The sequence below is a fragment of the Serratia sp. CY55921 genome, assembly GCF_052167655.1.
Lineage (GTDB): Bacteria > Pseudomonadota > Gammaproteobacteria > Enterobacterales > Enterobacteriaceae > Serratia > Serratia ureilytica.
Map to the genome: position 1 here is coordinate 1,749,259 of NZ_JBJNMU010000001.1, position 55,166 is coordinate 1,804,424.

Here is a 55,166-nt window from a genome sequence, read left to right on the forward strand (position 1 = left end):
CAACGTTTGAATCTGCTGCATCCAGTTACTTTTCATCATCTACCCCTTGCGTGAGAAAACGCGGCGCGCAGGCGCGGCCGAACCGACGGTAAACCGCCAGATTAGGGGATCTTTTGTCAATTTACGTCTGGGGGATGCAAACCTGTGTTTAGCGGGCCGGGCGGCCCGCCTGGATGGCTGCGGCGTTACGCGTCTTCGTCGCCCGCTTCGTCGTCCTGCTCGTACTCGGCCAGCTCGTCGCGCATCGCCTGGAGGGCATCGCGGGTCATCAGCGCCAGCGTGCGGTAGAAACCGGTGGTGGCGTGCGCTTCCACTTTGCCGAGGAAGCGGCCGCACCACGGCAGCAGGAACTCGTCGAACAGCGCGATCTGCGCCTGCGCTTCATCTTCCTGCGACTGATCTTCCAGCCAGGACGCCGCCAGCAGCAGCTGGCCGAAATGGTCGGCCGGCGCCTCAGCCAGCGGCATGCCGCGCTGCTGCAGGAAGGCGCGCACTTCAGCCTCGCTTGCGCCTTCGACATAGTCGGAGCGGAACGGCGGCACGCTGCATTCGCTGCCGACGAACATCGCATTGAAGTCGGTCGCCAGTTGGTTGACGTCGCCGCCCTGCTGCAGGCGCTTGAGCAGGTCATCCTGCTCCAGCGGCCAGTGCTGCTGCAGCTTGCCCTCTTTAATCAGCGCGAACAGCGGCACCAACAGCGGATCCTGCGGCTGGCGGTAGAACAGCGTACCCAGCACGCGGCAGACAATCGAAAACTCATTCATGATAAAGCCTTATTCAATACGGAAAATTTTGCCGGGACGATGTCACAAATCGGCCAATTCCGCAATCGCCGGCTTGCCGCGCCGCTCGAGAAAATCCAGCAGCCGGCGCGGGCTGACGTTGAGAATGCGCTCCTGCGGGAAGCCCACCTCTTCGATAATGCGCTCGCAGTGCTCAAAGTTACCCAGCGAAAAGGCGACGTGCGAATCCGAACCCAGCGCCAGCCAGCCGCCGGCGTCGCGCACCGCGGCGGCGATCGCCCGACAGTTGGCCTCGCTGCCCTTGCGGGAGTGGGTGAACGACGAGTTATTCAGCTCCAGCGCCACCTCGTATTTGGCCGCCGCCGCCGCGACGGCGGGAATGTCGATCGGATAACGCGGGTTGCCGGGGTGGCTGATGATATGCACGTCCCCCTGCGCCATCGCGGCGATCATCGCTTCAGTATTGGACGCTTTATCCTGCGGCGCAAACACCGGCTCATGGAAACCGGCGATGATCACGTCGGTGGCCGTCAGCATCGGGCCGGTGCAGTCGATATCGCCCTGCAGGTTTTTGATGTTGGCTTCGATACCGCGCAAAATGCCCACGCCGTTCACCCGGCGCGGCCAAACGTGCATGTTCATAAAGTGCCAGTAGTGCGGCGCATCGGCCATGTCCGGGCCGTGATCGGTGATGGCGAACAGCTGGATGCCCTTTTGCCGGGCTTCGGCGATGTAATCGTGCAGCGTGCTGTAAGCGTGCGTGCTGGCGACGGTGTGCATATGCAAATCAACGGGATACATTGTTTCTCCTTCCAGAGGGCCTGCCCGCAGCGGTGCGGGCGGGCGCGATGACGGTGTCAGCTTATCAGTTACCGAACGGCGGCTGAAGGATCAGTACCCCCGTTGCCTGTCGACCACGCCGGCAGGGGTATGCCCCGCCTCCAGCGCGCGAATGTTGGCGGCGATCTGATCCATCGCCTGCTGCGGCAACGTGATGGCAGCAATATGCGGGGTAATGGTGACACGCGGATGACGCCAGAACGGGTGATCCTGCGGCAGCGGCTCGCGGGCGAACACGTCCAGCGTGGCGGCGGCCAGTTGCCCCTGTTCCAACGCCGCCAGCAGATCGGCTTCCACCAGGTGCGCGCCGCGCGCGATGTTGATGAGGTAGGCGCCCGCGCTCAACTGTGCGAACAGCTCGCGGTTGAGGATGCCAACGGTCTCCGGCGTATTGGGCAGCAGGTTGATCAGCAGTTTGACGCCGTCGAGGAAGGCCGCGCGCTGATCCTCCCCGGCGAAGCTTTGCACGCCGTCAATCTGTTTGGCGCTGCGGCTCCAGCAGCGCACGCTAAAGCCAAACTCGGTCAGCTTACGCGCCACGCTCTGCCCCAGCACGCCGGCGCCGAGGATGCCGATGGGGAAATCATCCAGCGAGTGCGGATCGAGCGGCTGCCATTCCTGCCGCTGCTGCAACGCCTGATACTCGTCGAAACGGCGGAAATAGCGCAGCACATAGCTCAACGCATATTCCTGCATCTGCTGCGCCATGCCGGTATCCTCCAGCCGCAGCAGCGGCACGCCGGCGGGCAGCGTGCCGGGGTGTTTGCGCTCCTGATCGAGAATGGCGTCGACGCCGGCGCCGAGGGCGAACACCGCTTTCAGATCGCGGCGGTTGGCTAACATCTCGTGCGGCGGGCGCCATACCAGCGCGTAATCCGCCGGCCGCTCGTCGCCGCGCTGCCATTCGCGGATCTCGGCCTGCGGCAGGCGTTGCTTGATGCCGGTCAGCCATTCCTGGGCGTTAAATAAGGGATGGTAATAGATGATGTTCATACTGCGGGCTCCCGTTTGTTTTTATTGGTTTTCCTTCAGCCTTCCGCGATTCATCGCCGGATGCAAGCGTTAAAGCCCAAAATAAAAACAGCCCCGACCAGTGGGGCTGTTGTGCATGTGCGCAAAATCAGGCGGCAGACGCGCCGTCGCGCCGGATAAGACGCCGCAACAGCGGAATTAAAATCAGCATCGCCACGCCGACGCCCGTCGCCCCCCAACCCAGCGCGCTGAAGATTTCGCTGTAGCCGGGATTGGTTTGCAGCGGCGTGCTGCCGCTATTTTCCGGCATCAGGCCGGATACGTAGCCCGCCAACACCGAAGCGACGCCGGTCACCATCATCCAGCAGCCCATCATCACGCCCTGATAGCGCGGCGGCGCCAGCTTGCCGATCATCGCGTAACCGATCGGCGAGATCATCAATTCACCGACGCTTTGCAGCACATAGCTGATGACGATCCATTTAAACGCCACCAGCCCGTCGCCGCCCGCCATGCTGATGCCCAGCGGCAATACCAGCATGCCGAGCCCGATGCAAAACAGCGATCCGGAGAACTGCAGCGGAATGTCGATGTTGCAGCCGCGAGCGCGCAGGCGGTTGAACCACCAGGCCAGCAGCGGGCCGCCCACCACGATCACCAGCGTGTTGATGTTCTGGATCCACTGCGGCGCCACCTGAATGCCGTAAACGTTCAGATTGATGTTGTGCTCGGAGAATAGCATCAGCCCCATCGGCGCCAGCTGATACAGCGCCCAGAACACCAGCGACCCCAGCGCCAGGATCAGATAGGCCGCCATTCTGCGGCGCTCATCGCGCGGATGGTGGCGCAGCGTCACGACGCACAGCATCAGGAAGATCAGCGCGCCGAGCACGATCACGAAATGGCCGCTGAACTCGGCATGGGTCAGCATCACGCGGATAATCGGCACCAGCGCCACCAGCACCGCCAACCCGACCAGCATGCGCCAGCGGTATTGGCTGCGGCTGGCGTCGTGGAGCGGCGTATTGAGATCGGCCAGAATGCGCCAGCGACAGACGGCGACGATGATCGCCGCCGCGTTGCCCAGCGTGGCGAACAGGAACAGCGCGCGATAATTTTCCGTCAGTTGGAAATACCCGGCCACGGTAAAGCCAACGAAGAACCCGAGGTTCATGCCGGCGTAATTCCACAGGAACGCCGATTCGCGCCGATCATCGTCCGGTTTGAAACGCTGGGTGAGCATCATATTGATGCAGGTCACGTTGAGACCGCTGCCGGTCAGGAACATCGCCAGCCCCCAGTACAACCCCCACACGCCCGCGACGGCAATCAGCGCGCAGCCGAACACCTGCAGCACCATACCGAGCACGAACAGGTTGCGGTTGCTGAGGAAACGGCCGCCGAGATAGCCGCCGAACATGTGCAGGCCATAGTTGAAGGCGCCGAACACGCCCATCATGGCATTGGCGCTGCTTTCGTTGAAACCCAATCGCTTGGTGGCGTACAGCACCAGCGTGGAATAGAGCACGGCGAAACCCAGCGTGGCGAAGATCTGGATGAAGAACAGCGCCCCCGCGCCGGGGGGAATGGCATGGCGCGCTTGCGGCGCCGGTATGGCATCTGAAGGAGTCAAAACGAACCTCTACTGCATTATTATGTAATGAGTCTGTCCCTGTCTGCGGTATCGCCGGCCTGTCACTCGGCAATCTGCGCGGCGACGTGATGTTCCTTGCCAAAAACGCCGCGCCGACATGATTCCATTTAGCGACACATCTGACTAATAATCCAGTATTAATGCATATAACAGCAGACAACCTAACGTCAGTGGCGATATATTGAGCTACCTGTACAGAAAAAGGTCAAACAATCGTCTTTTATGGATTCCGACTGCGGTCTACCCTGCCCACGTGTGGCCACGAGTGAGAATATCGTTCGGTAAATCAGCAAATTGCTGCAAGTTTGGCTAAACAGTCATGAGAATGAAATAAGAGGGTTGACGCTGGGATCAGATTCTCCTACATTAGCGCCCGTCGACAGCGCAAAGCGTTATCGGCAATAAAACGGTGAGGTGTCTGAGTGGCTGAAGGAGCACGCCTGGAAAGTGTGTATACGCGAAAGTGTATCGAGGGTTCGAACCCCTCTCTCACCGCCAAATTTAAAGAGAAAGCCTGGATTCGCGTCCAGGCTTTTTTTGCATGGCGCACCGCCGAGAGGGGTGAGAAGCCTCGACAGGGTTCGACAAAACGCCCGCGTTTTGGACCGTGTAAGCATCCCGGCTTCAGTTCCACGCACTTTTTGAGAGTTCCGCTTTTTCAGCCATCAGCCGGTACTCTTCCGGCGTCAGGTTGTTCAGGGATTCATGAGGCCGCTCGTTGTTATATTCCATCAGCCAGCGCTCGGTAATTTCCCGTGCTTCATTCAGTGTTCTGAACAGGTAAAAATCCAGGATTTCTGTCCGGTATGTCCGGTTGGATCGTTCGATAAACGCATTTTGTGTAGGCTTACCCGGCTTTATAAATTCGAGCTGCACACCATGTTCTTCGGCCCATAGTGCCAGCACCAGTGAGACCAGTTCTGGCCCGTTGTCCATCCGCATTTTCAGCGGTTTGCCACGATCCTGTCCAGTACCCGGACGACTCTCTGAGCCGGGATATTCAGGTCAATTTCTATCGCCAGCGCTTCACGGTTAAAATCCTCCACCACATTGAAGGTCCGGAAACGTCTACCGCAGACCAGCGCGTTGTGCATAAAATCAATGGACCAGCTCTCGTTTAACGCTTGTGGTGTCGCCAGTGGTGCTGGATTACGCACTGGCAGCCGCTGTTTTACCTTACGACGAAAATTCAGTTTCAGCAGGCAGTAAATCCGGTGAACGCGTTTGTGGTTCCAGGTATTGCCCTGCCTACTCAGTAGCTGGAACAGCTTCTTAAAACCGTAGCGCGGATAGCGTTCTGCCAGTTCAATTAGCGCACAAATCACCGGTTCATCACGCCGGGTATCGGGCTGATAAAAATAGACCGCCCTGCTCAGCGATAATGTCCTGCAGGCCTGACGTAAACTCATGGCAAATTGCGCCGTCAGATAGCTGACGAGTTCACGCTTTATCGCTGGCTTTAAAGCTTTTTTTCGATGACGTCTTTAAGCGCGCGGGACTCAAGGCTGAGATCAGCAAACATCTGTTTAAGCCTCCGATTCTCATCTTCCAGATCTTTGATTTTTTTAATATCGCCACTTCCATTCCGCCATACTTTGCCTTCCAGTTGTAATAGCTGGCTTCCGAAATGACGGCTTCACGGCACACATCCTTGACGGTACGTCCGGCTTCAACGGACTTCAATACGGCGATGATCTGGTGTTTAGTGAATCGGATCTTACGCATAGCGCTCTCCTCAGGAGGCATAATCAGTATGTCGGAAGATCTCTAAAAGTGAATGTGCCGTTTTGCAGGGATGCTTACAGAGAGTCCCCCTTCGACAGAGCTCAATAACATTTATTTTTCTTAAATAAGGGGGGGGTCAAATGAAAATTATATTTCATGAGCAACTAGCTTGCTATCATCGGGTATATAACTTATAGCTATCATCACCATTCACCCAGTATAAATAAAGCCCCACTCCTTAATAAGAAATAGAAACTGCGCACACCTCATAAATTTCCATGTAAAAAATATCAATACAACCCATTAATAAAAAAATAAGGCATATTAAATAAACACTCACTAAACTTGATCCAATCTATTTTAATGAGGTTAACATCATGGTATCATTAACATTAGTGAAAAATCAATAAAAATTGATGATTACACTTTACAGGCTATAAATTAAATTTGCGAGGTAGAAATGGACATTAATTTAAGTGGACTCGATCCTTTATCTCTTCTCACAGTTAAGCAAGATGATACAGACAGGATGAGTAATGTCTTGAGTGAAGCAGCAAAGGGAACCGTTTCAAATATACTTAAGAGTTACACCGGATTTTTTGACATTTTATCAGAACCAATCCAAAATGCCCTGGATTCAACTCAAAATCTTTTTAGAAATAGTGATGGCAATTACTCACCAAAAATTTGGATAGAGATATCTATAAAAGATGGCTACGTCCGTATCATTGACAATGGAACTGGGATGGACAAACAGCAGTTCTGTTATTGTCTAACTCCAAATGTGAGTTTTAAAAAAGGACAAAATTTAAGGGGTAATAAAGGGGTAGGTGCAACCTTCCTTGCCTATGGCTTCAATTACTTATCTCTTCAAAGCAAAAAGGGAGACATTAAAAATTCGATCGTCCTACGAGGGGGGCGTTTATGGGTTGAAGATCACTCTGGAAAAATGGAGAGGCCAAAATTCCAAGTTGAGAATTTTTTAGTAGATGAGCTTGAAAACGAAAATTCTGGGACATGCATTGAAATTAGACTAAGTGGCAAGGGCGGAGAAAAACCAAAAAAACTTGATTGGCACGGGGCTTCAAGTGCAGCTCAATGGTTTGATATATTAAGAGTTGTATCGCCACTAGGTGGGGTTTATTTAGAATCTGAAGCATTTAAACCAGAAGTTCAGCTCCGTGTTATAGATTACTCAGGATCGATAACGGAAGTTAAACAGTCAAACTGTGAGTTCTTCTATCCACATGAAATTCAGAACATCAAAGTTCAAAGCCTATCCGACATAAATCATTTGATCAATAGAATTGGCGGCGATCATAAGAACATTAAAGAAAAAATGCCACCAGCATATAAAAACTTAGAGTGTATATATGACGTTTGGGACACAAATTCATTGTTAAGCTCTGACACTAGTCTATCTATTGATTTCGACACCGATGAAGAATCCCTCATTAGAATGCATAAAATGTGTGCATATGCTGCTCATTTAGACTCAAGAAAAACATTTTTGAAATTTAATGAGTCTCTAGGGTTACGAGCAGGCACAGAAATACTTAGAGGAGGGCTTCTCATAGCATCAGATTCAATGCCTCAAGGAGAATTATTGATAATCCCATTAAAACGCTATATAGGATATCAGAGGAATACTTTTGTAATCATACATTTAACTCAAGGCAATCCCGACTTGGGAAGAAAAGTATTTCAACCTGAGATCAAGAGCTTAGCAGAGAAAATATCAGAGAAGCTAACAAATCACTTACTGAAGTTTCGTGAGTATGTAAGGCAAGATACAGGTTCAGCACCAACTCTTCTACCTAATCGAGCCTTACACGATTGGAAAAAAAACCAGGAGATATGGAGAGACTCTAACCCATCCGGATTTGAATCAATAAATAGCAATTTATCATACCTATCAATACCAAGAGAAGAGCAAGATGTCGTTGCAATCTATAATCAAATGGTGGGTGCTGGATTAATTCGTGGCTTACACTTTTACTCAACCACTCACCATGATAAATATGACGCATTAATAGAATACAATTATCAAGATGAGTCCTACCTCTTTGAGGTTGAAAAACAACCTCTAGGTGTACGCAATGACTTGCCTCTTCCATATCAGTCTGAACCGAAAGTTCTCGAGTATAAATTTGATTTCGATTCAATTCTTGATGATTTTGATAAAGAGATAAAGTTTTATGACCACGTAGATTTTGTCGTTTGTTGGACAGCAAGTGGGAAATACAGAGAACAACTATCACTAAGACCTATCCTACCAGAATATGAAGGTAATGTTCGAGAATATTACGCCAGTACCCATCAGGCATTTATGCCAGGAAGAGAGAGACCTGTTTTCGAAGTATGCGTGCTTGAAGAGTTATTAAAATATTTATCTGATAAAGATGATGCAGTTGCACAACAGCTAAGTAAATATAGTGTAGATATGTAAAGATACATCTAGAGAACGCAGCTAATGCCGTTGTAGCTGCGCTCTCTAATGATCAGCAATGGCAATGCTGGAAGATCGCTCCTCTTTCTCGTAGCCACAAGATACTCATTCTCACCGATTCCCCATAAGACATGACTCTATCTTACTATCATCTTTGATGATCTTCGACGTGTGGTTCGCCGCAGTTTTCAGCAAAGTGCGCACAGCTTGAGCGGACAAGCAAAAACACAGAAATTATTCTTGACCGGATCGGCCCCACTCCCTATAGTAGCGCCCCGTTGCAGCGATGATTTCGCAACAAAAAAATATGGTGAGGTGTCCGAGTGGCTGAAGGAGCACGCCTGGAAAGTGTGTATACGCGAAAGTGTATCGAGGGTTCGAATCCCTCCCTCACCGCCATATTCTACGAAGAAGCCTGAACTCGCGTTCAGGCTTTTTTGTTTGCATAGCGCATCAACCGGGAGGGTGAGAATCCTCGACAGGGTTCGACAAAACGCCCGCGTTTTGGACCGCCAACGGCGGCCCGCAGGGTGAGCGTAGCGAATCAATCCCTCCCTCACCGCCATATTCTACGAAGAAGCCTACCATCACTTTCCTGATGGGTTTAATTTAAAAACCACTTAAATTAAACTCTATTTTCTTGAGAACGTCTCGGCAATCACGTCAAACGTATTTACTTAGAGTAAATGTAGAGATATATTTATCCCCATTAGCATCTTTCTACTTAGATGATTAGATAAATATATGCATTATCAACTCAACAAAAAATAAAAATAGGTTAGAAATGAAATCACAAACAGCAAAAAATTTTTCTGAATTTGTCGATATAGTGGAGAGACTTGGCAATGACTCGGAGCTGATGCTATTCAGGGGGCAAGCAGAAAAAGGTAATTTACTGCCAAGTATAGCGCGAAAAAATCCAAAAACCGACTCAACAAGTGCTGAGCAAGAATTAATAAAAGAGTTAAAGCGAATGGGCGCATCGATTCTACCTAAAAATGATCTTGATGATTGGGATCTCTTAGTAATAGCACAACACTTCGGCATGAAGACTCGGTTATTAGATTGGACTAGCAATCCACTTGCAGCCTTATTCTTTGCATGTAATGATTGGAAAAAAGGGGATGTTTATGTTTATGCACTGGATGCAAATCGATATCTGAAAGAGCCGCAAAAAGGACCATTTGACACAGGAAGAACACAGGTTATAAGGCCAAAGTTAAATAACCCTAGAATTATCGCGCAGCATGGTTGGTTTACTGCACATAAGTACTCAAAATCCTCTAAGAAGTTCGTTCCCCTGGAAAAAAACAATGAAATATCAGAGTCAGTTCAAGAAATAAAAATCCCAGAAGATACCAGGGAAAAACTATTAAAATCTCTAGACAGACATGGTGTCAGTAGCCGAACCTTATTCCCTGATTTGGAAGGGCTCTGTAAATATATAAACTGGAAAAACGAGACAAACTAATATCAAAACTTAACTGTAAAAATTTCGAGTTACTCAAAAAGTCATTTAGATGCTAACAAAAAAGCCCGAACGCAAATTCAGGCTTTTTTATTCCCACTGCCAAACCGCTCAGTGGTGCGTGCATCTCACCGCCGTCGGCTGCGCCAGTGCGCGGCGCCAGTCCCCCGGCGTTTGGCCGAACTGGCGTTTGAAACTGCGGTTGAACGACTGCTGTGAGTCGAAGCCGAGCGAGATCGCCACGCTAACGATCGGTTCGCCGCTGTTGGCCAAGCGCTCCGCCGACACCTTCAGTTTTTGCATGCGGATATACTCCCCCAACGCATAGCCGGTCTGGCGCTTGAACATGCGCTGCAGATGCCATTTGGAGTAGCCCGCGCGGTCCGCTACGGTGTTGATATCCAGTTTTTCTTCCAGATTGTTGTCGATCCACGTCTTCAAATCGGTAATGAAACCCGTCGTGTTCATGCTGATGCTCCCATCATGTCGGCAGGGTCCCCCTCTGCCCAGTGCGCATACGTTGCAACAGTTTCGCTTTAAATGCAATTTTTATTATTGCATTTACCAGAAAGCCGCCTCTATACTCCACCCAATTAATGTAACCGATATTGATACATTAATGTGACACCAATATGTTTCAAAACCTAACGTTGCGCCATGACAAAGCGCGGCGCCCCTTCCGCCGAACGCCGGCATGAAGGGAAAAGCCCGGAAAACAGGGCTGGGTATGGGGCCAGACAGCGCTTACTTATCGGAATAAAAATAATGCCAAATCAACCAAACTCATCGTTCAACGCCGGCGGCCGCACGCGCGCCTTCGCTCTGGGCCAGCGGCTCTCCGGGGTGGCGCTGCTGGCCGCCCTGCTCGCCGGGTGTGACAACAGCGTCGCGCACAACGCCCCGCCACCGCCGCCGGTGGTCAGCGCCGCCAGCGTGGTGGTCAAACCGATCAGCCAGTGGGATGCGTTCAATGGCCGGGTCGAAGCGGTGCAAAGCGTACAGCTGCGCCCGCGGGTTTCCGGCTACATCGAGCGGGTCAACTACACCGAAGGCGACGAGGTGAAGAAAGGCCAGGTGCTGTTCACCATTGACGATCGCACCTACCGCGCCGCGCGCGAACAGGCGCAGGCGGAGCTGGTGCGGGCGCGCAATCAGGCAGCCCTCGCGCGCAGCGAATCTTCGCGAACCGAGAAACTGATCGGCACTCAGGCCATCTCGCAAGAGGTGTGGGAACAGCGCCGTTCGTCCGCCGCGCAGGCGCAAAGCAACGTGCTGGCGGCGCAGGCCCAGCTCGATATGGCGCAGCTTAATCTCGACTTTACCCGCGTCACCGCCCCGATCGACGGGCGCGCCAGCCGCGCGATGATCACCGCCGGCAACCTGGTCACCGCCGGCGACAGCGCCAGCGTGCTGACGACGCTGGTATCGCTCGATAAGGTTTACGTCTATTTCGACGTGGATGAGGCGACCTTCCTGCGCTATCAGCAGCAGGGTCGGCATGACGCCCGCTTGCCGGTGAAGGTGGGCCTGGTGGGCGAAGACGGCACCCCGCACCAAGGGCTGGTGGATTTCACCGATAACCAACTGAACGCCGGTACCGGCACCATCCGCATGCGCGCCCTGCTCGACAACCGCGATCGTCGCTTCACGCCGGGGCTGTTCGCACGCGTGCAGATGCCCGGCAGCGCCGAGTTCAACGCCATGCTGATCGACGATAAAGCGGTCATGACCGACCAAAACCGCAAGTTCGTTTACATCGTCGATAAAGACGGTAAGGCGCAGCGCCGCGACATCGACGTGGGCCGCATGGCCGAAGGATTGCGCATCGTGCAGAAAGGGTTGGCAAACGGCGATCGGGTGATCGTCGACGGCATGCAGAAAGTGTTTATGCCGGGCATGCCGGTCGACGCGAAAAGCGTCGCGATGACCACCACCGCTTCCGCACTTAACTAAGCCCCCAGCCGAGACTTCTGACCCATGGACTTTTCCCGTTTTTTCATCGACCGGCCGATCTTCGCCGCAGTGCTGTCGATACTGATTTTTGTCGCCGGGGTGATCGCCATTCCGCTGCTGCCGATCAGCGAGTACCCGGACGTGGTGCCGCCCAGCGTGCAGGTGCGCGCCGAATACCCGGGCGCCAACCCGAAAGAGATCGCTGAAACGGTGGCCACGCCGCTGGAAGAAGCGATCAACGGTGTCGAAAACATGATGTACATGAAATCGGTCGCCGGTTCCGACGGCGTGCTGGTGACCACCGTCACCTTCCGCCCCGGCACCGATCCCGATCAGGCGCAGGTGCAGGTGCAAAACCGCGTGGCACAGGCCGAAGCGCGCCTGCCGGAAGATGTGCGCCGCCAGGGCATCACTACCCAGAAACAGTCTCCGGCGCTGACGCTGGTGGTGCATCTGGTATCGCCTTCCGGCAAGTACGACTCGCTGTACCTGCGCAACTACGCCACCCTGAAGGTCAAGGATGAACTGGCTCGCCTGCCGGGCGTCGGCCAGGTGCAGATCTTCGGCGCCGGCGAATACGCAATGCGCATCTGGCTCGATCCGAACAAGGTCGCCGCGCGCGGGCTGACCGCCTCCGACGTGGTGAGCGCCATGCAGGAGCAGAACGTGCAGGTCTCCGCCGGCCAGCTCGGCGCGGAGCCGATGCCGACGCGCAGCGACTATCTGCTGTCGATCAACGCCCAGGGCCGCCTGCAAACCGAAGAAGAGTTCGGCAACATCATTCTCAAGAGCGGCGATAACGGCGAGATCGTGCGGCTGCGCGACGTGGCGCGCATCGAAATGGGTTCCGGCAGCTACGCGCTGCGCGCCCAGCTCAATAACAAGGATGCGGTCGGCATCGGCATCTTCCAGTCGCCGGGCGCCAACGCCATAGAGCTGTCGGATGCGGTGCGCGGCAAGATGGCCGAGCTGGCGACCCGCTTCCCGGACGGCATGAGCTGGAAATCGCCGTACGATCCGACGGTGTTCGTGCGCGATTCGATCCGCGCGGTGGTGGATACCCTGCTGGAAGCGGTGATCCTGGTGGTGCTGGTGGTCATTCTGTTCCTGCAGACCTGGCGCGCTTCGATCATTCCGCTGTTGGCGGTCCCGATCTCCGTGGTCGGTACCTTCGCCGCACTGTATCTGCTCGGCTTCTCGCTCAACACCCTCAGCCTGTTCGGGCTGGTGCTGGCGATCGGCATCGTGGTGGATGACGCCATCGTGGTGGTGGAGAACGTCGAGCGCAATATCGAAGAGGGGTTGTCGCCGCTGGCGGCGGCGCACCAGGCGATGCGCGAGGTCTCCGGCCCGATCATCGCCATCGCCGTGGTGCTGTGCGCGGTGTTCGTACCGATGGCTTTCCTTTCGGGCGTCACCGGCCAGTTCTACAAACAGTTCGCCGTCACCATCGCCATCTCGACGGTGATCTCCGCCATCAACTCGCTGACCCTGTCGCCGGCGTTGGCGGCGCGCTTGCTGAAGCCGCACGGCGCGCCGAAAGATCTGCCGTCGCGCCTGATCGACCGGCTGTTCGGCTGGCTGTTCCGGCCGTTCAACCGCTTCTTCGCCAGCGGCTCGCAGCGTTATCAGCACGGGGTATCCCGCGTGCTGGGCCGACGCGGCGCAGTGTTCGTCGTCTACCTGCTGCTGCTGGTCGCCGCCGGGGTGATGTTCAAGACCGTGCCCGGCGGCTTTATCCCGACGCAGGACAAGCTGTATCTGATTGGCGGCGTTAAGATGCCGGAAGGCGCCTCGCTGGAGCGCACCGATGCGGTGATCCGCAAGATGAGCGCCATCGGCCTGAGCGTGGACGGCGTCACCGATGCGGTGGCCTTCCCCGGCCTGAACGCGCTGCAGTTCACCAATACGCCGAATACCGGCACGGTATTCTTCGCGCTGGAGTCATTGAGCACCCGTACCCGCACCGCAGCGCAGATCAACGCCGAGATCAACGCGCGCATTTCGCAGATCCAGGAAGGTTTCGCCTTCTCGATCATGCCGCCGCCGATCCTCGGCATCGGCCAGGGTTCCGGCTATTCGCTGTACGTGCAGGATCGCGGCGGGCTGGGTTACGGCGCACTGCAGACCGCGATCAACACGATGTCCGGCGCCATTATGCAAACGCCAGGCATGGGGTTCCCGATCTCCTCTTATCAGGCCAATGTGCCGCAGCTGGACGCCAAAATCGATCGCGACAAGGCCAAGGCTCAGGGGGTGCCGCTCAATGCGCTGTTCAGCACGCTGCAGACCTACCTCGGTTCGTCTTACATCAACGACTTTAACCGTTACGGCCGCACCTGGAAGGTGATGGCGCAGGCCGACGGCCAGTTCCGCGACAGCGTGGAAGACATCGCCAACCTGCGTACCCGCAACGACAAAGGCGAAATGGTGCCGATCGGCAGTATGGTCAGCATCGGCACGACCTACGGCCCGGATCCGGTGATCCGCTACAACGGTTTCCCGGCGGCGGACCTGATCGGCGACGCCGATCCGCGCGTCCTCTCCTCTACCCAGGCGATGAGCGCACTGACGCAAATAGCCGACAAGCTGTTGCCGAACGGCATGAACATCCAGTGGACCGATCTGAGCTACCAGCAATCGACCCAGGGCAACGCCGCGCTGGTGGTGTTCCCGGTCGCGGTGCTGCTGGCGTTCCTCGCGCTGGCGGCGCTGTATGAAAGCTGGACGCTGCCGCTGGCGGTGATCCTGATCGTGCCGATGACCATGCTATCGGCGCTGTTCGGCGTGTGGTTGACCGGCGGCGACAACAACGTGTTCGTGCAGGTCGGGTTGGTCGTTCTGATGGGGCTGGCCTGCAAGAACGCTATTCTGATCGTCGAGTTCGCCCGCGAGCTGGAAATGCAGGGCAAAGGCATCGTCGAGGCGGCACTGGAAGCCTGTCGCCTGCGGTTGCGACCGATCGTGATGACCTCCATCGCCTTCATCGCCGGCACCATCCCGCTGATCCTCGGCCACGGCGCCGGCGCCGAAGTGCGCGGCGTCACCGGCATCACGGTGTTCTCCGGCATGCTGGGGGTCACGCTGTTCGGGCTGTTCCTGACGCCGGTGTTCTACGTCACCCTGCGTCGCCTGGTGGCACGCAAAACGCAGACGCAGACGGCGTAATCCTCGTCTTAACATGCAAAAAGGTCGGGCATTGCCCGACCTTTTTTTATGCATGCGAACCGCGATTATTTATCGGCGGTTTCAGCCTCTTGCGCAGCGGCATATTCCGCACAGGCGCGCTTGTCACCCCGCTCCAGTTCGGCCAGCGAGTCAGCCACGGTGTGGCGCGCCAGCACCGCGAGCGAAGCCTGCTCGGCCTCGTTCACCACCGATTTGAAATACCAACAGGCGTTGGCGCTCACCAGGCAACGGGCCGGCACTTCAGGGCGTGAGGCCCAGATGCGCTTGTCGTCGATCACCGCCAGGTAGATATCCCGCAGGGTAATCTCTTCCGCCGGGCGGCCAAGGTGGATAGAGCCGTTTCGGCCCAGGGTGGAAACGATGATGCCGTCTTTGGTCAGCGGCACCATCAGTTTGCGGATAAAGCTCGGGTTAGCTTCCAGAGTGGCGGCGAGCGTGGCGCTCGTCGAACGCATGCCCTGCTTCTCAGCTACGGCGACGCTAAGGACCATTTGCAACGCTGTCGGAAAGCGAAAATCTAACATGTCGTTATCTCTGCGAGACGAAATACTCGGGTTTGGCCGGTGCGGCGATTAGCGCCGAACACACCGCTTAATCGCACAATAATATAACAAACGCGGGGGCTTTTTTGAAGTTTTGCCCAGTGATATCGCACGCAGACATTAGAACGATCGTCGAATTCGCGGGCAGACAAAAAGCAGAAACCCGCGTCAATGTTAACGCCGCTCGCTTAACCGAGTTAAACGATCAGAACTAACACTGCCCGCGGGTTTAATTCGAATGCGTCGATCAGGCTCTGTTCAGCACCAGCTGGCCGTTTTTGTCCAACGGGATTTGGGTGCCCGGATCGTGATCCATGCGGATCTTGCCCTGCTGATTCCCGATCTTGTAGGTCACGTCATAGCCCAGCATTTTCTGAGACTTGTCGTAGACCGTTTTGCAACGCTGCTGAACGCTGGTGGTGACGTCGTTATTCTGCATCGCCCCTTGCACCTGGTTACCGGCGTAGCCGCCGCCCAGAGCGCCCACCACGGTCGCCACGTCGCGTCCGCGACCGCCGCCGAACTGGTGGCCGATCACGCCGCCCGCCACTGCGCCCAGCACAGAACCGGCGATGCGGTTTTCATCCTGCACCGGTGCACGGTGCGTGACGGTGACGTTGCGGCATTCCTGACGCGGCGTTTTGATGGTTTCTTTAATCGGCGTTGCGGCGAGCACCTGCGCATATTGCGGACCGGCAGAAAAGACGTCCAGGCTGGCTACCGCGGCAATCCCCAGAGCGGCAGCGATGCCAATCCCAACACCGGCTAACATTGACTTGTTCACAGGAAACCTCCTGAAAGTGTTACCACGCATTTTTTCCGGGTCTGTTACCGGCATGGCACCGCGCTTATTATTTTGCGCATGGGCGGCTTGCGGTATCCCGGTTTACGGCGTGCGCGACGCGCCGTCTGTAAACGAGGTAAAGTCTGCACAATGATTTGAGGGCTCGCAATAAGACAAGGGGACCAAAAATGCGGGAAAACGGCCGTTTTGCCGTTGTTTAGGAGGAATCTTAAGAATTTTACCCATATCGGCGACAGCTTATGCTGAAGAATCAAGCAACCGCCGCCGTTAGCCTCGCCCCGCCATAAAAAAACCCGCGCGGGCGAACCGGCGCGGGTTGATCGACAACGGCGGGATCAGTGCATCTTCAGACGCGGGCGGATCACCCGGTTAATGCCGCCCACCAGCATCATCAGGCCGGTTTTGATGTAGCCGTGCAGCGCCACCTGGTGCATGCGGTACAGCGAGATGTAGACGAAACGCGCAATGCGCCCTTCCACCATCATCGAGCCGCGCATCAGGTTGCCCATCAGGCTGCCGACGGTGCTGAAGCGCGACAACGACACCAGCGAACCGTGGTCTTTGTACACGTAAGGCTTCAGCGTCTGACCGTTCATCAGCGCCAGGATATTAGTGGCGCAGCGTGAGGCCATCTGGTGCGCCGACTGGGCGCGTGGCGGCACGAAACCGCCGCCCTCTTTCGGGCAAGAGGCGCAGTCGCCGATGGCGAAGATGTTCGGATCGCGCGTGGTCTGCAGCGTCGGCTCCACCACCAACTGGTTGATGCGGTTGGTTTCCAGGCCGCCGATGTCCTTCATAAAGTCCGGCGCTTTGATGCCCGCCGCCCACACCATCAGATCGGCGTCGATGAACTCGCCGCCCTTGGTATTCAGGCCTTTGGCGTCCGCGCTGGTCACCATGGTGTTGGTCAGCACGCGCACGCCCAGCTTGATCAGCTCCTGGTGCGCCGCAGCGGAAATGCGCGGCGGCAGCGCCGGCAGAATGCGCTCGCCCGCTTCGACCAGCGTCACGTTGAGCGCGCTGTTGTCCAGGCCTTCAAAACCGTAGCTGTGCAGCTGTTTCACCGCGTTGTGCAGTTCGGCGGACAGTTCAACGCCGGTGGCGCCGCCGCCGACGATGGCGATGTTGACCCGCTCTTTTTGCCCCGGCTGCGCCGAGAACTTCAGGAACAGGTTAAGCATTTCGTTGTGGAAACGACGTGCCTGATGCGGGTTATCCAGGAAGATGCAGTGCTCTTTCACGCCCGGCGTACCGAAATCGTTTGAGGTGCTGCCCAGCGCCATCACCAGGATGTCGTACGGCAGTTCACGCGCCGGCACCAGCTCGCCGCCCTGCTCGTCGCAGATCTGCGCCAGCTGCAGCGTTTGCGTCTCGCGGTTGATGTTGGTCAACGACCCCAGCTGGAAGCTGAAATGGTGATTGCGCGCGTGCGCCAGATAGCTGAGCGCATCCACGCCGTCATCGAGGGAGCCGGTCGCCACTTCGTGCAACAGCGGTTTCCACAAATGGCTGTGGTTGCGATCCACCAGCGTGATCTCGGCTTTGTTCTTACGGCCAAGTTTATGGCCCAGGCTGGTCGCCAGCTCCAGACCACCGGCGCCGCCGCCGACAATAACGATTTTCTTCTTTGGCGTTGTCAAAATAACCCCCTAAATGTGAACCATTTGTTATCCCAGGGTAAATAAATAATATCCTTAGAATACATAGGGTTCGCGTAAAATAAATCGGCTCTCTGCAGCCAGAATAGCATGTGAGGTTATTTGGTCATACCAAAATTGACGTACATCAATTTTTTTTGGTTAAAGGCTGGACGAGGGCATTTTTTGGGGATTGCGATTCAAATAGTTAGCGCTAAGTCACAGTTTTAAATTTTGCCGATTGCCACGCAAAATCTGGCTTTGGCGCACAAAAAAGCCGCACTTTCCGTCGGTGAAAAACGGGGAGCGCGGCTCGCGGCAGCGTTATGAAACTGTTAACCCAGCGCCTTGAACGCCTTGAGCCGCTGCAGATGCGGCGAGATGTTTTTGAACTTGTGCGTCTGCTGTTCATCCCACACGATCTCGTAGTAGTGATGCAGCAATTCGGCGCTGCGCCGGTTATCCAGCACCTCGTCGTGGCGCGACAGCACCACCAGACAGCGATCGCGGTTTTTCTCGCGGAAATCCTCCACGCACTTGGTGGCGATATCGCGATACTCTTCCGGCCGGTCTATCTTGCCGTGCATGTGCTCTTCCGGGTACAGGTTGGGATTGAACATCGCCTGGCGAATGCCGCACAGGAAGCCGATGCGCTCCGCCCAGAAGCCGCCGAGGCCGACCCCGCAGATCAACGGGTGCGCATCGCCGCCCTGCTGCACCGCCTTGTCCACCTCTTTCAACAGATGCTGCATGTCGTGACGCGGGTGCAGCGTGCTGTAGCTGATAAAGCGCACATCCGGATCGATAAACTGCAGCTGTAACACCTTTTCATGATTGCCGGGGCTGGTGGAATCGAAGCCGTGCAAATAGATAATCATGTGGATCCTCGCAACAAGCCAAGGGCCGCGGGCGCGGCCCTCATCATTTCCGCTCTGCGCCGCGATGCGGCGCCTGGATTCACCCTTGCGAACGCTGCTTGTGCTCCTCCCAGCGTTCGCTCAGCGCGCTGAGCGCCTTGTGCGCCTGCTGCCAGCGCTCGGAGTCGCGCAGTTCCTGACGGGTGAACTGACCGCGATGATATAACCGCTTCACCTTCTCTGCTTTGACCGGGGACAGGTTATCCAACACGCTGACCGCGCCTTCGCGGTGGTTGCACACCAGGATCATGTCGCAACCGGCATCCAGCGCCGCCTGGCCGCGTTCGGCATAGCTGCCCATGATGGCGGCGCCTTCCATCGACAGATCGTCGGAGAAAATCACGCCGTCGAAGCCCAGCTCCTGACGCAGGATCTGCTGCAGCCAGTACGGCGAGCCGCTGGCCGGACGCGGGTCCGCTTCAGTATAGATGACGTGAGCCGGCATGACGGCGTCCAGCAATTGACGATTGATCAGCTCGCGGAAGATCGCCATGTCATGCTCGCGGATCTGCGCCAGCGGCCGCGGATCGCGCGGGGTTTCCTTGTGCGAATCGGCGCTGACAGCGCCGTGCCCCGGGAAGTGCTTACCGGTGGTTTTCATGCCGGCGCTGTGCATGCCGAGGATAAAGCGCTCCGCCATCGCCAACGCCTGCTGCGGATCGCTGTGGAACGAACGCTCGCCGATCGCCGCGCTGGCATGGCCGATGTCCAGCACCGGCGCAAAGCTGATGTCGATATCCTGCGCGATCATCTCCGCCGCCATCAGCCAGCCGGCCTCCTGCGCCAGGCGGCCACCTTCTTGCGCATCGTTCAAGGCGGCGAACGATTGCGCCGCCGGCAAGCGGGTGAAGCCTTCGCGGAAGCGCTGCACGCGCCCGCCCTCCTGATCCACGGCCACCACCAGCCGATCGTGCGAAGCGGCGCGGATCTGGCGCACCAGCTCACGCAGCTGCTCCGCATCGTGGAAATTGCGGGTAAACAGGATCAATCCGCCAACCAGCGGGTGTTTCAGAATCTCGCGTTCTTCTGCATCCAGCTCGTAGCCGGCGACATCTAGCATTACTGGGCCCACGGGCACCTCACTTCATATTGTTCGTTCAGAATTCGGATGATGATAAACAGAATTGCCGGCGCAGCGCCGCGCCCCAGCGCAAAAATTCAACGTCGCCGCTCTGCTGCCAGCGCACTTCAAACCACAGCAGCATCAGATAATCCACCCACGGCAGCCAGCGCTGCACCTGCGCCTGCAGCCGGGCGACGTCGTGATAGCCCTGACGCGCGTAGTGCTGCAAAAAGCGCTGCTGCGGCTCAGCCGCCCAGCCGTTGCCGCGAAACAGCGCGGCGATATCCAACGCCACATCGCCGTCGGCGGCATACTCCCAGTCGATCAGCCGCAGCCCCTCGCCAGTCGCGAGCAAATTGCCCGGGTGGATGTCCATGTGCAGCGGCGCCAGGCGTAATGGCCGCGGCGGCGCGCAGCGTAAGAAATGACGCTGCCAACGCAGCCAGGCGGGGGTTAAACGCCGCGTATCCAGCTGCTGCCAGTAGCGGAGGAACTGCCGCCGCAGATCCAGCCGGTAACCGCTGAGCGGCCGCCGATGCAGCGTCGTCGCCATCGCCGCCAGCTCGCCGCGTTGATTCAGCATGTCAAACTCAGCTTCTGTGACGATGTCACCTTCGAGCCATTCGAGGACAAGCCACTGATTATTCTGCGCGAAAACCCGTGGCCCGAGCCCCGACGCGCAGCGACGCAAGACCTGCGCTTCCCGCCGTCTGCTCACGCCCAGCGCGCGTTTCTCCGCGCTGTTTTGCCGCGCCAGCAGCGTAATGCCCGATCCGTCGATGCGCCAGCTCTCGCCGGTCAGCCCCTGCACCGGGCTGAAATGACAACCGGCGGTATTCACCGCCGGCAGTCTGGTTTCCATCAATTGTCGCAGCGCGGCCTCAGCGTTTAACGGCGCCATTGCCCGACCAGACGATCTCGCCGGTTTGCACCAGCATCAGCTGCATATCCAACGCCGGCGACTTCACGTCGCCGCTGACGTCGCTGTACAACACGTACTGCGCGCCGACGATGCGCGCCAGGCCAATCGCCTTGCTGCGCGAGCCGAAGCTGTCATCCGCCGACAGGCCCAGCGTTTGTCTGGCGCTCGTCAGCTTCGCTTCCGGCACCACGCTGAAGGTGGAGTTTGACGCCAGCGCCTTATACAGCGCTGCGGTGGCTTTGCCCATCTGCAGCGAGCCGTTGGTGTTGTTCTTGACGCTGTCCAGCAGCAGCACGCTGCCGGCCGTGACGCCATCGGCCTTAAGCATCTGATTAACCAGCGGCTGAACGCTGCCCAGCCAGTCAAGCTGCTGGATTTTCGGCGGCTGCGGCACCGGCTCGGTGGTTGGCGGCTGCGGTTGCTCGACCGGCGGCGTCGGCTGTTCCGGTTCGACGGTGACCGGCGGCAACGGCTGATCCGGCTCAGGCGGGCGCGACAGACAGCCGCTCAGGGTGAATGCGGCCAGCGCCACTAAGACGTACTTTTTCATGCTTTTTCTCCAAACCTGGCAAGCGCTTACAGGTACAGATACAGACGCGCGCTTTTAGCTTCCAGATTACCGTTAATCGAGTAGATTTTGGCGTCCGAGTTAGGCGCCACGACGATCTCACGCGGTTTCTCGAAGGGGCGAATATCCAGCCCCTGCGCGTCGTACCAATAGAAACGATAATGCACGGTGACCGGCGTCGGTTGGCTGTTATTGAGCACCGAAGTCGCCATCACCCGCCCGGAAGCGTTCGAGACAGAGGGCGTATCGGCAAAAATGCCGGCGGTCAGCACCGAAGGATCCATCACCACCGTTTGCCCCCGGTTAACCGCGATGCCGGATGGCGAACTGCACCCCATCAGCAACGCGGCGGGCAGCGCCAACGCCATCAGACAACGCAGAGTTTTTTTACCGCGCATGATTTCCTCGCTTAACGTGACAGCAGCGGCCCCAGCGAGCGGCCACCGACCAGGTGCATATGAATATGATAGACCTCCTGACCGGCGTGGCGGTTGCAGTTGACGATCAGGCGGTAGCCGTCCTCGGCGATGCCTTCCTGTTCGGCGATTTTCGCCGCGGCGGTGATCATGCGGCCCAATGCGGCCTCATGCTCCACGGTCACGTCGTTGACGGTTGGGATCAGCACGTTGGGAACGATCAGCACATGGGTAGGCGCCTGGGGGGAGATGTCACGGAAAGCGGTGACCAGTTCATCCTGGTAAACCACATCAGCAGGGATTTCGCGGCGGATAATTTTACTGAAAATCGTTTCTTCGGCCATCTGGCGTTCCTTGTTTTACACAATTAGCTGTACGCAGTATGAGTGACAAATTCTACTGCTTTCAACCTGATTGCGCACTTTCCACGTCGAGTGCTGCAGATTCGCGCAGGCCGTCGCCCCGCTTGTGCATCTTTTCACTTTGGTTATTCACTATTGTTGCTTTACTTGCCCCGCGCCGCCGCCAATAGTAACCCCATGATTAACAAAGGATAGAGGGTACTATGCCACTGAAGATTGCGGCGCTGTGCGCGCTGTTGCTGAGCGCCGCCGTGCAGGCGGCCACGACGGGCGGTATCGACCTGCAGGCTAACCGAGAGCCGATACGCGCGGAGAAAAACCCGGCGGCTATCGCGCTGATCCCGGCGAACTTTCACTTCGCGGTGCCCGGCAAGCTGACGGTGGCGGTAGCATTCGAGAACTCCCCGCCGCTGGCGCTGTTCGCCGAAGACAATAAAACGCTGATCGGTAGCGATCCGGACATCGCCCGCCTGGTGGCCGACAGCCTCGGGCTGGAGCTGAATCTGGTGCCCACCTCCTGGGAAGATTGGCCCTTGGGCATCAGCGCGGGCAAATACGATGCGGCAATCTTCAATATCGCCGTCACCAAACAGCGTAAAACCAAATTCGACTTCGCCACTTACCGGGTGGACACGCTGGGCTTTTACGTCAAATCCACCAGCCACATCACCGCGATCAACCGCCCGCAGGACGTGGCCGGGCTGCGGATCATCGTCGGATCCGGCACCAATCAGGAAAACATTCTGCTGGGATGGGATAAGCAGAATCGCGCCGCCGGGCTGCCGCCGGTACAGCCGATCTACGTGACCGACGACGCCGCCACCAACCTCAGCATTCAGTCCGGGCGCGCCGATGCGTTCTTCGGCCCCCACTCCACCGGCGCCTACAAGGCGGCGCTGACCGGCAAAACCAAAATGGTCGGCATCGGCCCCAACGTGGCCTACGTCGCGGTCACCACCAAAAAAGGCAACGGGTTGGTGAACGCCGTCAACGCCGCGATCAATGGCGCGATCGTCAGCGGCGAATACGCGCAGGTGCTGGAACGCTGGGGCGAAGGCGACGAAAAGGTCGAGCGTTCAACCATCAACCCGCCGGGCATCGGCGACTAACCACCGATCAGCTGCGGGGCATGCCGACGCATCCACTCGGCCAACGAGTCCAGCGTCGGCCGCAGCGATTTGCCCAGCGCAGTGACCTGATACTCCACCCGCGGCGGCACTTCGGGATACACCTGCCGCGTCACCAGACCGCGTTGTTCGAACAGCCGCAGCTGGCGCGTCAGCTCTTTTTGCGCGATGGGCGCCACCGCTCGCTGCAGCTCGCTGAATCGCACCGGGCCATCGATTATGATCAGCCGGTACAGGATGGGTATCGCCCATTTGCCCGACACCAGATTGACGAAGTCCACCATCGGGCAGGGTTCGCCCGCCGTCGGCAGCGCCGACAAATTATTTTCCGTCGTTAAGGGCGCTTGCGCCGTCATTTCATCCCTCCTCGTCCTTTAGTATCCAAAAGGTGCCTACTATGCAAAAGGAACTATAGCGCAAATAATGCCGCAACAGACGCTAAAGAGGAATCGGTTATGTCACGACTGCAAGGCAAATACGCATTGATTACCGGCGGCACCAGCGGCATCGGGCTGGAAACCGCCCGCCAGTTCATCGCCGAGGGCGCAACGGTGGCGATCACCGGCCGCAGCCAACGCGCCCTGGACGCGGCGGGCCAGGCATTGGCGGGCAACGCGCTGCTGCTGCTGAGCGACGCCGGCGATATCCCACAGCAGCGCGCGCTGGCGCAGCAGTTGGAGCAACGGTGGCCGCGGCTGGACGTGCTGTACGTTAACGCCGGCGACGTCACGCATCGCCGGCTGCAGGAGTGGGATGAGCAGAGCTACCAGCGGCTGATGGACATCAACCTGAAGGGGCCGTTCTTTCTGATCCAGGCGCTGCTACCGCTACTGGCCAACCCTTCTTCGGTGATCCTGTGCGGTTCGGTCAGCGCCCATATCGGCCTGCCGCAGAGCAGCGCCTACGCCGCCAGCAAAGCCGGTTTGTTGTCTTTGGCCAGAACGCTCTCTGGCGAGCTGCACGCGCGCGGCATTCGCGTCAACGGCCTCAGCCCCGGCCCGACCGAAACCCCGGCGCTGGGTAAGCTGGGGCTAGCAGAAGCGGATGAGCGGGCCTTGCGCGACGATATCCGCGCGCTGGTGCCGATCGGCCGCATGGGCAGCGCGTTGGAGCTGGCCAAAGCGGCGGTGTTTCTGGCGGCGGATGAGTCGGCCTTTATGGTCGGCGCGGAGCTGCAGATGGACGGCGGCGTGGGGAATCTTTAGCCGTCGCGCGACACAATAAGGCCGCTTGCGCGGCCTTTGTCAGTGTCACTCAACTCACCCCTTGAATCGGGTTGGTATTAAAGGTGTAGACCACGATCTTCCACTGGCCCTGCTGTTTCTCCAATACAAATACTTCACGGTTTAAATCGATCAAGGTGGCTCCGTCGCTTATTCGGGTTACCGTCGCGCCGCGATGATGGTGCGTGCGCACATAGGCCATATTTCCGTTCACACTGATGCTGTCATAAGCAAACTCGGTTTCAAATTTCTCGTTTTTAAATAAATTGTCATACTGTTGTCGGCGTTTTTCATTGCTGTCCGCCGTCGGTTTTTCGTTCCATTGCGAGTAACTTTCCGGGGCAAAAAGTGACAAAATTGTTTGCGTATCGCCGGCGTTAAGCGCTGCCTGGTAGCGGCTTATCAGGTTATACACCGCCTTCTGCTCGGCCGCGACGCCCGCCTCAGCGGAAACCCTGTAACTTTGCGATGCGGCCTCGCTGCTTGCGGCATAACTTTGGCCGCACAAGCCCACGCCCGCCAATAACAATACGGCAGTTAATTTTTTCATATAAATATCCTCTCAGGCGTTATTTCATAATGGCAATACAGGATGCGATTTCAGATAAATAAAAACGCTGGAAATAAATTATCCAATACCGCGTTAAATTGACAGCCGACATATTTAAAAATACTCTTTTAATAATTTAAATAATGGAAGCCGTTAACATGAATGAACTGCACGCGCTGCGCGTATTCTGCCAGGTGGTGGAAATGGAGGGGTTCAGCCAAGCGGCAACCAAAATGGGGCTCTCTCCGGCCAGCGTCACATACAGCATCAATCAGCTTGAAAAACAGTTCGGGCAACGCCTGTTCAAGCGTTCAACCCGGCGCTTCTCGCTGACCAGCGCCGGGGAGCGTTGCTATCGCACCGCGCAAGAAATTTTGCAGCAGTTTGACCGGCTGAAAAACGACATGTCGTGCGATTTTGAACAACCACGAGGACCGCTGCGGGTCGAGATAGCCTCGATGCTCAGCAGCATGCATATCGCCCCGGCGCTCCCGGCTTTTTTGGCGCAATACCCAGAGTTGCAGCTCAGCGTGTCGGTCAGCGATCGCTTGGTCAATCCGGCGGAAGATCGCGCCGACGTGTTTATTCGCATCGGCGCCGGCAACATCCCCGAGATGGTCAGCCGCCCATTGCTGCAACCCCGCTATCTGTGCTGTGCGTCTCCCGATTATTTTGCGCGCCACGGCCGGCCGGAACACCCGGAGCAGTTGCAACGCCATCAGCGGCTGGGATTTATCCGTTCAGGCGCGGCGGCGGCGGACGACTGGCAGTTCATTCGTGGTGACGAGCGCTACCGTCTGGCGCCCAGCCCGCTGTTGAGCTTCAACCATTCACAATCGCTGTGTGAGGTGGCCAGGAACCATCTCGGTCTGGTTTACTTGCTGGACTGCACGCTGGAAAACTATCTGAAGGCGGGCGAACTGGAACCGATACTGCAGGAGTGGGCGCCCCCTGGGGCGCCGATCAATATTCTCTATCCGCGCCTGCGGGATCGCAGCCATAAAATTCGGGTTTTCGTCGACTTCATCAGCGAACTGTTCGCCGGTAAATCCGCCGGGCACTGATCGCGCAGCTCATCCCAACCCGGGGATATCGACGCCGAAAGTCTGCAGCAGCAACACCACGTTGAGCAGCACAATCACCACCGTGCCGACCACCGCCGCCAGGCTGGTCCAGCGACCGTTGGCGAACTCGCCCATGATGTCGCGGCGACGGGTGAACATTACCAGCGCAATCATCGGCGCCGGCAGCGCCAGACTCAACACCACCTGGCTGTAGACCAGCGCGTCGGTGGCGTTGACGCCCATCGCCACCACGATGAACGCCGGCACCATGGTGACCAGACGGCGCACCCACACCGGGATACGGAAACCGACGAAGCCCTGCATGATCATTTGCCCGGCCATGGTGCCCACCACCGAGCTGGAAATACCGGAGGCGATCAGCGAAGCCAGGAAGATGCCGGCCGCCGCCGCGCCGAACAGCGGCGTCAGCGTATGGTAGGCGGTGCCGATTTCGGCCACGTCGCTGTTACCGGCGTGGAAGGCGCTCGAGGCCATGATCACCATCGCAATATTCACCAGCCCGGCCAGTGCCAGCGCGATCACCACTTCGATATTGGAGAAACGCAGCAGCTTGCGCCGCTCGCCGTTATCACTGGCCGGGCTGCGGTGCTGGGTCAGCCCCGAATGCAGGAAAATGGCGTGCGGCATCACGGTGGCGCCGATAATGCCGACGGCGATGGTCAGCGCCTGCGCGTCCGGCAGCTGCGGCGTCACCATGCCGATCCCAGCCGCCTGCCAATCCACCGGTACGATGAACATCTCCACCAGGTAACACAGCGCAATGATGCCCACCAGGCCGCCGATCATCAGCTCAACCGGGCGAAAACCTTTCTTTTCCACCATCAACAGCGCATAGGTGATCACCGCCGTCACGCCCATCCCCGCCAGCAGCGGCATATGGAACAGCAGCGCCAGCGCGATCGCGCCGCCGAGAAACTCCGCCAGATCGGTGGCCATCGCCGCCACTTCGCTGAGCAGCCACATGCCGATCACCACCGGCCGTGAAAACTGGTCGCGGCACATCTCCGCCAGATTGCGGTTGGTGACGATGCCCAGTTTGGCCGACAGCGCCTGGAACAGCATGGCGATCAGGTTGGCCATCACCACCACCCACAGCAGGCTATAGCCGTATTTCGCCCCGGCCTGGATGTTGGTGGCGAAGTTACCGGGGTCCATATAGGCGATCGAGGCAATCACCGCCGGGCCGGCGAACAGCAGCGGCGTAAAGGCGCCGCGCTTGCGCCCGGCAAGGGCGGCGCCAATCGCGATGTTGGTCCGTTCGGTTAACGATGAGGGGGTTGCCGCGTCTCGCATGAAGTACCCTTAATCTTTTACTGGTTATTTTTCCACCGATCATGCTGACAATGTAGCATCGGCTACACTTTATGCAACAGGCGAAATTAATGGGCTTTGTGTAGAGATATTTCTAACTACCACAATGCATGGCATCGAATTGATAATGTGTGCTATTTGGACTAACTTAGGGCAACCCTCCCGCTATTGCCGGGAGACGCCTTTTTTATTCTTACAGGACGCCCTACGCTATGGTTACCCGCGCGCCAGATAACGCCGACCGCCACGCCCAGACCGACATGCCGGACGAGGCCGAGCACGCCATGCGTTTTAGCCGCGCCCGCGAAGCGCAGTCCAATGCGCTGATCGAAGATTACGTTGAGCTGATCGCCGATTTGCTGCAAAGCACCCGCGAAGCCAGAACCACCGATATCGCGCGCCGCTTCGGCGTCTCTCACCCGACGGCGATCAAAAATATCGCACGGCTCAAAAGCGCCGGGCTGGTGGAGTCGCGCCCTTATCGCGGGGTGTTTTTAACCGAGGAAGGCGAACAGCTGGCGCAGAAGGTGCGCCGCCGTCACCGCATCGTGGTCGATCTGCTGATGTGCCTCGGGGTGCCGAGCGAAACCGCCGAGCTGGACAGCGAAGGGATTGAACACCATATCTCGGACGAAACGCTGGCGGTGTTCGAGCATTACCTGCAAAAACATGCCAACCCCTGAATCCCGGAGCACCGATGAGCTACGCCGTGCAGCAAATCCATGATCTGTGCCTGGTGGTTTTCGCCGAAGCCGGGCCGATGTTGAAAGACGAAAACGACGTCAGCCTGTTTATCGCGCCCGCCTTTGAACACGAGGCCGGGATGATTGCCCTCCCCGTCAACCGCCTGGACGCCACCTTTTTCCAGCTCAGAAGCGGCATTGCCGGCGCCGTATTGCAGAAATTCATCAACTACCGCCTGCGCGTGGCGCTGCTAGGCGATATCACCCCCTGGCTGGCGAAAAGCAACGCGCTGCAAGATTTCGTTCGCGAAGCCAACCGCGGCGAACAGGTCTGGTTCCTTCCTTCTCTCGCCGAACTCGAACAGCGCCTTAGCGCCTGACGACAGGCAATAAAAAAGGGAGGCTTTCGCCTCCCTCGATAACTCCCCTGCCTGAATCAGTGATTACGGATGTATTCGTCCATATCGGTTTTCAGGTTGTCGGACTTGGTGCCGAAGATGGCCTGCACGCCGGAGCCAGCGACGACTACGCCGGCTGCGCCCAGTTTCTTCAGGCCCGCCTGGTCGACTTTGGACACGTCGGCCACGCTGACGCGCAGACGGGTGATGCAAGCATCCAGGTTAGTGATGTTTTCTTTGCCGCCGAAGGCCTGAACCAGCGCCGCGGACATTTCGGAACCGCCCTGCGCAGACTGCTCGGCAGCGGTGTCTTCACGGCCCGGCGTTTTCAGATCCAACTTGGCAATCAGCACGCGGAAGATGGTGTAGTACACCAGACCGTAGATGATGCCGACGATTGGGAACAGCCAGATTTTGCTGCTGTTGCCGCTCAGTACGATAAAGTCGATCAGGCCGTGCGAGAAGCTGGTGCCGTCACGCATGCCCAACAGGATGCAGATTGGGAACGCCAGGCCGGCCAGGATAGCGTGGATCACGTACAGGATCGGCGCGACGAACATGAAGGAGAACTCGATCGGCTCGGTGATACCGGTCAGGAACGAGGTCAGCGCGGCGGAGATCATGATGCCGCCGACTTTCGCGCGGTTTTCCGGCTTGGCCGAGTGCCAGATGGCGATGGCCGCAGCAGGCAGACCGTACATTTTGAACAGGAAGCCGCCGGACAGTTTGCCCGCGGTCGGGTCGCCCGCCATGTAGCGAGGGATATCACCGTGGAATACCTGGCCCGCCGCGTTGGTGAACTCGCCAATTTGCATTTGGAACGGGACGTTCCAGATGTGGTGCAGACCGAACGGCACCAGAGCACGCTCAACCACGCCGTAGATGCCGAAGGCCACGACCGGGTTCTGATAAGCCGCCCACTGCGAGAAGGTCTGGATAGCCGTACCGATCGGCGGCCAGATGAAGGACAGCACTACGCCCAGAACGATCGCCGCCAGACCGGAAATGATCGGCACGAAACGCTTACCGGCAAAGAAGCCCAGGTATTCCGGCAGTTGAATGCGGAAGAAGCGGTTAAACATATAGGCCGCTATGGCGCCGGAGATAATCCCCCCGAGCACACCGGTATCCGCCAGGTGTTTGGCCGCAATTTCTTCAGCCGGCAAGTGCAGCACCAGCGGCGCAACCACCGCCATGGTTTTCACCATGATGCCGTAAGCCACCACCGCCGCCAGCGCGGAAACGCCGTCGTTGTTGGTGAAGCCCAAGGCGACGCCGATGGCGAAAATCAGCGGCATGTTGGCGAAGACCGAACCGCCCGCTTCCGCCATCACGTGGGAGACTACCGCAGGTAGCCAGCTAAAGTTGGCGGAACCGACGCCCAGCAGGATACCTGCGATAGGCAACACGGACACCGGCAGCATGAGCGATTTACCTACTTTTTGCAGGTTTGCAAATGCGTTCTTGAACATAGTTGAGTGTGCTCCTGAGTAATAATGCTTTGCTACTTCTTGTCGCGATTGGTCGCGCTGCAAGGGGGGGAGAAAAACCCCTGCAATTCAGGGTGTCTGAGCACCCCTTGAATTTATTACGCAGAGTAAAATAAATAGCCTGCGCAATGTTTGATGACAATCACGTTTCGATGATCGAGCCGCGGCAACTTTGCATAAACCGGCGTTTTTTGGCAAAACAGAGCAAAAAACGCGCACCAATCACCCTGAAACGGGAGCGAACCTTACCCGTTTCAGTGATTAATTACGAGCTTAAAAAAAATTACGCAGACAATGACCTACCGCTATAGCCTAGGTCAAAGATCACAGTTCGAGGTGAAATAAGCGTGAAAAGTTGGCGGTGGTCGCTTCGGCCAGCTGTTCCAGGCTGACGCCCTTCAATACCGCCATGTATTCAGCCACATCACGCACATAGGCGGGTTGGTTTTCTTTGCCGCGATGCGGCACCGGCGCCAGATAAGGCGAGTCGGTTTCCACCAGCATGCGATCCAGCGGCACGTAGCGTGCCACTTCGCGCAGCTGTTCGGCATTGCGGAAGGTGACGATGCCGGAGAAGGAGATGTAGAAGCCCAGATCCAGCAAGGCTTCGGCCGTGGCCAGATCTTCGGTGAAGCAGTGCAGCACGCCGCCGCAGTCTTGCGCGTTCTCTTCACGCAGGATCGCCAGCGTGTCCGCGCGCGCCTCGCGGGTGTGGACGATCACCGGCTTGTTCAGATCACGGCCAATGCGGATATGTTCGCGGAAAGAGTCCTGCTGCAGCTCAAGGTTGTCTTTCTGGTAGAAGTAATCGAGCCCGGTCTCTCCCAGCGCCACTACCCGCTCCGCCGCCGCCAGGCGACGCAGCTCGGCGTAATCATAACCCTCTTCCAGATTAAGCGGATGCACCCCGCAGGAGAAAGCCACATCGTTGCGCTCGCCGATCAGTTCGGTCATGGAACGGTAACCCGGCAACGTGGTGGCGACCGCCAGCACATAGCCGACGTCGCGCGCCTTGGCCTTGGCCAGCGCGTCGTCCACATTGTGGTGCAGCGTTTGGTAATCCAGACCGTCAAGGTGGCAATGAGAATCGACTAACAACATAATTTTTAACTCTTATACTTTACAGCGAATGAGGTTGGGAATAGCCGGCGGCGCCAAGCATCTGTTCCCAGCGAAGTAACTGTTCGGTCAGCAGCAGCTCGCGGTTGACGCCCACCACGCTGAGCAGCTGGTGACGGCAGTTCAGCCACTGCTGCACAATCTGTTGCAGCGAGGAGCTGCTCAGCAGGCTGGCCAGCTGATGCACCAGCGGCTGCTGATCCTGATTCAATACATAGTGATGCGCGCCCTGTTGCCACTTCATTGCGTCCACCAATAACGCGCACAGCCAATGCAGGCGTTCGGCGACGTCTTCATGGTTTAGCACCGGCAACAGCGACAGCATATCGCGTTGCGGCAGCGCGGCGCTCAATGCGGCGCACAGGGCGCCGCGCTGTTGCCACTGCTGCGGTTGCAACAGCTGTTCGGCGGCCAGGGGCGCGCCGTCGTGCAGGCGCAGCGCCGTGACTCGGTCTGTCTGAGAGCCCGCCGCCTGCCGGCCCAACCACTGCAGGCTGAGCTGCTCATCCGGGCTGGCCAAATGCCAGTACAGGCAGCGGCTGCGCAGCGTCGCCATCAGCCGCGACGGCTCACGGCAACCCAACAGAAAATAGGTTTTCTCCGGCGGCTCCTCCAGCGTTTTCAACAGCGCGTTGGCCGCCGCCTCGGTCAGCTGTTCCGCCTGCGGCAGCCAAATCACCTTGGCGCCGCCCTGTTGCGCGTGGGCGTACAGCGTTTCAATCACCTGGCGGATCGGTTCGATGCCCAGGCTGCTCTTGCCCTTTTCCGGCGCCAACACATGATAATCCGGGTGATTGCCCGCCAGCATCAACCGGCAGCTGTGGCACTCGCCGCAGCTTTTTTCGCCGTTGCGCTGTTGGCAGATCAACCAACGGCTCAGGCCGTAGGCCAACGCATCGTCACCATTGCCTGCCGCCGCATGCAGCAGCAGCGCATGATGGCCACGGCCGTCGGCGTACTGCCCAATCAGCTGGCGATAAGGGCCATTCAGCCACGGGTACCAGTTCATTATGCGCCTTCCTGCTGCCGCAGCCAGTGGCTGACGCAGTCGCGGATCGCCGCAGTCACCTGCTCCAGCGGCTGGGCGGCGTCGACGGTGACGATCGTTTCGTCCTGCGCCGCCAGTTCGAGATAGCGAGCGCGGGTGCGTTCGAAGAACGGCAGCGCCTCCTGCTCGATGCGATCCAGCTGACCGCGCGCCTGCGCGCGTTGCAGGCCAACCAGCGGAGGCAGATCGAGATAGACCGTCAGATCCGGGTGAAAATCCCCCAGCACGGTGTCGCGCAGCGAGGTCATCAGCTGCGGATCCACGCCACGGCCGCCGCCCTGATAGGCTTGTGAAGAGAGATCGTGGCGATCGCCCACCACCCAGGCGCCACGCGCCAGGGCGGGTTTGATCACGGTTTCCACCAACTGCACGCGCGCAGCGTACAGCATCAAGACTTCGGCCTTGATGGTCGGCAATTCGCCGTCGATGCCGCGCTTGAACAGGTCGCGCAGCTTCTCCGCCAACGGCGTGCCGCCGGGTTCACGGGTGAAGACGATGTCGTTGATGCCATGTTCACGCAGCACATTGACTACCGTGTCGCGCGCGGTGGTTTTGCCCGCGCCTTCCAGCCCTTCGATTACAACGAATTTACTTTTCATTCTTTTCCTTTAACGCCTGGCGGTACACGCGCACCGCCTGGTTATGGCTCGCCAGATTGGTGGTGAAGGTATGCCCACCCTTGCCGTCGGCGACAAAATAGAGATAAGGCGTTTTGGCCGGATTGGCGGCCGCTTGCAGCGAGGCCTCACCCGGCATGGCGATCGGCGTTGGCGGCAGGCCGGCGATCACATAGGTGTTGTAAGGCGTCGGCGTCTCCAGATCCTTGCGCGTGATGTTGCCATTATAGCTTTCGCCCATGCCATAGATCACCGTCGGATCGGTCTGCAGACGCATGCCGAGACGCAAACGGTTGACGAACACCGACGCCACCTTGCTGCGCTCTTCCGGCACGGCGGTCTCTTTCTCGACGATCGATGCCATGGTCAGCAGCTCTTCCGGCGTTTTGTACGGCAGACTGGTGTCGCGGCCGTCCCAGGCGGCCTGCAGCGCTTTGTTCATGCGGACGTGGGCGCGTTTGAGCAGCGCGATGTCGCTCATGCCGGCGGTATACTGGTAGGTATCCGGGTACAGCCGCCCTTCCGGGGTTTCTCCTGCAGCAATGCCGAGCGCGGCGGCGATCTCCGCGTCGCTTTTACCCGCCAGGGTGTGTTTCAGGTATTTGGACTGCTGGAGCACCTGCTGCCAGTCACGCAGGCGTGAGCCCTCGATAAAGCGCGCGGTGAACTGCGCCTCTTTGCCGCTGGCCAACAGTTTCAGCATCTGGCGCACCGTCATGCCCGGCGTGAACCGGTAGGTACCGGCCTTGAACTCCGCCAGCTCCGGTTCCAGTTTCAGCAGCCACTGGAACCAGCGGCCGCTGCGCACCAGTTTATCGCGCACCAGTAACCCTTCCAGCGCCACCCGGCCGGTGCCGGCAGGCAGTTTGAAGATAGTCTCTTGCTGGATAGCCAGCGGCGTATCGGCAAAGCGTTCGATCTTCTGGTAGCCCCAAAACAGCAGCGCCAATGCCAGAACAACAATAACAGACAGGACCTTCAGCTTTCTTTTCTTCATCAATCAGCCATGGTTAACAGTGTGGACGCAAAAAATCATACAGCTGGCGCGAATGATAACGCCATGATTGAGCAACGTTTACCGGCAGCAGCGGCATCAGCGCATTGCTCACCAGGACTTCGTCGGCATTGGCCAGCGTCTCCAGCGGCTCGCTGACGCAGTGCAGACGGTATTCCGACCCCGCCAGCAACGCGAGCACCCGTCGCCGCATCAGGCCCGCGACGCCCGCCTGGCTCAGATCCGGGGTAAACACCGCTTTTCCCTTACGCCAGAACAAATTAGCCGCACAGCATTCCACCAGCATACCGGCAGTGTCAAGCACCAGCGCCTCGTCGGCGGCCGTCTGGTCAAGATGCGCGCGGATCAGCACCTGCTCCAGGCGGTTCAAATGCTTCAACCCCGCCAGCAGCGGATTGCGCGCCAGCGCCACCGGGCTGAGCGCAAGCGTGATGCCCTGCTCGCGCCACTGCAAATAGTGCGCAGGGTAGCTGCTGCGGGCGACGATGCGCGTCGGGTTTTCGCACCCCGTCGGGCTGTAGCCTCGTCCACCGCTGCCGCGCGTCAGTATCGCTTTGACCACGCCGAGCGAAATTGATTCTGCCGCCTGCGCCATCTCGCGCTCGAAAGCCGGCCAATCGGTGGCGGGCAGCATCAGCCGTTGGGCCGCCTGCTGCAGCCGCTCCAGATGCCAGGGCAGCAGCTCGATTTTACCGTCGATAACCCGGGCGGTAGTAAAGCAGCCGTCGCCGAACTGCAGGCCACGATCGCTCGGCGCCAGCGCATCGTGGCGTTGTCCGTTAATCCAGTACATGCTTTCTCCTGTTGCCGGGTGATTTCATTAGGCTCGCAGAATAGCAGGCGGCGAGGCAATACGCAGCCCTGCTGACGGCCGGACGCCAGGCGTAAAAAAGCCCGGTTAAAAACCGGGCTTTTCATCAGCGAACAACCTCGCGAGTTACACTCGGCGGAAGATCAGCGAGCCGTTGGTGCCGCCGAAGCCGAAGGAGTTACACAGGGTGTACTCCATATCGCTGACCTGGCGCGCTTCGTGAGGCACGAAGTCCAGATCGCAACCTTCATCCGGGTTATCCAGGTTGATGGTCGGCGGTACCGCCTGATCGCGCAGCGCCAGCACGGTAAAGATGGACTCGATCGCGCCCGCCGCACCCAACAGGTGGCCGGTCATCGATTTGGTCGAGCTCACCAGCACGCGCTGGGCATCAGCGCCGAACACGGATTTCACCGCCTGCGCTTCCGCCTGGTCGCCCGCCGGCGTAGAGGTGCAGTGTGCGTTGATGTAACCGATTTGTGACGGGGTCACACCGGCGTCAAGCAGGGCATTTTCCATCGCCAACGCAGCACCTGCGCCGTTTTCCGGTGGTGACGTCATGTGATAAGCATCGCTGCTCATCCCAAAGCCAACCACTTCGGCGTAGATTTTCGCGCCGCGTTTTTTCGCGTGCTCGTACTCTTCCAGCACCATCATGCCGGCGCCGTCGCCCAGCACGAAGCCGTCGCGGTCTTTATCCCACGGACGGCTCGCCGCCTGCGGGTTGTCATTACGGGTGGACAGGGCGCGAGCTGCGCCAAAGCCGCCGACGCCCAATGGGGTGCTGGCTTTCTCTGCCCCACCGGCCAGCATCACGTCAGCATCATTGTAAGCAATGATACGCGCCGCATGGCCGATGTTGTGCACACCTGAAGTACAGGCGGTGGCGATGGAGATGCTTGGGCCACGCATGCCGTACATGATTGTCAGGTGGCCTGCAATCATATTCACGATGGTGGAAGGCACGAAGAACGGACTGATTTTCCGTGGACCACCGTTAACCAGTGAACTGTGGTTTTCTTCGATCAAACCCAGGCCGCCGATGCCGGAACCGATCGCGGCTCCAATGCGGCTGGCGTTAGCCTCGGTGATGTCCAGACCTGCATCCTGCATGGCTTGCATGCCCGCAGCGATACCGTACTGGATAAAGGCGTCCATCTTGCGCGCATCTTTGCGAGAGATGAAATCCTCAGAATTAAAATTCTTTACCAGGCCAGCAAACTTGGTCGCATAGGCAGTGGTATCGAAATGGTCGATCAGGCTGATGCCACTCTGACCGGCAAGAAGAGCGTTCCACGTGGACTCTACCGTATTGCCGACAGGAGACAACATGCCCAGTCCGGTCACAACTACTCGACGCTTAGACACGTTTGTCCTCCAGGGAGGGAAAAATATGACACTAGGGATAGAAAAAACTTAGGCGGTCGAACGACCGCCTAGATATGTTCTCTTACTGCTGGCTAGCGTTGATGAAATCAATAGCTGCCTGAACAGTAGTGATCTTCTCAGCTTCTTCGTCTGGAATCTCGGTGTCGAATTCTTCTTCCAGTGCCATTACCAGCTCAACGGTGTCAAGAGAATCAGCGCCCAGATCTTCAACGAAAGAAGCGTTGTTCAAAACTTCTTCCTGTTTAACACCCAGTTGCTCAACAATGATTTTCTTAACGCGTTCTTCGATAGTGCTCATACTCTTAAATTTCCTATCAAAACTCGCTTTCGCGATGGTTTTCGTAGTGTATAAAATGCTGAAAAAGATGCAACTAAATCCCGGCTGGTCAAACCACGATTTTACGCTATTTTGCGGTTTTTGCCTCAAATAACGCAAATGGTTTTCACATTTTTTAAATCATGTACATGCCGCCATTGACATGTAACGTTTCACCGGTGATATAGCCGGCCTCATCAGAGGCCAAAAATGCAACAGCGCTGGCGATTTCTTTAGCATCGCCCAGCCGGTTGGCTGGAACTGATGACAAAATGCCTGCGCGTTGATCATCTGTCAACGCCCGTGTCATGTCCGTCTCAATAAAGCCAGGTGCCACGACGTTGACCGTAATGCCACGAGAAGCAACTTCACGTGCCAAAGATTTGCTAAAACCAATCAGACCGGCTTTAGCCGCCGCGTAGTTCGCCTGCCCTGCGTTCCCCATGGTGCCGACAACGGAACCGATGGTGATGATACGGCCAAACCGCTTTTTCATCATAGCGCGCATTACCGCTTTTGACAGGCGGAATACGGAAGTCAGGTTAGTGTCGAGGATATCCTCCCACTCATCATCCTTCATACGCATCAGCAGGTTATCACGCGTAATGCCGGCATTATTCACTAAAATGTCGATTTCGCCAAATTCGGCGCGAATCGATGCCAGCACGCTGTCGATAGATTGCGCATCAACAACGTTCAACATAAACCCTTTGCCGTTTGCGCCCAGGTAGCCGCTGATCGCTTCAGCGCCGCTCTCGCTGGTCGCGGTGCCGATCACTTTGGCGCCGCGGGCCACAAACGTTTCTGCAATAGCTCGGCCAATACCGCGGCTCGCGCCGGTGACCAGAACGATTTTACCTTCGAAGCTCATCATTTTCCTCTTTATTGTTCAAGCGCCGCCGACAGGCTGGCGGTGTCGTTCACCGCCGCAGCCGTCAGGGTGTCAACAATACGTTTAGTGAGACCGGTCAGCACTTTGCCCGGCCCCACTTCCAGCAGCGACGTCACTCCCTGTGCTGCGATAAATTCTACGCTCTCGGTCCAACGCACCGGGCTGTACAGCTGACGCACCAGCGCACTGCGGATCGCTTCAGGATCGTTTTCGGTGCGTACGTCGACGTTGTTCACCACCGGCACCTGCGGCGCGTTAAAGGTGATGTCCTTCAGCGCCACGGCCAACTTGTCGGCGGCCGGTTTCATCAGCGCGCAGTGCGAAGGCACGCTCACCGGCAGCGGCAGTGCACGTTTGGCGCCCGCCGCTTTACAGGCGGCGCCTGCACGTTCAACCGCTTCTTTATTGCCGGCGATAACCACCTGGCCCGGCGAGTTGAAGTTGACCGGAGAAACCACCTGTCCCTGCGCGGACTCTTCGCACGCCTTGGCGATCGCGTCGTTGTCCAGGCCGATGATGGCGTACATAGCGCCGGTGCCTTCCGGCACCGCTTCCTGCATCAGCTTGCCGCGCAGCTCGACCAGGCGGATCGCCGCCTTGAAGTCCAGCACGCCGGCGCAGACCAGCGCCGAGTATTCGCCCAGGCTGTGGCCAGCCATCAATGCGGGCGCTTTACCGCCCTGCTGCTGCCACACGCGGAAAATCGCCACGGAAGCCGCCAGCAGAGCCGGTTGGGTCTGCCAGGTCTTGTTCAGCTCTTCCGCCGGGCCTTGCTGCACCAGCTGCCACAGATCGTAACCCAGCGCGGAAGAGGCCTCGCCGAAAGTCTCTTCGACGATCGGGAACTGTGCGGCCAATTCGGCCAGCATGCCAACGGCCTGTGACCCCTGGCCCGGGAAAACAAAAGCAAATTGCGTCATTTTTTATTCCTGTTCAAATCAGAAACGAACCAGCGCCGAGCCCCAGGTAAAGCCGCCGCCGAAGGCTTCCAGCAGCACCAGCTGGCCACGCTGAATTCGCCCGTCTCGCACGGCTTCGTCCAGTGCGGAAGGCACCGAGGCGGCAGAGGTGTTGCCGTGACGATCGAGCGTCACCACCACTTTGTCCATCCCCATGCCCAGTTTTTTCGCCGTTGCGCTGATGATGCGCAGGTTGGCCTGGTGCGGCACCAGCCAATCCAGCTCGCTGCGGTCCATGTTGTTGGCCTGCAACGTCTCATCGACGATGCGCGCCAGTTCGGTGACCGCAACCTTGAAGACTTCATTGCCCGCCATGGTGACATAGGCCGGCTTGTCTTGATTCTGACGATCCTTGTAAGGCAGCGTCAGCAGGCTGCCGTAGCTGCCGTCGGCATGCAGGTGGGTAGACAGAATGCCCTGCTCTTCAGAAGCCCCCAGCACCACCGCCCCTGCGCCATCACCAAACAGAATGATGGTGCCGCGATCTTCAGGATCCAGCGTGCGCGACAAGACGTCCGCGCCGATAACCAGCGCATGTTTGACCGCGCCGTTTTTCACGTACTGATCGGCCACGCTGAGCGCATAAGTAAAGCCGGCGCAGGCCGCAGCCAGATCGAACGCCGCGCAGTCTTTGATGCCCAACATTTGCTGCACCAGGCACGCCGCACTCGGGAACGCGTGAGTCGTCGTGGTGGTCGCCACGACGATAAGCCCGATGTCTTCTTTAGCCACACCTGCCATTTCCAGCGCTTTCTCAGCGGCCTGGAAGCTCATCGTCGCGACGGTTTCATCCGCAGCGGCGATGCGACGTTCGCGAATACCGGTACGCGTGACGATCCACTCGTCAGAGGTATCCACCATTTTTTCCAAATCAGCATTGGTGCGCACTTGTACGGGCAAATAACTCCCCGTACCGAGAATCTTTGTATACATGTACGATCAGTCACTCTTAGGTAATACAGCCTCAAGGCGCGCAGCAATCCTTTCCGGGACTTGCCGCTGCACCGCCTGCACAGCCTGTTCGATTGCGACTGCAAACGCGTGAGGGTTCGCAGCGCCGTGGCTCTTGACTACGGTGCTGCGCAATCCTAACAGACATGCGCCATTATACTGGTCGGGGTTCAGGTGGCCGAACCGCTTGACCACCCGTTTTTGCAACCAACGGCCCAACAATTTCAGCCACCAGGCTCGCTTGTTTCCATCGCCGGACGATTTCAGCAGCGATAAGAACACCCTGACCACCCCTTCCATGGTTTTCAGCGTGACGTTGCCCACGAAGCCGTCGCAGACCAACACATCGGTCTTGCCGGTGAGCAGTTCGTTTCCTTCCAGGTAACCAATATAGTTGATTGCCGGAGTATTTTTTAGCACAGCGGCCGCTTCGCGGATATTATCCAGGCCTTTGGTCTCTTCTTCGCCGATATTCAGCAGCGCCACCCGCGGTTGCGCAATGCCGATCACCTCTTCCGCCATCACCGCGCCCATCACGGCAAACTGCACCAGCATGGTGCTGTCGCACTCGACGTTGGCGCCCAGATCCAGCACCACGGTTTTGCTGCGCTGCTGGTTCGGGATCACCGTCATCAGCGCCGGGCGCTCAATGCCCTCCAACGGCTTGACCAACAGCTTCGCCAATCCCATCAGCGCGCCGGTATTGCCGGCGCTGACGCAGCCCTGCGCGTTGCCGCTGCTGAGCTGTTCGAGCGCAATGCGCATCGACGTGCCGCGGCTGGCGCGTATCGCTTGTGAGGGTTTGGCGTCGCCGGCGATCACAGACTCGGCGGGCACGACTTGCAGACGCTCCAGAAGAACCGGATCGGCGTGGGCAAGCAAAGGGGAGATGGCGTCGGGATTACCGACCAGCAAGAGATGAAGCTGTAAATTAGAGGCCAGTGCCTGCAACGAAGCAGGCACTGTGACGCAGGGACCGAAGTCCCCGCCCATTGCATCTAACGCCAGGGTTAGACGAGTCAAGGTATCGCTACTTAGCCGATAACCTTGCGACCGCGGTAGAAACCGTCGGCAGTGATGTGGTGACGACGGTGAGTTTCACCGGATACTTTGTCTACAGACAGAGTAGTCGTGGTCAGAGCATCGTGAGAACGACGCATGCCACGCTTGGAACGGGTTGGTTTATTCTGTTGTACGGCCATGGACCTTACTCCTCAATTACTTACGCTTTAAACTGGCTAATACGGCAAACGGATTCGGTTTCTCCGCCTCGGGAGGCAGTTGGCCAAATACCATGTCCGCTTCGGACACTTCACAGTGTTCAGATTCATGTACCGGAACGACAGGCAGTGAAAGAATAATTTCGTCTTCAATCATTGCCAACAGATCGACTTCGCCAAACTCGTCAACTTCGATCGGTTCGTACGCTTCCGGTAATGCCTCAGCCTGCTCATCATTGACGACCGGGCTAAAACAATATGTTGTGTGAACCTGATGTTCGAACGGGACTCCACAGCGTTGGCACATCAACGTTACCGTGACGTCCGCATGCCCTGTTATCACCGCGAGGCGTTGATTGTCGATATTAAACGACAACGACACCTCAACATCACTATCCACACTGACCACGGAGTCGGCAACACGAGTAACCTGCTCAGGCGCATAGACACCAGCATAGTCCAGGCGTTTCTGAGCGGTACGTACCGCATCAATGGTCAAGGGTAATTTTACCTTTTGCATAGGGCGCGCATATTAACTTTGTAACGACATAGAGTCAAAGAAAAAGGCCGTAAAACGGCTCCTTTCACCAATATTCGCTTCCACAGCGGCCGACAGTTTAAAATGCCGTACCCATTTACGCTACGGTTTGCGAAAAAAATTATGCAGAGATTGCTTTTAGCCTCCACCTCCCCCTATCGAAAAATGCTGCTGGAGAAACTGCAGCTGCCGTTCGACTGCGCCGCGCCGGAGGTGGATGAAACCCCGCTGCCGGGCGAAGGCGCGGAAGCGCTGGTGCTGCGCCTGGCGGCAGCGAAGGCCCAGGCGCTGGCCCTCGCCTACCCCGAGCATCTGATCATCGGTTCCGATCAGGTCTGCGTGATCGATGGCAGCATCACCGGCAAGCCCCATACCGAGGAAAACGCCCGCGCGCAGCTGCGCCAGGTAAGCGGCCAGGCCGTGACCTTCTACACCGGCCTGGCGCTGTACAACGGCCGCAGCAAGCAGCTGCAGGCCCTGTGCGAGCCTTTCCACGTGCATTTTCGCGCGCCGAGCGAAGCGGAGATCGCCGCCTATGTGCGTCTGGAGCAACCGCTGAACTGCGCGGGCAGTTTCAAGAGCGAGGGGTTGGGGATCGCGTTGTTCGACAGGCTGGAAGGCCGGGATCCGAACGCCCTGATCGGCCTGCCGTTGATTGCGCTGTTGGAGATGTTGCGGGCTGAAGGCATCAACCCGCTGGTGTGACGCGGATTATTTGGCGGCCTGCCGGCGCAGCACTTGCAGGCAATGACGCAGTTCTTCGTCCATCGGCGCTTCGATACGCATCGTTTCGCCGGTGGCCGGATGCTCGAAGCGCAGCGCCGCGGCGTGCAGGAACAGACGCTTCAGGCCGGTACCCGCCAGTTGACGATCGAACTCGCGGTCGCCGTAGCGATCGTCAAAGGCGATCGGATGCCCAGCATGCAGGGTGTGCACGCGGATCTGGTGGGTACGCCCGGTGATTGGGCTGGCCTTCACCAGGGTGGCGAATTCGTAACGCTCCTCCACCTTGAAGCGGGTTTCCGAAGGCTTGCCTTCGCTGTTGACGCGCACGATACGTTCACCGCTTTGCAGAATGTTTTTCAGCAGCGGCGCCTGTACGGCCTTGCAGTGGGACTGCCACTGGCCGCGCACCAGCGCCAGATAATCCTTCTGCATGCCCTTCAGCCGTAGTTGCTCATGCAGCGAACGCAGCGCGGAACGCTTCTTGGCAACCAACAGCACGCCGGAGGTATCGCGATCGAGCCGATGCACCAGCTCCAGGAAACGGGCCTCAGGGCGCAGCGCCCGCAGCCCTTCAATCACGCCGAAGCTCAGGCCGCTGCCGCCGTGCACCGCGGTGCCGGAAGGCTTGTTGAGGATCAGCAGGTGGTCATCTTCATACAGAATGCAGTCGGCCAGCGCCGCCACCTTATCCAGCTTCGCCGACACCGGCGCCTCTTCGCGCTCGGCCACGCGCACCGGCGGCACGCGCACCACGTCGCCGGCCGCCAATTTGTATTCGACCTTGATGCGCCCTTTATTAACCCGCACCTCGCCTTTGCGCACAATGCGATAAATCATGCTCTTCGGCACGCCTTTCAGGCGAGCGAGCAGAAAGTTGTCGATTCTCTGACCGGCTTCGTCGTCGGAAATCGTGATGAATTGTACTGCTGGATTGTTCGTTTTCATGGTGCGGGATTCTAAATAGAGCGCGTGAATAGCGCCACATCTTTTTCTGTGCTTAACTGTCTCTCTGACGGCGGGCGAAACCCCAGCGGACAATAAGGCAGCAAGCCGATTTGAACGTTTGCGATTTCTTCCGCAGTTAAGGAAAAGTCACCTTGCTATAACGGCATCAGCAGTGGAATAATGCAGTCACTTTCCGCGTTGATTCTCGTTAAACAGGGAAAACGGTGGAATTATAAAATTTGTCTGATCGCGCAAAAACGCAGCAATGGCGTAAGACGTAATGCGAAATCAAACAATTAGCGGGCTGCGGGTTGCAGCTTGGCCGGCAAATGGAATCAGATCTGTCGACGTAAATCAGAGGCTATTCCCCTAGTAAAAGTGCTGTCTTTCACAAAGAAAAGCAGGCTTACCGAGATAATGCGCCCCTATGCAGGCGACAACCGTGAGGTTGACGGCTTTGCGAGAAGACACGGGGCTTTCGGTTTAACTCCGGCCATGAGGTTATTTTGCCCGCAGCTTTGTCGATAATGTAAAAATAACGAGTAAGTTAAGATGAAAAGAATGTTGATTAACGCAACTCAGCAGGAAGAGTTGCGTGTTGCCCTCGTAGATGGACAGCGGCTGTATGATTTGGATATCGAAAGTCCGGGTCATGAGCAGAAAAAAGCGAATATTTACAAAGGCAAAATCACCCGCATTGAACCAAGTCTTGAAGCAGCGTTCGTGGACTACGGCGCAGAACGACATGGTTTCCTCCCTCTTAAAGAAATCGCCCGCGAATACTTCCCTAGCAATTACTCTTCCCATGGCCGCCCGAACATCAAAGATGTGCTGCGCGAAGGCCAGGAAGTCATCGTTCAGGTAGACAAAGAAGAACGTGGCAACAAAGGCGCCGCCTTGACCACCTTCATCAGCCTGGCGGGCAGCTATCTGGTGCTGATGCCGAACAACCCGCGCGCCGGCGGTATTTCTCGCCGCATCGAGGGTGACGATCGCACCGAGCTGAAAGAAGCGCTCTCTTCGCTGCAACTGCCGGACGGCATGGGCCTGATCGTTCGCACCGCGGGCGTAGGCAAATCCGCCGACGCGCTGCAGTGGGATCTCTCCTTCCGCCTGAAGCACTGGGAAGCGATCAAAAAAGCCGCCGAAGGCCGCCCTGCGCCGTTCCTGATCCACCAGGAAAGCAACGTTATCGTGCGCGCCTTCCGCGATTACCTGCGCCCGGACATCGGCGAAATCCTGATCGACAACCCGAAAATTCTCGATCTGGCCAAAGAGCACATCGCCGCGCTGGGCCGCCCGGATTTCAGCAGCAAAATCAAACTGTACAGCGGTGAAATTCCTCTGTTCAGCCACTATCAGATCGAATCGCAGATCGAATCCGCCTTCCAGCGCGAAGTGCGCCTGCCGTCCGGCGGCTCGATCGTCATCGACAGCACCGAAGCGCTGACCGCCATCGACATCAACTCCGCACGCGCAACCCGCGGCGGCGACATCGAAGAGACGGCGTTCAACACCAACCTGGAAGCGGCGGACGAAATCGCTCGCCAGCTTCGCCTGCGCGACCTCGGCGGCCTGATCGTCATCGACTTCATCGACATGACGCCGGTACGCCACCAGCGCGAAGTGGAAAACCGCTTGCGCGACGCCGTGCGTCAAGACCGGGCGCGCATCCAAATCGGCCGCATCTCCCGTTTCGGCCTGCTGGAAATGTCGCGTCAGCGCCTCAGCCCGTCGCTGGGTGAATCCAGCCACCACGTGTGCCCACGCTGTAACGGCACCGGCACCATCCGCGACAACGAATCGCTGGCGCTGTCCATCCTGCGCCTGATCGAAGAAGAAGCGCTGAAGGAAAACACCAAAGAAGTTCACGCTATCGTACCGGTTCAGGTCGCTTCGTACCTGCTGAACGAAAAGCGTGAATCCGTCAGCGCGATCGAAAAACGTCAGGGTGGCGTGAAAGCCGTCATCGTGCCGAACGATGAAATGCAAACCCCGCACTACTCGGTGCTGCGCGTACGCAAGGGCGAGGAAACCTCTACCCTCAGTTACCTGCTGCCGAAACTGCACGAAGAAGACATGGAGCGTCCGCTGGAAGATGCGCCGATGGAACGCAAGCGTCCGGAGCAACCGGCCCTGGCTTCCTTCTCCCTGTCCGCCGATGTGCCGCCGCCGGCTGAAGAACCCGTCGCCGTTGCCAAACCTGTCGCTGCAGCCGCCAAGGCTAAAGCCGCAGCGCCGGCCGCCGCCAAGCCGGGCTTCCTGGGCCGCCTGTTCGGTGGTTTGAAGAGCCTGTTCGCCGGTGAAGAACAACCTGCCGTCGAAGAAGCCAAACCGGCCGAAACACCGAAGGCGGAAGGCAACGGTGAAAACCGTCGTCAGGATCGTCGCGGTCAGCGCCGTCAAGGCACCGGCCGTAAAGAGCGCGGTGAGCGTAGCGACCGTGGCGATCGTCCGGAACGCGGCGAACGTAAAGAGCGCGGTGAAGGCCGTGACAATCGCGAACGCGACAACCGTGAACCGCGTGAGAACCGTGAAGGCCGTGAATCGCGTGAATCCCGCGATGAGCAGCGCCGTAACCGCCGCAACCAGCAGCAGAACGCGCCGGTAGCGGAGGAAACTGCCTCGGAAGAAAGCGCTAAAGCGCCGCGCGAAGATCAGCAGCAGCGCCGTGAACAGCGTGCTGAACGCCAGCGTCGTCGTCAGGAAGAGAAACGTCAGGCTCAGCAGGAAGTGAAAGCGCTGGAAAGCGTTGACGCGGTCGAGAGCACCGACGAAGAGCAGGAAGAACGCCAGCAGCAGAACATGCAGCGCCGTCAGCGCCGCCCTCTGACGCAGAAAGTGCGCATCCTGTCCGCGGAAGAAGAGCTGCAGCGCGCAGCGGAAGAGCTGTTGGCGCCGAAAGCGCCGGTAGCGAAAGCCGAAGATGCGCAGCCAACCGCCGACGACAGCGTGAAGCTGCTGCCGGAAACCGTTGCCGCTCAGGCGGAAGACGATGCCCAGGGCGAAAACCGCGGCAACGGCGAAGGCATGCCGCGTCGTTCCCGTCGTTCACCGCGTCACCTGCGCGTCAGCGGCCAGCGTCGCCGTCGTTACCGCGACGAGCGTTACCCACTGCAATCCCCAATGCCGTTGGTGGGCGCGTTCGCTTCTCCGGAAATGGCATCAGGCAAAGTCTGGGTAAGCTACCCGGTCGCTCAGGTTGAAGAAGCCGAAGTGCAAACCGAAGCCGTAGAGCAGGCGCCGGTTGTCGCCGCAGCGGTTGAACAGCACAGCGTTGCCGTGGAAGAAACTCAGGCCGCGGCCAGCGTCAACGAACCGGCACCAGAAGCCGCCGTTGAAACTGCAGCCGTCACCGTAACGGAAGAAGCGGCAGTCGTAGCGCCGGTTGTTGCCACCCCGGCCGAGGAAACTCCGGCGCCGGTGGAAACCGCCCCGGCAACGGTTGCGGTTGAAGAACCGAAAGCGGAAGAGACTGCCCCTGCAGTGGAAGCTGAGCCGGTAGCTGAAACCGTAGCGGCAGAGCCAGTGGTTGAAGCTAAGCCAGCGGAAGACGAGCCTGTGGTCGAAACTGCACCGGTAGAAGCCGCACCTACGGAAGAAGCGCCAGTGGTAGAAGCCGCACCTGCAGCGGCAGCCGCTCCGGTAGAAAAAGCGCCGGAACCAACGGCCGCCGAACCTGCGCCTGCGGTTGCTCAGCAGCCGGCACCGGTGAAAGCCGTGCAGGACGCGCTGTACAAACACATCGCCACTGCACCGATGACCAAAGCGCCTGCGCCGGCCTATGTGCCGGAAGAACGCAAGCACAGCGACTGGCAGCGCCCTTCCTTCAACTTTGAAGGCAAAGGTTCAGCCGGTGGTCACTCGGCAGTGAGCCAGGCCACCGCGCCGGCCACCAAGCCGCAGCCGGTTAACGAATAAGTTAATCTGCACACCTAAAAAAACCCGCCGACGGCGGGTTTTTTCTTGCCTGCAAAAAGCTCAGGCGATCTTTTTCAGTTTTTTGATGTCCAGAACATCCAACTTGCCGTCAAGTCGACTGACGAACTGCTGAAAATGCGCCGTCTCATTATGCTTATCCAGCGCTTCGCTGCTGGCCCAACGCTCAAAGAACACGAAGGTGCCCGGTTTTTCCAGATCGCGATGCAAATCATATTGCAGGTTGCCCAGCTCCTGGCGGCTCGGCTCGAGAATGTCGTGCACCGCTTCACTGACTGCGGCCTCAAATCCCGCTTTCGCTTGCAGGGTGGCGATAACGCGTACTTCCATTGTTTTCTCCCTTTCCACTTGATGAAAGTCGACGGTATTGGCGTCGGCATCGTTGAAATCATTGTCACTATGCGCCTGCTGCGCCGTTGATTTCAACTTGTCGCCAACAAACAGATGCATCTGCGGCACTTTCCGCTTATCCTTACACCCCGGCGTGAATAAACCCATTATTCGCTTTTCATTAGACGTATTTGACCGCCGGAGCCTAGCTAGATGACCGCACAACCTCAAGTTCTGAAAATCCGCCGCCCAGACGACTGGCATATCCACCTGCGTGACGATGAGATGCTGAAAACGGTGGTGCCCTATACCAGCCAGGTATTTGGCCGGGCGATCGTGATGCCGAACCTGGTTCCGCCCGTGACGACCGTGGCCGCCGCGCGCGCCTACCGCGATCGGATTCTGGCGGCGGTGCCGCAGGGTCACAACTTCACTCCGCTGATGACCTGTTACCTGACCAACTCTCTGGCGGCCAGTGAACTGGTCAGCGGTTTCGAGCAAGGGGTGTTTACCGCCGCCAAGCTGTATCCGGCCAACGCCACCACCAACTCCAGCCACGGCGTCAGCGACGTGACCGGCATTTACCCGCTGTTCGAGCAAATGCAAAAAATCGGCATGCCGCTGCTGATCCACGGTGAAGTGACCGATCCTGCCGTCGATATTTTCGACCGCGAGGCGCGCTTTATCGAACAGGTGATGGAGCCTATCCGCCGTCACTTCCCGGAACTGAAAATCGTCTTCGAACACATCACCACCAAAGAAGCGGCGCAGTACGTGCAGGCAGGCAACCGTTTCCTCGGCGCCACCATCACCCCGCAGCACCTGATGTTCAACCGCAACCACATGCTGGTCGGCGGCATTCGCCCACACCTGTTCTGCCTGCCGATCCTCAAGCGCAACGTCCATCAGGAAGCGCTGCGTCAGGCGGTGGCCAGCGGCTCGGACCGTTTCTTCCTCGGCACCGACTCGGCGCCGCACCTCAAGCATCGCAAAGAGTCCAGCTGCGGCTGCGCCGGCTGCTTCAATGCGCCGAATGCGATCCCGGCTTACGCTGCCGTCTTCGAACAGCTCGGCGCGCTGGAGCACTTCGAGGCCTTCTGCTCGCTCAACGGCCCACGCTTCTATGGCCTGCCGATCAACGAAGATTTCATCGAACTGCAGCGCGTGCCGACCACCCAGCCGGAAGAGATCGCCCTGGGCAATGAATCCGTGATCCCATTCCTGGCCGGCGAAACCCTGAACTGGTCGCTGAAAGGCTGATATTTTTGCTTCGCCCTCTTGCCCTCGCTTACGGTTAACTGTATAAATAAACAGTAAAATCGCTTCGGGGGCAATTATGCGTGTTGAAGTCACTATAGATAAAACCCGGCCGCTGCCGTCGGGCGCCATTGAGGCGCTGACCGGCGAGCTGGGCAAACGGGTCAATCGCCAGTTTCCAGACGCCGTCGTGCACGTCCGTTATGCCGGCGCCAACGGGCTCTCCGTGCTGGGGGGCGCCAAAATCGACCGGGATCTGATTGAGGAAATCCTTCAGGAAACCTGGGAAAGCGCGGACGAATGGTTCAGCGCAGAATAACACTGCAATGCTGTTTTTGCCGGGGGTCGCTCTCCGGCTTTTTTGTTTCTGGCGCCCTGCCCATTCATCGCTTACCCTTACTCTGGAACCAAATCCGCCTCAGCGCTGTATTTAACGCAAAGGAGTAAGCATGGCCCCGGACAAGGTGAAATCCGAAGACGCAATGACGTTTGGCGAATTGCTGGCGCTGATTGCCGATCAGAAAAGACGCTTGAACGTACTGGAAGTGGCCTTCTCTTACCTGGCCTTCAGCCTGGATGACAAAGCCAACCAACGGCTGATCCACAGCCTGAGGCTGGAATCGCAAAGCCAGAATCGCGACACCGAAACGCAGAAACATTTCGCGCACTTGGCAGAAGAACTGGAAAAATGTCTGCACGGCTCCGCCCCACCCACCGGCGGCGCGGAATAACGCCACAGGCTTTACTCATCGCGCGTTCGCACCCGAATTTGTAGAATAATTGTTCAAATAAATATTTATTTTGCAATTTTAGGTGACAACCCCTCCACCGATGAAAGCGGATGCGTATACTGTAATTGCTCTCATGATGATGAGCCGCATTGATCCTCGTTAGTCACTCACGGTAGTTACTACTCAATAAGGGGTCTTTATGGACAGAAATGATGAAGTAATTCAGACGCACCCGCTTGTCGGTTGGGATATCAGTACTGTCGACGTTTACGACGCCATGATGATACGCCTTCATTACCTGTCTTCACTAGACCAAACGCCCGAAGAAGCCCAAGTAGACCGAACGCTTTGGCTGACCACAGATGTCGCCCGTCAATTAATCAATATCTTAGAGGCCGGCATCGCCAAGATTGAAGCTACGGATTACCAGGATCTTGATCGCAGAAAACATTGATTCATCGTCTCCTACCCCCTAAGGCGCCGCGACCTTTCCCGGCGCCTTTTCTTCGCCTTTCGCCGTTCAATCAGTGCATTGCGTCTGCCAACCTTTTATCATGGGGGCATAAGAAATCGCTATCAGAGAGGGTTGGCACGTGGAATATGATTTGATTGTGGTGGGCAGCGGTTCCGTCGGCGCGGCGGCAGGCTATTATGCCACGCGGGCTGGCTTGAAAGTGCTGATGATCGACAGCGCTATCCCTCCGCACCGAAACGGCAGCCATCACGGCGATACCCGCATTATCCGTCACGCTTACGGCGAAGGCGAAAAGTACGTGCCGTTGGTGCTGCGCGCGCAGGCGCTGTGGAATGCGCTGATTCAACAATCCGGCGAGGAACTGTTCCAGTCGTGCGGCGTGCTCAACCTAGGGCCACAGCACTCCGAATTCATTCGCAATGCGCAGCTCAGCGCGCAAAAATTCCGCCTGAACGCGCAAACCCTCAGCGCCGAACAGATCAATCAGCGCTGGCCGGAATTCCGAGCACCGGAAGGTTATGTCGGCGTATTCGAGCCAGACGCGGGGTTCCTGCGTGCCGAGCTGGCGATAACCAGCCTGATCAAGCTGGCGAAAGAAGCCGGCTGCAGCCAGCTGTTCAACTGCCCGGTCAACGCGGTAGAACCCATCGATGGCGGCGTTGAGGTCATCACCGGCGAAGGGCGTTTCACGGCGCGAAAAGCGGTGATCACCGCCGGCACCTGGGTCAAAGCGCTGTTACCGCAACTGCCGATCGCGCCACTGCGCAAAGTCTTCTCCTGGCATCAGGCAGATGGCCGCTACAGCGTGAACAATCGTTTCCCGGCCTTTACCGTCGAAGCGCAAGACGGCACGCACTATTACGGTTTTCCGGCGGATAACGACGGCCTGAAAGTGGGCAAACATGACGGCGGCCAGCCGATGGATGCCCCTGAGCAGCGCAAACCCTTCGGCAGCTACGCCAGCGACGGCACGGAAGTTTTCTCCTTCCTGCGGCAATTTTTGCCGGGTGTAGGCGTATGTTTACACGGTGAAGCCTGCAGCTATGATATGAGCCCCGACGAAGACTTTATTATCGATACCCTGCCGGATTGCGATCGCCTGATGGTCATCAGCGGATTGAGCGGCCACGGCTTCAAGTTCGCCAGCGCTCTGGGCGAGATCGCCGCGCTGTTCGCGCAGGACAAAGCGCCGCCGGTTGACGTCTCAAGCTTTGGTCTGAAACGATTTAGCTGAGCGAAGGATTTCGCTGTCCAAGTCCCCCTCAGGCACTGGACAGCGAAATTTGGCGGTTACAATTTGTTAACCTGCTAACTCTTTTAAATACCAAGTAAAAATCCTGATAACGGAAATTTCTTATATTCAGCAGTTGAATTTCCGAATTGAACACTTGCAGTGTAAGTCCTATTTTACAGAAGATATGCTCCATCGGCTTTCAACAAGGACGTCACCATGAAACTACTTGTCGTGGACGAATGCTGCTTCACCCGGGTCGGTATAGCCAGCTACTTTGCTGATAGTGGGATCACGACGATCAAGTGCTGCCACAGCATTGAATACGCTACATCGCTGTTGGCCAGCTTTCAGCCGAGCCACATTCTGGTGAACCTCAGCAACCAATGCCGCTATAACGAAGCGGACGCGCAACTGCAGGCCTTTATGGAAGCCAGCCAGTCCGCCTTGCTATTTATCTATCTCGACACACCTTACCCTTACAGCGAAGCGCCAATGCGCATCGCCGATAACGCTTTTCTGTTCAATAAAAGCATTCTGCCGCTCACCTTACGCACGCTGCGCGAGAATCCGCTGGCGCTGGCCGATGACGGCGAAGAGCGTTCCCTGTTCAGCCCGCAGGAGCTGACGGTAATGAAGTATTGGATGGCAGAGATGCCTAACTACCGCATTGCGAAAAAACTGCAGATCAGCTCCCATACGGTCTATGTGCACAAGCGTCACATCACGGAAAAGATTAACGCGCGCAACCGGCTGGAGTTTTACTCGCTGTATAACGTGCTGCGCTATTTCTACCCGCCGAGCACGCCGGCGAATTCAACGCCGCTGGCGCTGTTGGCCGTGTAACCTCAAGCCTGCGATAACGCAGGCTTTTTTATCGCCACTTTCCCGCCACTCACGCGCGGCGCGCTATAAATGACGCCGAGAAAAGGACTATAATCAAGGGTCCTTCTCTTCAGGCGGCTGAAATGTTAAACCGAATACTGGCGGCTATCGTCAACAATGTGCGTGAGCACCTGGTGCTGTACCTTTGTCTGTGGCTGGTGCTGCTGGCGTTGGATGTCTATTTCTTCTTCGTCATGTGATCCATGCCGCCGTTATTTCCCCGATTGAGCTTCAGCCGCTTCGGCGATCCCGCCCAGGTGCTGGAATTCCAGCAGATGAGCAGACCGCTGCTGCGCCCCGGACAGCGGTTATTGCAGATGCGCTATGCCCCGATCAACCCTTCCGATCTGATCCCGATCCACGGCCAATACGCGCACCGCATCGCCCTTCCTCAGGTGCCGGGATATGAAGGCGTGGGCGTCGTCGTCAATCCGCAGAATGGGTATTCAACGGGCCGACGCGCGCTGGCGGTAGCAGGTAACGGCAGTTGGCAAACGTTCGTCACGCTGCCTGAAGATCGGGTGGTCTGGGTGCCGGACGACATCGACGACGCCTGCGCAGCACAAATCTATATCAACCCGCTCACCTGCTGGGTGCTGTTGACCCAATGGCTGCCGCTCAGCGCCGGCGACGTACTGCTGCTCAACGGCGGCGGCTCCGCTGTCAGCCTGCTGCTGGCGCAGCTGACGGCGCTGCGCGGCATTCGTCTGGCGGTCGTGGTGCGCAATGCCGCTCATCGCCAGGCGTTGCTGGCCGCCGGCGCCTGGCGCGTTATCGAAGCGCCGCAGCTGGCGGAAATGACGAATTTTGGCGCCCGTGCGGCCATCGACTGCATTGGCGGAGAAGACGGATTGCAGTTGGCGCGGGCGGTTCGCACCGGCGGCGATTTTGTGGCGCTGGGCCTGCTGAGCGGCCGCCAGGTAGACTGGCGGCGCGTGGTGAACGAGTTAAAGCTGCGCGCTTCGCTGTTCCACTTGCGTAAATGGAACGCACAGGCAGCGCCGGCGCAATGGCAGACGGCGTTTTATCAGTTATTCCTGCTGCTGCGACGCGGCCAGCTGGCGCTGCGCCCACCCGCCGCGATTTATCCTTTGCGTCAGTACGCAGCGGCGCTGCACCACGCCGCCCAGCCCGGCGTGAATGGCAAAATATTCCTCACTCCGGCGGCGCCGGAGGCTGGCGCGGCGGGCGGCCGTCCCCCAGGATAACCGCCAGCCGATAGCCGCCTTCGGTGGTCTCCAGCGCGATGCGCGCCACGATCGTCAGCGGCACCGACAGCAACATGCCCACCGGGCCGAGCAGCCAGCCCCAAAAGATCAGCGACAGGAACACCACCAGCGTCGACAGCCCCAGCCCGCGCCCCATCACGCGCGGCTCGAGGATATTGCCGATCACCATGTTGACAGCGATAAAGCCACCCGCCACCACCAGCGCATCACCCAATCCGTTGAACAACAGCGCCTGAATCAGCGGCGGAATGGCGGCCAATACCGAGCCAATGTTGGGAATGTAGTTAAGCAGAAATGCCAGCAGCCCCCAGATAAAGGCAAAACGCACGCCGACCGCCGCCAGGAAGATCCAGACGATTACCCCGGTGGCCAGGCTGATGATGGTTTTAATCACCAGATAGCGCGTCACGCCATCCAGCGCCCGCCGCATCGCGGCGAGCCCCTCGTTCGGTTTATCCAGCGCCTGCTGCAGCTTGTAAGGCAGCAACTGCACTTCGAACAGCATAAACACCACGGTCATCAGGAGCAGGAAGACGTTGGTCATCGCGCCAGACAGGTGCCCCAGCATGCGGGTGACCAGATTCATCGCCGCGCTGGGATCGACATACTGCAGCATCGCTTCGCTGGAAAGGCTGATATTGAAACGGTCGGCGTAATGCTGCAGCTCGCGCAGCTTCTCGATCATCATGCCGCGGTACTGCGGCAGCGAACGGGCGAACTCGTTCAGCGAAGCCCCCAGCATGCCGATAAACAGCATCACGACCACGATCACCGCCGCCACCAGCAGCGTCACCCCGACGATACGCGGCACCCGTTTACGCTCCAGCATCGCCACCAGCGGATTCAGCACCATAGCGAGAAATACCGCCAGCAAAAACGGCACCACAATGTCGGCGGCGGCTTTCACCCCGGCCAAAATGATCACCAACATCGCCAGCAGGACGGCCAGACGCAGGCTGCTGTCGGTCACACGGGTTCGGCCCATGACGTTTCCTTGTTATTTCACTGGGTTAACCGGCGCCAGGGCGCCGGCTCTTGGCGCTAATGGTAGCAAAATCCGCCGCTGCACCGCAGGGGGTTTAGCGCAACCGTTCGACAAAGTTAATCTTTCCGCCCTGCCCTGCGCCGCAATAAATAGGCATAACCTTTGCCAACAAATAATCTCGCCGGGCAACTCACGAGGGGTTTACGTAAAATGACAAAAGCTGACATTAATAGATAATAGCCCCATTTTTCAATGACTAACATGAACCTCTCGTGAGCGAAATAATATTATCTCCAACGATTTATCTGATTAACTCCGAACATCTCGAACAAATTCACTGACTAATATTTCAAAGTAGTAACATAGTTAAATTTATTATTGATTTTATGTTTCCTAAAGTTTAATTATTGCAGCCAGCCAATCGGTAATCGAAGGAAACAGGATGCTCTGGAAAAATACCGCCGATCGTTTCGGCCATGTGTCAGTGTTGATCCACTGGCTGGTGGCGCTGACGGTGTACGGCATGTTCGCACTCGGCCTGTGGATGGTCACGCTGGGCTATTACGACGTCTGGTACCATCAGGCGCCGGAGATCCACAAAAGCATCGGCACGCTGCTGTTCATTGTGATGGTGATCCGCGTGGTCTGGCGCTTTGTCTCACCGCCGCCTAAACCGCTGGCCAGCTATGGCCGCCTCACTCGCGTCAGCGCCATCCTCGCGCATCTGGCGCTGTACGCCGTGTTGTTCGGCATTCTGATCAGCGGCTATCTGATCTCCACCGCAGACGGCCAACCGATCAGCGTGTTCGGCTGGTTCAACGTGCCCGCCACCGTGACCGGCATGGCGGAACAGGCCGACACCGCCGGCGCCATACACCTTTACCTGGCCTGGGCCGTGGTAGTGCTCTCGGTACTGCACGGGCTGGCCGCGCTTAAACATCACTTTATCGATCGTGATGTCACTTTGAAACGGATGCTGGGTAGCAGCGCCGATTAACCTTTGGATTTATGGAGATTGCTATGTTGAAAAAGACCGTATTGGGCCTGACCGCAGGTGCCCTGCTGCTGAGCGCCGGTTCCGCACTGGCGGCAGACTACAAGATCGACAAACAAGGCCAACACGCCTTTATCGAATTCCGCATCCAGCACCTGGGCTACAGCTGGCTGTACGGCAGCTTTAAAGACTTCGACGGCGGCTTCACCTTCGACGAGAAAGATCCGTCCAAGGACAAGGTCAACGTGACCATCAATACCGCCAGCGTCGACACCAACCACGCCGAGCGCGACAAGCACCTGCGCAGCGCCGAGTTCCTCAACGTGGAGAAGAACAAGCAAGCCAAGTTTGAATCCACCGAAGTGAAGAAAAGCGGCGACGGTTACGCGGTGGTCGGCAACCTGACGCTGAACGGCGTCACCAAACCGGTTACGCTCGATGCCAAACTGATTGGCCAGGGCAACGATCCGTG

The 55,166-nt window shown here is 57.8% G+C and carries 59 protein-coding genes, 2 tRNA genes and 1 other RNA gene (2 of these 62 only partly in view); 24 read left to right on the forward strand and 38 right to left on the reverse strand.

The features are described 5' to 3' along the window. The 5 genes from ACJ8M3_RS08475 to ACJ8M3_RS08495 all read right to left on the reverse strand — a co-directional run. Positions 1–36, reverse strand: partial view of a tellurite resistance TerB family protein gene (locus ACJ8M3_RS08475; protein ID WP_033642711.1) — the beginning only. Its footprint begins 618 nt before the window's first position; 36 of the gene's 654 nt are visible here — the first part of the coding sequence; the start codon lies at positions 34–36; its stop codon lies beyond the left edge, outside the window. A gap of 149 nt (positions 37–185) precedes the next feature. Then, positions 186–764, reverse strand: a complete 579-nt coding sequence (locus ACJ8M3_RS08480; RefSeq protein ID WP_033642710.1) for a TorD/DmsD family molecular chaperone — start codon at positions 762–764, stop codon at positions 186–188. A 42-nt stretch (positions 765–806) separates the two neighbouring features. Continuing rightward, a complete protein-coding gene (locus ACJ8M3_RS08485; RefSeq protein ID WP_033642709.1) occupies positions 807–1,544 on the reverse strand; it encodes a phosphatase in 738 nt (245 codons plus the stop codon). 90 nt (positions 1,545–1,634) lie between these two features. Then, positions 1,635–2,576: a glyoxylate/hydroxypyruvate reductase GhrA gene (gene ghrA / locus ACJ8M3_RS08490; RefSeq protein WP_033642708.1), complete on the reverse strand. Its 942-nt coding sequence runs from the start codon at positions 2,574–2,576 to the stop codon at positions 1,635–1,637. Between the two features lie 127 nt (positions 2,577–2,703). Next, positions 2,704–4,170, reverse strand: a complete 1,467-nt coding sequence (locus tag ACJ8M3_RS08495; protein WP_046686867.1) for a peptide MFS transporter — start codon at positions 4,168–4,170, stop codon at positions 2,704–2,706. 447 nt (positions 4,171–4,617) lie between these two features. Between ACJ8M3_RS08495 and ACJ8M3_RS08500 the strand changes: the two genes are divergently transcribed. After that, positions 4,618–4,707, forward strand: a tRNA-Ser gene (locus ACJ8M3_RS08500). 126 nt (positions 4,708–4,833) lie between these two features. On the opposite strand, the gene ACJ8M3_RS08505 is transcribed toward ACJ8M3_RS08500, so the two are convergent. The 3 genes from ACJ8M3_RS08505 to ACJ8M3_RS08515 are packed head-to-tail and all read right to left on the reverse strand — an operon-like array spanning position 4,834 to position 5,934. After that, complete coding sequence (locus ACJ8M3_RS08505; protein WP_332108444.1) at positions 4,834–5,145, reverse strand: integrase core domain-containing protein; 312 nt, start codon at positions 5,143–5,145, stop codon at positions 4,834–4,836. 8 nt (positions 5,146–5,153) lie between these two features. Next, positions 5,154–5,618: an IS3 family transposase gene (locus ACJ8M3_RS08510; protein WP_332108443.1), complete on the reverse strand. Its 465-nt coding sequence runs from the start codon at positions 5,616–5,618 to the stop codon at positions 5,154–5,156. Positions 5,619–5,649: 31 nt separating this feature from the next. After that, a complete protein-coding gene (locus ACJ8M3_RS08515) occupies positions 5,650–5,934 on the reverse strand; it encodes a transposase (protein WP_332108442.1) in 285 nt (94 codons plus the stop codon). 460 nt (positions 5,935–6,394) lie between these two features. Here ACJ8M3_RS08515 and ACJ8M3_RS08520 point away from each other — a divergent pair, with 460 nt between their 5' ends. The 4 genes from ACJ8M3_RS08520 (at position 6,395) to ACJ8M3_RS08535 (ending at position 9,854) form a co-directional block, all read left to right on the forward strand. After that, entirely contained in the window at positions 6,395–8,383 is a 1,989-nt protein-coding gene (locus ACJ8M3_RS08520; protein ID WP_089196928.1) for an ATP-binding protein, read from the forward strand. Between the two features lie 309 nt (positions 8,384–8,692). Continuing rightward, a tRNA-Ser gene (locus tag ACJ8M3_RS08525) sits at positions 8,693–8,782 on the forward strand. 46 nt (positions 8,783–8,828) lie between these two features. Continuing rightward, positions 8,829–8,948: non-coding RNA, RtT sRNA (locus tag ACJ8M3_RS08530), on the forward strand. A 219-nt stretch (positions 8,949–9,167) separates the two neighbouring features. Further along, positions 9,168–9,854, forward strand: a complete 687-nt coding sequence (locus ACJ8M3_RS08535; RefSeq protein WP_089196927.1) for an FRG domain-containing protein — start codon at positions 9,168–9,170, stop codon at positions 9,852–9,854. Between the two features lie 108 nt (positions 9,855–9,962). Here ACJ8M3_RS08535 and ACJ8M3_RS08540 read toward each other — a convergent pair whose 3' ends face one another. Next, complete coding sequence (locus ACJ8M3_RS08540) at positions 9,963–10,319, reverse strand: helix-turn-helix domain-containing protein (RefSeq protein ID WP_033642706.1); 357 nt, start codon at positions 10,317–10,319, stop codon at positions 9,963–9,965. Between the two features lie 297 nt (positions 10,320–10,616). Here ACJ8M3_RS08540 and sdeA point away from each other — a divergent pair, with 297 nt between their 5' ends. Beyond that, on the forward strand, positions 10,617–11,804 hold the full coding sequence (sdeA, locus tag ACJ8M3_RS08545) for a multidrug efflux RND transporter periplasmic adaptor subunit SdeA (RefSeq protein WP_089194563.1): 1,188 nt from the start codon (positions 10,617–10,619) through the stop codon (positions 11,802–11,804). A 24-nt stretch (positions 11,805–11,828) separates the two neighbouring features. Continuing rightward, the gene (gene sdeB, locus ACJ8M3_RS08550) at positions 11,829–14,972 is read left to right on the forward strand and encodes a multidrug efflux RND transporter permease subunit SdeB (RefSeq protein WP_089196926.1); all 3,144 of its coding nucleotides are present in this window, start codon (positions 11,829–11,831) and stop codon (positions 14,970–14,972) included. Positions 14,973–15,037: 65 nt separating this feature from the next. Here sdeB and ACJ8M3_RS08555 read toward each other — a convergent pair whose 3' ends face one another. The 9 genes from ACJ8M3_RS08555 to hinT all read right to left on the reverse strand — a co-directional run bounded on the left by ACJ8M3_RS08555 (position 15,038) and on the right by hinT (position 22,207). Further along, positions 15,038–15,517, reverse strand: coding sequence for an RrF2 family transcriptional regulator (locus ACJ8M3_RS08555; protein ID WP_033642703.1), 480 nt, complete (start codon positions 15,515–15,517; stop codon positions 15,038–15,040). 265 nt (positions 15,518–15,782) lie between these two features. Then, positions 15,783–16,319, reverse strand: coding sequence for a glycine zipper 2TM domain-containing protein (locus ACJ8M3_RS08560; protein ID WP_004928798.1), 537 nt, complete (start codon positions 16,317–16,319; stop codon positions 15,783–15,785). 356 nt (positions 16,320–16,675) lie between these two features. Beyond that, positions 16,676–17,980, reverse strand: coding sequence for an NAD(P)/FAD-dependent oxidoreductase (locus tag ACJ8M3_RS08565; protein WP_004928794.1), 1,305 nt, complete (start codon positions 17,978–17,980; stop codon positions 16,676–16,678). Positions 17,981–18,312: 332 nt separating this feature from the next. Beyond that, positions 18,313–18,855 carry an alpha/beta hydrolase YcfP gene (ycfP, locus tag ACJ8M3_RS08570; RefSeq protein WP_015377468.1) on the reverse strand — a complete coding sequence of 181 codons (543 nt, stop codon included), beginning with the start codon at positions 18,853–18,855 and terminating at the stop codon, positions 18,313–18,315. A 79-nt stretch (positions 18,856–18,934) separates the two neighbouring features. Further along, positions 18,935–19,954: a beta-N-acetylhexosaminidase gene (gene nagZ, locus ACJ8M3_RS08575; protein ID WP_033650752.1), complete on the reverse strand. Its 1,020-nt coding sequence runs from the start codon at positions 19,952–19,954 to the stop codon at positions 18,935–18,937. Positions 19,955–19,991: 37 nt separating this feature from the next. Next, positions 19,992–20,858, reverse strand: a complete 867-nt coding sequence (gene thiK, locus ACJ8M3_RS08580) for a thiamine kinase (protein ID WP_033650751.1) — start codon at positions 20,856–20,858, stop codon at positions 19,992–19,994. Next, positions 20,839–21,429 (reverse strand): penicillin-binding protein activator LpoB, encoded by a 591-nt coding sequence (lpoB, locus tag ACJ8M3_RS08585; protein ID WP_025302429.1) that lies wholly within the window; start codon positions 21,427–21,429, stop codon positions 20,839–20,841. Before lpoB ends, thiK begins: the two co-directional genes overlap by 20 nt. A 26-nt stretch (positions 21,430–21,455) precedes the next feature. Then, the gene (locus tag ACJ8M3_RS08590) at positions 21,456–21,845 is read right to left on the reverse strand and encodes a YcfL family protein (RefSeq protein ID WP_025302428.1); all 390 of its coding nucleotides are present in this window, start codon (positions 21,843–21,845) and stop codon (positions 21,456–21,458) included. 11 nt (positions 21,846–21,856) lie between these two features. Next, positions 21,857–22,207 (reverse strand): purine nucleoside phosphoramidase, encoded by a 351-nt coding sequence (hinT, locus tag ACJ8M3_RS08595; RefSeq protein WP_004928776.1) that lies wholly within the window; start codon positions 22,205–22,207, stop codon positions 21,857–21,859. A 221-nt stretch (positions 22,208–22,428) separates the two neighbouring features. Here hinT and ACJ8M3_RS08600 point away from each other — a divergent pair, with 221 nt between their 5' ends. Continuing rightward, the gene (locus ACJ8M3_RS08600) at positions 22,429–23,334 is read left to right on the forward strand and encodes a transporter substrate-binding domain-containing protein (RefSeq protein ID WP_033650750.1); all 906 of its coding nucleotides are present in this window, start codon (positions 22,429–22,431) and stop codon (positions 23,332–23,334) included. Here ACJ8M3_RS08600 and ACJ8M3_RS08605 read toward each other — a convergent pair. Further along, positions 23,331–23,708 carry a winged helix-turn-helix transcriptional regulator gene (locus ACJ8M3_RS08605; RefSeq protein WP_074446874.1) on the reverse strand — a complete coding sequence of 126 codons (378 nt, stop codon included), beginning with the start codon at positions 23,706–23,708 and terminating at the stop codon, positions 23,331–23,333. The two genes, ACJ8M3_RS08600 and ACJ8M3_RS08605, sit on opposite strands and share 4 nt — an antisense overlap. 99 nt (positions 23,709–23,807) lie before the next feature. Here ACJ8M3_RS08605 and ACJ8M3_RS08610 point away from each other — a divergent pair, with 99 nt between their 5' ends. Then, complete coding sequence (locus tag ACJ8M3_RS08610; protein WP_047575672.1) at positions 23,808–24,557, forward strand: SDR family oxidoreductase; 750 nt, start codon at positions 23,808–23,810, stop codon at positions 24,555–24,557. Between the two features lie 49 nt (positions 24,558–24,606). On the opposite strand, the gene ACJ8M3_RS08615 is transcribed toward ACJ8M3_RS08610, so the two are convergent. After that, positions 24,607–25,125 (reverse strand): YybH family protein, encoded by a 519-nt coding sequence (locus tag ACJ8M3_RS08615; RefSeq protein ID WP_042784212.1) that lies wholly within the window; start codon positions 25,123–25,125, stop codon positions 24,607–24,609. A 158-nt stretch (positions 25,126–25,283) separates the two neighbouring features. On the opposite strand from ACJ8M3_RS08615, the gene ACJ8M3_RS08620 reads away from it, so the two are divergent. Continuing rightward, complete coding sequence (locus tag ACJ8M3_RS08620; RefSeq protein ID WP_089196925.1) at positions 25,284–26,189, forward strand: LysR family transcriptional regulator; 906 nt, start codon at positions 25,284–25,286, stop codon at positions 26,187–26,189. Positions 26,190–26,198: 9 nt separating this feature from the next. Here the strand turns inward: ACJ8M3_RS08620 and ACJ8M3_RS08625 are convergent, their stop codons facing one another. After that, positions 26,199–27,503, reverse strand: a complete 1,305-nt coding sequence (locus ACJ8M3_RS08625) for an Nramp family divalent metal transporter (protein ID WP_033642695.1) — start codon at positions 27,501–27,503, stop codon at positions 26,199–26,201. Positions 27,504–27,733: 230 nt separating this feature from the next. Between ACJ8M3_RS08625 and mntR the strand changes: the two genes are divergently transcribed. Both mntR and ACJ8M3_RS08635 read left to right on the forward strand, forming a co-directional pair. Beyond that, positions 27,734–28,204, forward strand: coding sequence for a manganese-binding transcriptional regulator MntR (gene mntR / locus ACJ8M3_RS08630; protein WP_089196924.1), 471 nt, complete (start codon positions 27,734–27,736; stop codon positions 28,202–28,204). Between the two features lie 14 nt (positions 28,205–28,218). Next, a complete protein-coding gene (locus ACJ8M3_RS08635) occupies positions 28,219–28,584 on the forward strand; it encodes a DUF4180 domain-containing protein (RefSeq protein ID WP_046686859.1) in 366 nt (121 codons plus the stop codon). 56 nt (positions 28,585–28,640) lie between these two features. Here ACJ8M3_RS08635 and ptsG read toward each other — a convergent pair whose 3' ends face one another. The 14 genes from ptsG to yceD all read right to left on the reverse strand — a co-directional run bounded on the left by ptsG (position 28,641) and on the right by yceD (position 40,949). Further along, positions 28,641–30,074, reverse strand: coding sequence for a PTS glucose transporter subunit IIBC (gene ptsG / locus ACJ8M3_RS08640; protein WP_033642691.1), 1,434 nt, complete (start codon positions 30,072–30,074; stop codon positions 28,641–28,643). 342 nt (positions 30,075–30,416) lie between these two features. Next, positions 30,417–31,193 (reverse strand): metal-dependent hydrolase, encoded by a 777-nt coding sequence (locus ACJ8M3_RS08645; RefSeq protein WP_046686858.1) that lies wholly within the window; start codon positions 31,191–31,193, stop codon positions 30,417–30,419. A gap of 19 nt (positions 31,194–31,212) precedes the next feature. Further along, complete coding sequence (holB, locus tag ACJ8M3_RS08650; RefSeq protein WP_033642689.1) at positions 31,213–32,220, reverse strand: DNA polymerase III subunit delta'; 1,008 nt, start codon at positions 32,218–32,220, stop codon at positions 31,213–31,215. Further along, positions 32,220–32,858, reverse strand: a complete 639-nt coding sequence (tmk, locus tag ACJ8M3_RS08655) for a dTMP kinase (protein ID WP_033642688.1) — start codon at positions 32,856–32,858, stop codon at positions 32,220–32,222. Before tmk ends, holB begins: the two co-directional genes overlap by 1 nt. Then, on the reverse strand, positions 32,848–33,873 hold the full coding sequence (mltG, locus tag ACJ8M3_RS08660) for an endolytic transglycosylase MltG (RefSeq protein ID WP_089196922.1): 1,026 nt from the start codon (positions 33,871–33,873) through the stop codon (positions 32,848–32,850). The genes tmk and mltG overlap by 11 nt, the downstream gene beginning before the upstream one ends. A gap of 13 nt (positions 33,874–33,886) precedes the next feature. Further along, a complete protein-coding gene (gene pabC, locus ACJ8M3_RS08665) occupies positions 33,887–34,684 on the reverse strand; it encodes an aminodeoxychorismate lyase (protein WP_089196921.1) in 798 nt (265 codons plus the stop codon). A gap of 144 nt (positions 34,685–34,828) precedes the next feature. Further along, a complete protein-coding gene (gene fabF, locus ACJ8M3_RS08670; RefSeq protein ID WP_442514646.1) occupies positions 34,829–36,070 on the reverse strand; it encodes a beta-ketoacyl-ACP synthase II in 1,242 nt (413 codons plus the stop codon). A gap of 82 nt (positions 36,071–36,152) precedes the next feature. After that, on the reverse strand, positions 36,153–36,389 hold the full coding sequence (acpP, locus tag ACJ8M3_RS08675; RefSeq protein WP_004719003.1) for an acyl carrier protein: 237 nt from the start codon (positions 36,387–36,389) through the stop codon (positions 36,153–36,155). 154 nt (positions 36,390–36,543) lie between these two features. After that, the gene (gene fabG / locus ACJ8M3_RS08680; protein ID WP_004928729.1) at positions 36,544–37,278 is read right to left on the reverse strand and encodes a 3-oxoacyl-ACP reductase FabG; all 735 of its coding nucleotides are present in this window, start codon (positions 37,276–37,278) and stop codon (positions 36,544–36,546) included. A gap of 11 nt (positions 37,279–37,289) precedes the next feature. Next, positions 37,290–38,219 carry an ACP S-malonyltransferase gene (fabD, locus tag ACJ8M3_RS08685; protein WP_033642684.1) on the reverse strand — a complete coding sequence of 310 codons (930 nt, stop codon included), beginning with the start codon at positions 38,217–38,219 and terminating at the stop codon, positions 37,290–37,292. Between the two features lie 18 nt (positions 38,220–38,237). Continuing rightward, the gene (locus ACJ8M3_RS08690) at positions 38,238–39,191 is read right to left on the reverse strand and encodes a beta-ketoacyl-ACP synthase III (RefSeq protein WP_033642683.1); all 954 of its coding nucleotides are present in this window, start codon (positions 39,189–39,191) and stop codon (positions 38,238–38,240) included. Between the two features lie 6 nt (positions 39,192–39,197). Then, positions 39,198–40,232: a phosphate acyltransferase PlsX gene (gene plsX / locus ACJ8M3_RS08695; protein ID WP_071841648.1), complete on the reverse strand. Its 1,035-nt coding sequence runs from the start codon at positions 40,230–40,232 to the stop codon at positions 39,198–39,200. Between the two features lie 11 nt (positions 40,233–40,243). After that, positions 40,244–40,411, reverse strand: coding sequence for a 50S ribosomal protein L32 (rpmF, locus tag ACJ8M3_RS08700; RefSeq protein ID WP_004927778.1), 168 nt, complete (start codon positions 40,409–40,411; stop codon positions 40,244–40,246). A 16-nt stretch (positions 40,412–40,427) separates the two neighbouring features. Next, positions 40,428–40,949 (reverse strand): 23S rRNA accumulation protein YceD, encoded by a 522-nt coding sequence (gene yceD, locus ACJ8M3_RS08705; RefSeq protein ID WP_004927780.1) that lies wholly within the window; start codon positions 40,947–40,949, stop codon positions 40,428–40,430. 141 nt (positions 40,950–41,090) lie between these two features. Between yceD and ACJ8M3_RS08710 the strand changes: the two genes are divergently transcribed. Further along, complete coding sequence (locus ACJ8M3_RS08710; protein WP_442514647.1) at positions 41,091–41,672, forward strand: Maf family protein; 582 nt, start codon at positions 41,091–41,093, stop codon at positions 41,670–41,672. Positions 41,673–41,678: 6 nt separating this feature from the next. Here the strand turns inward: ACJ8M3_RS08710 and rluC are convergent, their stop codons facing one another. Beyond that, a complete protein-coding gene (rluC, locus tag ACJ8M3_RS08715) occupies positions 41,679–42,638 on the reverse strand; it encodes a 23S rRNA pseudouridine(955/2504/2580) synthase RluC (protein ID WP_004927787.1) in 960 nt (319 codons plus the stop codon). A gap of 552 nt (positions 42,639–43,190) precedes the next feature. On the opposite strand from rluC, the gene rne reads away from it, so the two are divergent. Next, positions 43,191–46,559: a ribonuclease E gene (gene rne / locus ACJ8M3_RS08720; protein WP_069100841.1), complete on the forward strand. Its 3,369-nt coding sequence runs from the start codon at positions 43,191–43,193 to the stop codon at positions 46,557–46,559. 60 nt (positions 46,560–46,619) lie between these two features. Here rne and ACJ8M3_RS08725 read toward each other — a convergent pair whose 3' ends face one another. Next, positions 46,620–46,907 carry a putative quinol monooxygenase gene (locus ACJ8M3_RS08725; RefSeq protein WP_025302406.1) on the reverse strand — a complete coding sequence of 96 codons (288 nt, stop codon included), beginning with the start codon at positions 46,905–46,907 and terminating at the stop codon, positions 46,620–46,622. A gap of 213 nt (positions 46,908–47,120) precedes the next feature. Here ACJ8M3_RS08725 and pyrC point away from each other — a divergent pair, with 213 nt between their 5' ends. From pyrC to ACJ8M3_RS08765, 8 genes are all read left to right on the forward strand, one after another. After that, positions 47,121–48,167: a dihydroorotase gene (gene pyrC / locus ACJ8M3_RS08730; RefSeq protein WP_033642678.1), complete on the forward strand. Its 1,047-nt coding sequence runs from the start codon at positions 47,121–47,123 to the stop codon at positions 48,165–48,167. Between the two features lie 76 nt (positions 48,168–48,243). Continuing rightward, positions 48,244–48,483, forward strand: coding sequence for a DNA damage-inducible protein I (gene dinI / locus ACJ8M3_RS08735; RefSeq protein ID WP_033642677.1), 240 nt, complete (start codon positions 48,244–48,246; stop codon positions 48,481–48,483). Positions 48,484–48,613: 130 nt separating this feature from the next. Then, positions 48,614–48,895 carry a hypothetical protein gene (locus tag ACJ8M3_RS08740; RefSeq protein ID WP_033642676.1) on the forward strand — a complete coding sequence of 94 codons (282 nt, stop codon included), beginning with the start codon at positions 48,614–48,616 and terminating at the stop codon, positions 48,893–48,895. A 199-nt stretch (positions 48,896–49,094) separates the two neighbouring features. Beyond that, positions 49,095–49,349, forward strand: a complete 255-nt coding sequence (gene bssS / locus ACJ8M3_RS08745; RefSeq protein ID WP_004927812.1) for a biofilm formation regulator BssS — start codon at positions 49,095–49,097, stop codon at positions 49,347–49,349. A 139-nt stretch (positions 49,350–49,488) separates the two neighbouring features. Further along, positions 49,489–50,604, forward strand: coding sequence for an N-methyl-L-tryptophan oxidase (solA, locus tag ACJ8M3_RS08750; protein ID WP_047026296.1), 1,116 nt, complete (start codon positions 49,489–49,491; stop codon positions 50,602–50,604). 216 nt (positions 50,605–50,820) lie between these two features. Then, positions 50,821–51,447 (forward strand): LuxR C-terminal-related transcriptional regulator, encoded by a 627-nt coding sequence (locus ACJ8M3_RS08755; protein WP_033642674.1) that lies wholly within the window; start codon positions 50,821–50,823, stop codon positions 51,445–51,447. A gap of 122 nt (positions 51,448–51,569) precedes the next feature. Next, positions 51,570–51,686, forward strand: coding sequence for a DUF2770 family protein (locus tag ACJ8M3_RS08760; protein WP_004927822.1), 117 nt, complete (start codon positions 51,570–51,572; stop codon positions 51,684–51,686). Positions 51,687–51,689: 3 nt separating this feature from the next. Next, positions 51,690–52,694 (forward strand): zinc-dependent alcohol dehydrogenase family protein, encoded by a 1,005-nt coding sequence (locus tag ACJ8M3_RS08765; protein WP_089196919.1) that lies wholly within the window; start codon positions 51,690–51,692, stop codon positions 52,692–52,694. Here ACJ8M3_RS08765 and ACJ8M3_RS08770 read toward each other — a convergent pair. Further along, positions 52,642–53,700, reverse strand: coding sequence for an AI-2E family transporter (locus tag ACJ8M3_RS08770; RefSeq protein WP_089196918.1), 1,059 nt, complete (start codon positions 53,698–53,700; stop codon positions 52,642–52,644). The genes ACJ8M3_RS08765 and ACJ8M3_RS08770 overlap by 53 nt on opposite strands. A gap of 442 nt (positions 53,701–54,142) precedes the next feature. On the opposite strand from ACJ8M3_RS08770, the gene ACJ8M3_RS08775 reads away from it, so the two are divergent. Together ACJ8M3_RS08775 and ACJ8M3_RS08780 are read left to right on the forward strand one after the other, a co-directional pair. After that, the gene (locus tag ACJ8M3_RS08775) at positions 54,143–54,697 is read left to right on the forward strand and encodes a cytochrome b (RefSeq protein ID WP_033642671.1); all 555 of its coding nucleotides are present in this window, start codon (positions 54,143–54,145) and stop codon (positions 54,695–54,697) included. A gap of 23 nt (positions 54,698–54,720) precedes the next feature. Further along, positions 54,721–55,166, forward strand: the 5' portion of a protein-coding gene (locus ACJ8M3_RS08780) for a YceI family protein (RefSeq protein WP_016928208.1). It continues 133 nt past the right edge of the window; the window shows 446 of its 579 coding nt (coding positions 1–446); its start codon is at positions 54,721–54,723; its stop codon lies beyond the right edge, outside the window.

Excerpts from the sequence above, each read along its gene's own strand:
- bssS (WP_004927812.1), top strand. The coding sequence starts at position 49,095 with ATGGACAGAAATGATGAAGTAATTCAGACGCACCCGCTTGTCGGTTGG.
- rne (WP_069100841.1), top strand. The coding sequence starts at position 43,191 with ATGAAAAGAATGTTGATTAACGCAACTCAGCAGGAAGAGTTGCGTGTT.
- ACJ8M3_RS08610 (WP_047575672.1), top strand. The coding sequence starts at position 23,808 with ATGTCACGACTGCAAGGCAAATACGCATTGATTACCGGCGGCACCAGC.
- dinI (WP_033642677.1), top strand. The coding sequence starts at position 48,244 with ATGCGTGTTGAAGTCACTATAGATAAAACCCGGCCGCTGCCGTCGGGC.
- nagZ (WP_033650752.1), bottom strand. The coding sequence starts at position 19,954 with ATGCTAGATGTCGCCGGCTACGAGCTGGATGCAGAAGAACGCGAGATT.
- ACJ8M3_RS08740 (WP_033642676.1), top strand. The coding sequence starts at position 48,614 with ATGGCCCCGGACAAGGTGAAATCCGAAGACGCAATGACGTTTGGCGAA.
- ACJ8M3_RS08540 (WP_033642706.1), bottom strand. The coding sequence starts at position 10,319 with ATGAACACGACGGGTTTCATTACCGATTTGAAGACGTGGATCGACAAC.
- ACJ8M3_RS08620 (WP_089196925.1), top strand. The coding sequence starts at position 25,284 with ATGAATGAACTGCACGCGCTGCGCGTATTCTGCCAGGTGGTGGAAATG.
- ptsG (WP_033642691.1), bottom strand. The coding sequence starts at position 30,074 with ATGTTCAAGAACGCATTTGCAAACCTGCAAAAAGTAGGTAAATCGCTC.
- tmk (WP_033642688.1), bottom strand. The coding sequence starts at position 32,858 with ATGAAAAGTAAATTCGTTGTAATCGAAGGGCTGGAAGGCGCGGGCAAA.
- rpmF (WP_004927778.1), bottom strand. The coding sequence starts at position 40,411 with ATGGCCGTACAACAGAATAAACCAACCCGTTCCAAGCGTGGCATGCGT.
- ACJ8M3_RS08645 (WP_046686858.1), bottom strand. The coding sequence starts at position 31,193 with ATGTTGTTAGTCGATTCTCATTGCCACCTTGACGGTCTGGATTACCAA.
- ACJ8M3_RS08485 (WP_033642709.1), bottom strand. The coding sequence starts at position 1,544 with ATGTATCCCGTTGATTTGCATATGCACACCGTCGCCAGCACGCACGCT.
- ACJ8M3_RS08625 (WP_033642695.1), bottom strand. The coding sequence starts at position 27,503 with ATGCGAGACGCGGCAACCCCCTCATCGTTAACCGAACGGACCAACATC.
- lpoB (WP_025302429.1), bottom strand. The coding sequence starts at position 21,429 with ATGAAAAAGTACGTCTTAGTGGCGCTGGCCGCATTCACCCTGAGCGGC.
- thiK (WP_033650751.1), bottom strand. The coding sequence starts at position 20,858 with ATGGCGCCGTTAAACGCTGAGGCCGCGCTGCGACAATTGATGGAAACC.
- ACJ8M3_RS08755 (WP_033642674.1), top strand. The coding sequence starts at position 50,821 with ATGAAACTACTTGTCGTGGACGAATGCTGCTTCACCCGGGTCGGTATA.
- ACJ8M3_RS08770 (WP_089196918.1), bottom strand. The coding sequence starts at position 53,700 with ATGGGCCGAACCCGTGTGACCGACAGCAGCCTGCGTCTGGCCGTCCTG.
- hinT (WP_004928776.1), bottom strand. The coding sequence starts at position 22,207 with ATGGCCGAAGAAACGATTTTCAGTAAAATTATCCGCCGCGAAATCCCT.
- yceD (WP_004927780.1), bottom strand. The coding sequence starts at position 40,949 with ATGCAAAAGGTAAAATTACCCTTGACCATTGATGCGGTACGTACCGCT.
- ACJ8M3_RS08615 (WP_042784212.1), bottom strand. The coding sequence starts at position 25,125 with ATGAAAAAATTAACTGCCGTATTGTTATTGGCGGGCGTGGGCTTGTGC.
- acpP (WP_004719003.1), bottom strand. The coding sequence starts at position 36,389 with ATGAGCACTATCGAAGAACGCGTTAAGAAAATCATTGTTGAGCAACTG.
- ACJ8M3_RS08600 (WP_033650750.1), top strand. The coding sequence starts at position 22,429 with ATGCCACTGAAGATTGCGGCGCTGTGCGCGCTGTTGCTGAGCGCCGCC.
- ACJ8M3_RS08690 (WP_033642683.1), bottom strand. The coding sequence starts at position 39,191 with ATGTATACAAAGATTCTCGGTACGGGGAGTTATTTGCCCGTACAAGTG.
- ACJ8M3_RS08515 (WP_332108442.1), bottom strand. The coding sequence starts at position 5,934 with ATGCGTAAGATCCGATTCACTAAACACCAGATCATCGCCGTATTGAAG.
- ACJ8M3_RS08520 (WP_089196928.1), top strand. The coding sequence starts at position 6,395 with ATGGACATTAATTTAAGTGGACTCGATCCTTTATCTCTTCTCACAGTT.
- fabD (WP_033642684.1), bottom strand. The coding sequence starts at position 38,219 with ATGACGCAATTTGCTTTTGTTTTCCCGGGCCAGGGGTCACAGGCCGTT.
- ACJ8M3_RS08590 (WP_025302428.1), bottom strand. The coding sequence starts at position 21,845 with ATGCGCGGTAAAAAAACTCTGCGTTGTCTGATGGCGTTGGCGCTGCCC.
- ACJ8M3_RS08635 (WP_046686859.1), top strand. The coding sequence starts at position 28,219 with ATGAGCTACGCCGTGCAGCAAATCCATGATCTGTGCCTGGTGGTTTTC.
- pabC (WP_089196921.1), bottom strand. The coding sequence starts at position 34,684 with ATGTACTGGATTAACGGACAACGCCACGATGCGCTGGCGCCGAGCGAT.
- ycfP (WP_015377468.1), bottom strand. The coding sequence starts at position 18,855 with ATGATTATCTATTTGCACGGCTTCGATTCCACCAGCCCCGGCAATCAT.
- ACJ8M3_RS08510 (WP_332108443.1), bottom strand. The coding sequence starts at position 5,618 with ATGAGTTTACGTCAGGCCTGCAGGACATTATCGCTGAGCAGGGCGGTC.
- sdeB (WP_089196926.1), top strand. The coding sequence starts at position 11,829 with ATGGACTTTTCCCGTTTTTTCATCGACCGGCCGATCTTCGCCGCAGTG.
- ACJ8M3_RS08555 (WP_033642703.1), bottom strand. The coding sequence starts at position 15,517 with ATGTTAGATTTTCGCTTTCCGACAGCGTTGCAAATGGTCCTTAGCGTC.
- fabG (WP_004928729.1), bottom strand. The coding sequence starts at position 37,278 with ATGAGCTTCGAAGGTAAAATCGTTCTGGTCACCGGCGCGAGCCGCGGT.
- ACJ8M3_RS08725 (WP_025302406.1), bottom strand. The coding sequence starts at position 46,907 with ATGGAAGTACGCGTTATCGCCACCCTGCAAGCGAAAGCGGGATTTGAG.
- ACJ8M3_RS08535 (WP_089196927.1), top strand. The coding sequence starts at position 9,168 with ATGAAATCACAAACAGCAAAAAATTTTTCTGAATTTGTCGATATAGTG.
- ACJ8M3_RS08775 (WP_033642671.1), top strand. The coding sequence starts at position 54,143 with ATGCTCTGGAAAAATACCGCCGATCGTTTCGGCCATGTGTCAGTGTTG.
- sdeA (WP_089194563.1), top strand. The coding sequence starts at position 10,617 with ATGCCAAATCAACCAAACTCATCGTTCAACGCCGGCGGCCGCACGCGC.
- ACJ8M3_RS08480 (WP_033642710.1), bottom strand. The coding sequence starts at position 764 with ATGAATGAGTTTTCGATTGTCTGCCGCGTGCTGGGTACGCTGTTCTAC.
- pyrC (WP_033642678.1), top strand. The coding sequence starts at position 47,121 with ATGACCGCACAACCTCAAGTTCTGAAAATCCGCCGCCCAGACGACTGG.
- ACJ8M3_RS08760 (WP_004927822.1), top strand. The coding sequence starts at position 51,570 with ATGTTAAACCGAATACTGGCGGCTATCGTCAACAATGTGCGTGAGCAC.
- mltG (WP_089196922.1), bottom strand. The coding sequence starts at position 33,873 with ATGAAGAAAAGAAAGCTGAAGGTCCTGTCTGTTATTGTTGTTCTGGCA.
- holB (WP_033642689.1), bottom strand. The coding sequence starts at position 32,220 with ATGAACTGGTACCCGTGGCTGAATGGCCCTTATCGCCAGCTGATTGGG.
- ghrA (WP_033642708.1), bottom strand. The coding sequence starts at position 2,576 with ATGAACATCATCTATTACCATCCCTTATTTAACGCCCAGGAATGGCTG.
- ACJ8M3_RS08765 (WP_089196919.1), top strand. The coding sequence starts at position 51,690 with ATGCCGCCGTTATTTCCCCGATTGAGCTTCAGCCGCTTCGGCGATCCC.
- rluC (WP_004927787.1), bottom strand. The coding sequence starts at position 42,638 with ATGAAAACGAACAATCCAGCAGTACAATTCATCACGATTTCCGACGAC.
- ACJ8M3_RS08605 (WP_074446874.1), bottom strand. The coding sequence starts at position 23,708 with ATGACGGCGCAAGCGCCCTTAACGACGGAAAATAATTTGTCGGCGCTG.
- mntR (WP_089196924.1), top strand. The coding sequence starts at position 27,734 with ATGGTTACCCGCGCGCCAGATAACGCCGACCGCCACGCCCAGACCGAC.
- ACJ8M3_RS08505 (WP_332108444.1), bottom strand. The coding sequence starts at position 5,145 with ATGGACAACGGGCCAGAACTGGTCTCACTGGTGCTGGCACTATGGGCC.
- ACJ8M3_RS08710 (WP_442514647.1), top strand. The coding sequence starts at position 41,091 with ATGCAGAGATTGCTTTTAGCCTCCACCTCCCCCTATCGAAAAATGCTG.